This window comes from Rhizobium sp. LjRoot30 (assembly GCF_964253915.1).
GTDB lineage: Bacteria > Pseudomonadota > Alphaproteobacteria > Rhizobiales > Rhizobiaceae > Metarhizobium.
On record NZ_CAXUSG020000022.1, the window covers coordinates 1 to 50,171 of the forward strand.

Below are 50,171 nucleotides of genomic sequence, written 5' to 3' on the forward strand. Positions count from 1 at the left end.
ATCCACGCTTAGCTAGCCAATGATGGCGACCATGGGCAAAGTTTCGATAGTCGGCCAGTTGCACAGTACCAAGCGCCGCTTCTGTGAACTTCGATTCCAGATCGACTGCCCCGATTTTTGTTGAAGGCCCGTGTAGCACCACGGTGGTAGGCCGGTCCCACAGAACTTCGGCAGAATCTCGCCAACTTTGCACCTGGCCTGAGCCTCCATCTGCATATGGCTCTACGGTAGAAGCGACATCTTCCCAAGACGCGGTTGGGTCAAAGACTGAAGTGTATGCACGTGCGAGCAGGGCTGAGAACCCCACGAGGGAGTTCGTCGCAAGGAAACCGTCTTTTCCCGCTGGTGGAGGAAACAACAAAAGATCAACGAAGGGGTGACGTTCACAAATTTCGGTAACTGGGCTGCCGAGCCGGCCACACATCACGGCGACCTGGCGATGTTCCCGTTCAATGAGGGAAACAGCAGCAGCGTTGATATCGACGTTACTTCCTCCAGCGCTCAAAAGCCACTGACTGACGGACGGGTCCAATTTCCCATTCGCGGCCTCCAGGGGCGTTTGAACCAGGCCAGGCTTGCCGGTAAATAATTGATGCAGTGCTGCGAGCGCATGCGCCGCCGTCAACGACCCTCCAGATCCGATGGCTGACAACGGGGAAAAGCCAGCGGTCTTCACTGCAGTTCTCAGGGATTCAATGTCGGTCGAGGAGGCCCAGCGTAGGGTCTCTTGCAACCGGGCCAGTTCAGATGCGTACGGCTTAGCCATCGAAATCTCCCATCAGTTCCAAAACATGAACATAACGGGAACATTCTCCCATTTCCACTCCAATTCCGTACTATCCATAATCACAAGAAACTGAGTTTGGGAGTCCAACCTTTAGCTTGCGAACACAAGTAGGCTTTTTATCAACAGTTGTATAAGAACCTCTGCTGCAGGTGCGCTATCCTGGCTATTCCTCCTCACCCTCTGCGGCAACCAACGCTTCGTCCTGCACGCCCCTCCGGCTCAGCAGCCCCGCATCCTCCAGCGCCTCGATGTCCGGTAGGTCGCGCAGCGTCCGCAAGCCGAAGGCCGAGAGAAACTGCTTCGTCGTAACGTAGGTATAGGGCGCGCCTGGCGTCGGGCTGCGTGGGCCGGAGGCGAGGAAATTGGCGTTACGCAGGCTGGCGATCGTGTCGCGGCTGACCTCCTTGCCGAAGATTTTCGACAATTCGCCGCGGCTGATCGGCTGGAAATAAGCGATCGCCATCAGCACCATGGCCTCGAAGTCGGATAGCGCTGGCCCCGCACTCCGCGTCGACGCCTGCGACGCCCGGATCGCGCCTGCGTAAGCCGGACGGCTTCGGTGCTGCCAGCCGCCGGCGACGAAGACGATCTCATAGGGCCGGTGACGGAGTTCTTCCTGTAGGTCGTCGATCAGCAAGTCGATGCTGCAATCCTTGCCGATGACACGGGCCAGCGTGTCGCGGCCAACCGGCTCGGCCGCGGCAAAGATCACCGCCTCGACCCGCAACATCCATTCCCGCCAGCGCAGCTCCGGCGGCAAATCCGCCAGTTCCCGATCCAGCAAGCGTTCGCTTGCGTCCTTCGTCCGAGACGTCCGTGTTTTGCCGGGTGCATCCGGTTCAGCCATCGTCACAATCCATAGATCCGGAACGCACTGCGACCTGACAGTTCGCGCACGGCGCCAAAACCTTGCAGCCGGTCGAACAGCCGAGTCGCCGCCCAACGCGATAGATTGCCGCCAGGTGCCGAGGCCGCCATGGCGTCCCCATTGAGCAGGGCCTGGACGATGGCGCCGGCGCCTTTCGTGCGAACCTTTGGCGCGGCGGCGCGCAGCGTCTCGGCGCGCCGCGCAATCTCGCTGGCGGTGCGTAGGGCCGCGCCGGTTCCCTCGGTGAGGGCAAGGCAGACAGCGCGGGCGAAGGCCGGCTCTCCCGGGCGCACACGGCCCCGGCCCCCGAGAGTCTTGAAGGCGGAGCCATAACGCTCGGCCATCAGCAGCGGCACAGCAAAATCCCATTTCAGCAGCGCGGCGATCAGCCGATCGGCCAGCATCCAGGCGAGCGGCTCGGCATCCGGCCGCACGGCATGGATGGCCGTGACTAGGTCCGCCGCAGCGATCGGCGCCGGGCGGCCGGCTTGCAGCGCGTCGTCGGCAAGGTCGACGGCCGCGGCCAGCCGATCGTCCCAAGCAAGCCCAAGAAGATCGGCGAGTTCGGCCATCGCTTTCGAGGAGAAGGCGGGTTTTCGGGTGGCAAGCCTTTTGGTGGCCAAAAACACCTTTCCGGCCGGGCCGGGATCGTCACCGGCGGCGGTGAGCAAAAGCGCATCGCGCAACGCGGCCTCGTCCTCGCTGCGGCCCATCAGCCGGACCGCGACGGCGGCACATTTCAGGGCCTGACGCGCACGCCAGCAGCCGGCCCAGACGGGCGCGGAGCGGACAAGATCGTCCAGCGATTTCAAGGCGATGCCAGCGGCGAAGGCGGCAGCAGGCACATCCGGCTCGCGGCCAAGCGGCAGGGCCCAGCCGGGCAGGGCAGCCGTTAACGCAGGGGCGAAATTGGGCGAGTCGACGGGCGAATCCATGACCGACATCCTACAATGTGTGAGCGGTTTAAGCCATCTATTTCGGTAACAACCGCACGGCTTGTCATCCATAAATAATGTCCGATAATATTGCATTATCGGACATTTTGCTCATTATAGAGAAATGGCCCAAATCATCGAGCAAAACAGTGAAATTCACGTCGAGGAGACCTTAGCGCCGTCTCTCAGCACGGCGGCTGGGCGTGATGTTTCCGCACCGGTGGTGTCGGGCGAAAGCCCCCTCCCCTCCCTCGCCATGCAGGATCAGAGGCACGCCCATCTCACCAGCCCTGCTGATCGCGCCCGGGGTTACGTCGAAGCCGCCAGCTCCGCCAACACGCGCAAAGCTTACGTCGCCGACTGGAAGCATTTTTCGGCGTGGTGCCGGCGCTCCAATCTGGCCGCCCTCCCCCCGCATCCGCAAACTGTCGGGCTCTATATCACCGCCTGCGCTTCCGGCACGGCTGAACGGGGTGCAAAAGCGAACTCAGTCTCGACCATCGAACGCCGCCTCTCCTCGCTCTCATGGAACTATGCCCAGCGTGGCCTCTCGCTCGATCGTAAAGATCTGCATATCGCCACCGTAATGGCCGGCATCCGCAACAGCCACGCCAAGCCACCGGTCCAAAAGGAAGCGGTCATGGCTGAGGATATCATCGCCATGGTCGAGACGCTCGATCGCGGCTGTCTGCGCGGCCTGCGGGATCGGGCCATGTTGCTCATCGGCTTTGCTGGAGGTCTTCGGCGCTCCGAGATCGTCGGCCTCGACCTGAAGGCCGACCAGACTGAGGACGGTCGCGGTTGGATCGAGATCCTCGACAAGGGTATGCTCCTCACCCTGCGAGGCAAAACCGGATGGCGAGAGGTCGAAATTGGTCGCGGCTCTTCAGACGCCACCTGCCCGGTCGCGGCAGTCGAGACCTGGATCAAGTTCGCAAAGTTGGCGCATGGTCCCCTCTTCCGCCGCGTTACGGATCGGGGCAAATCTGTCGGCCCGCAGCGGCTCAACGACAAGGAAGTCGCCCGACTGGTCAAACGAACAGCTTTGGCGGCCGGCGTTCGTGGTGATCTCAGCGAGATTGAACGCGCCTTCAAGTTCTCCGGCCATTCCCTTCGCGCGGGCTTGGCCTCTTCCGCCGAAGTCGATGAGCGGTATGTCCAGAAGCAACTGGGGCACGCGTCCGCAGAGATGACCCGCCGATATCAGAGACGACGTGATCGCTTCCGCGTGAATTTGACTAAGGCATCAGGGCTTTAGCTGCCCCCTCCCCTCCTCCGCATGAAACCCTGAGCGGAGATTTTAGGTTCGGGATTCTCGCTTAGCTCTTCAATTGAAATCGGCAGCTAAAAGCCACAGCGGGACTGGAGAGTGCGAAGTTTTCGGCGCATGGGCTGCGGTCCGGGTATATCACCGAAGCTGCCAACCGCGGCATTCCCCGCCCCGAGCCGATGGAGCAATAGAGGCACCGATCGGTTCAGCAGGCATCAAGCTATTATAACAGCGCCCAACGGCGAACAGGACGCGCCACGCCGATGCTCTTAACTTCTACCGGTCGCCGATCAAAATGCGCCTTTGCCAGCGCACGCCCCGAATCACATAGGTCGAAGCATGACATAAGCGAGTCAAAACGGCCGGCCGCTGGTGGAGCGAACCGAATGTTTAAGTTCAAAAGGACGATAGCCGGCAACCGGCGTGCCTAATCGACGACGTTCAGCAGGACTCTTAGCGCCTCATGCTCAGGACCATTGGGCTTCAAAGCGAGGAAGGCGTCGACCGACCTGCGTGTCTCGTGTCCTCCTGACGCCGGATTGGCGCGATGCAGCACAAAGCGGCCACCGTGCTTGCCGTCCCCGCACAAGAACCAACGGTCGCCGATGGAGCTCGCAGCAAATTCGATCTGTTCTTCCGGTTCATAGCTTTCCCCGACAGCGCCTATGTCGTCGAGGGGATGCGCCTGCTCGCGCGAGATAGTCGCTTGATCCGCTGGCTCGCCTGCGATTTGCCTTTCGCCTGTGCTTATCGAGGCGGGATAGTCATCCGGCGCGATCATGCCGGACCGGATCTGCTCGATGAGAGTGGTTTCCGCCGAGTGATCTGCTCCCGCTTCGGGCTTCAGGTCGAGCGTCGCATAGTCCGCTCTTTTGAGAAGCCTGCGCAGGAGCGACTGCTTTATGTGAGTTATGTTCACCACAGCCAGCCCTCCCCGATCAAAAACATGACAAAAATGAAGCTGATCACGGTAACGGCTACCGGAGCGGCATTGGGATAGCTTGGCAGAAAATTTGTATGAGTGGCGGTCATATCCGGTCCTTCCGATTTATGCGCCGAGACGGCATTGATCCGACAAATGCGGTGTTGCCCCACCAGCTCCGGTCAACGGTGGCCATCAAGCCGCTATTGCTGTCTTTCGGCGCCGCGTTGGGCGGACCGGCTTTGGCTCGATCGGCTGCGCTTCGCGCAATTGGCGCAGAAGCACTGTTTTCCGGGTTCGGTCAGCCGTCTCCGTCTCAATGATCTGCCGCGCGACCTCACTCGTAGTCGCGGCCTTGTCTCGCGCGGAAATCTTCTCCGGCTTGAAAAATGCATGTTTCGTCATGGTCATGATAATCTTCTTTCGGTTTGGTGCTCGGACGCATCCAAGAAGTCAGGTAGGATCAAAGCGTTCAGAGCTTAGTCCAAAAACAAAAAGGCCGGGCGCTAACCCGACCTCTCACATTCACTCAGCTCTGCTGCCAGTACATCCGTGGTCAGCGGGGCGAATGAAAACTTTAAGCTGCCTGAAGATTTTCGGCGGAGCTTTTGCCGGACTTGCGGTCCTGAACAACCTCGTAGGAGATCTTCTGGCCATCCGAGAGCGAACGCATTCCGGCCCGCTCGACAGCGGATGCATGGACGAAGACGTCCGTGCTGCCATTGTCAGGTTGGATGAAGCCGAAGCCTTTGGTGGTGTTGAACCATTTAACGGTACCAGTAGTCATGACGATTTCCTTTCAGAACAATCGTTGTGGTTCCCGCGATGCCTTGCGGGATAAGATCGATGATTTGAGAGGAAATGCGACGGGAGCCAAACTCCGGACCAACATCACAAGCAATGGTCGATAAGCGATATATGGGTACAAGTTCTGATTTTGCAAGGGACGCATCGGATTTAAATCCGGTTCGCGTGTGATCACAGCATTTCCGCCTATCGTTCACGTTTCATCAGGCAATGAAGGCGATGTCCACGGCAACGTCCATCGATTGAAAGGCACCCGCGGGGCCGATGAACGTTCCCGATACCGGCATGAGCTGGGTAATGTCGCGCGCGACCCCCACGGGGATGAGGCGCTGCCCATGCTCCTGTTTGTCGGGTCGAAGGCAATCCATCCCGCACCGGGCAAGAACACTTCAACCCATGCATGGGTTGACCCTCCCGGCGATGAACCGACGTGGGTGCGCGCCGGGTCGTAGAGATATCCGGACACGATCCTCGCCCCGAGGCCAAGAACCCGGACACTTTCGGCAAAAAGCGTCGCAAGATCCCGGCAGCTTCCGGACCGCAACGAGATGGTCTCCAACGGGGGCTGCGTTCCTTCTGTGTCGCGCGCCTGATAGGCGACGCCGTTCGAAACCCCGGCACTAAGATCCTTCAACAGCGACAGCGTATCGGTCGAATTCCCCATGACGAAGCCCTTGACCCACTGCTGCAATTCGCCAGAAGGGTCGGGATATTGAACATCCCTGAGGGCGCCGAGATCCTTCCAGTCCTGGTCGTCATAAAGGAAGGGGTAGGTTGCGGCCGGCGCAGCGATATCGAACACAGGCCAGGCTTCCGATTTCAGATCGACATCCGCACGGCTGACGATCTCGAGCTGCTTGGTCGGCTCTGAGAACGTCATGGTCGCAACTGCGTTTCCGAACACATCGGTTGTCCAGGACACCCTGCCTCCGGGAGAACCTGTAATCTGGTGCCTTTGCAGCAGGAGCTCCGGCCCCTCGTGTGGCCGCAGCAGTAGTCGGTAAGGAGAGAGCTGAACGGGGCTACGATAGCTGTAGGTCGTCCGATGGCGTATGGAAAGTTTTGGCATTTCCGCACCTCACATGCATAAACCCAATTGGATATGTTCAGGTATCGCCAGTTCGTTGTGCCGCCACCAAGCTCAGCCGAGATTGCGAAGATGCCGATCCAGTGAGAACGTGCGGCTGGCCCTTGATTACCACGGATGCGTCATTTCATGAGCCCCGCAGACCGCAGCGCACTCTCTATGACGTCCTGGACATTATTCGTGATCTTGCGATCAGACTTCGCTCCCGAGAGCCTTTCGCCCGCGGCTTCGGGATTCGCACGACGCTCAAACGATGGTGTGAGGCCCCATGTTCGCGCGATGTGCTCCGTCGACGAGATGCCGACGTCGAGCATGTAGGGTGCCTGCGAGCCGTAGCCGCTTGACGTGTCGATAGGGGTGCCGTGTCCCATGCCGCCGATGCGGTAGAGTTCAATGGCGTCCGCATCGGTCCTCGATGTCCAAGCGTGGTGCTCCTGTCCGTCGACGACATCCGACCGAGAAGGTCGATCGGCCACCTCGTGTATGGCTTTCCACTGGTCGATAATGGCCCGGGCGTTGAGCTCATCCACCGTCTTGTCGGCCGTACCATGCCAGACGGATATAGTAGGCCACCGGCCGGCATGGCTCGATGCTGAACGAAGCCGCTCCTGAAGTTGCTCACGAGGGGGTAGACCATGACCGCGCATCCGGTCGAACGCCTGTGGGATACTCGAGGCAACGCCATATGGCAGGCCCGCAATGATCGCTCCCCCGGCGAACACTTCTGGATAGACGGCGAGCATGGAATTCGTCATGGCGCCGCCAGCCGATAGCCCCGTGATGAACACCCTCGTGGGGTCGATGCCGTGGTCGGAAATCATCACGCCGATCATCTCACGGATCGAGCCGACCTCGCCGCCGTCACGCCGGATATCGCCGTCGGAAAACCAGTTGAAACAGAGATTAGCGTTGTTCTGGCGGGTTTGCTCCGGAAACAGGACAGCAAAACCATATTCATCGGCCAGTTTCGACCATCCCGATCCGGCGTCATAGCCGGCAGCCGTCTGTGTGCAGCCATGCAGGACTACTACAAGCGGGATTGCAAATGATGAATCCGCGGATACGGGGACACGATACCACCCCAGCAGATCGCCGGGATTAGCGGTTTGGTTCTGCAGCTTCTCCAGCCGATTTGAACCCGTAGGCATGGTCGGCGCGGTGCGAAACCGCTGCAGGCGCTGCAAAGTATCCGAAAGACTTCTCATAGGGGCTTCCTCGCTGTTCGCGGAAAGCCAACCGACGTCCCGGATGTCGTAGGTAATGCTGCACCGCACAATTGCAAGACTTGCAAAGCGATGGGTGCAAGTCGTTTGCGCAGCGGTGGCAACAGCGGCAACCAGGCTAGCAACAGGCTGTCATCATGCGCTCATTCAAACCGATCGTCTGCCTGCAAACGGGCAACCAGGGCCTGACCGATACCTCCGGACGATCCTATCACGAGACCCTTCATGTTTGACGACCTCAATTCAGGACAAAAATAGCTCCATTCAGCGATGTCGCGTAGACGAGCCACAGAGCGTACGGCCCGAAACACCAGCGTGCCAGGCTGTCTTGCGTCTTGATGATGAACGCAAGCACCGTCACCAAAAGGCAAACTATGACAGCGAGGCCAAGTCCAATCTGATGAAGCCCGAAGAAGACTGGGGTCCACGCCCAGTTCAAAAGCATCTGGGTGAACCACAGCCGAAAAGGGACGGATGTGACACCTTCAGTGATTATTATCCGCCAGCCCGCGATGGCGATCAGGATGTAAACAACGGTCCATGCGGGGGCAAACAGCCAATTGGGAGGGGTGAACCACGGCTTTGACAACGCCTGATACCATTCGCCGGGCCTGATCGTCAGACCGATCGAGAATCCGACCCCCAAAACCACGGCGAGGAACACTGCGAGTATGATGTAAGACCTTGAAGGTGTGGCCAAGTTCACTGCCTTTCTCGCTTAAAATTCGTACGCCTTCCACCGCCACACGTGCTTCAGTGGAACGGCCATAGAAACCGTCACTTAGTTGGGCCGCACCAGCTTCAAGTCAAGCTTGCCAGCAATTTTGCCGCACGCGCCCTCGTGCCGCGGCGCGTCCCATCGTCCATCCTCGCCCAAGCGGGTATGGCTGCGCGAGCCGGCTATTCGATCGCAGCTTCTCCTCATTGCGGGCGAGAAAGTCCCAATACAAGGAATTGAACGGACAGGCCTTGTCGCCGACGCGTTGCTTTGGATCAAATCGACAGCTCACGCAGTACTCCGACATCCGGTTGATGTAGTTCCCGCTCGCTGCATAGGGTTTGGTGCCGAGAAAGCCGCCATCGGCGAACTGGCTCATGCCGACCACGTTTGAAAGCTCTACCCACTCGTAGGCATCAGCATAGACCTCAAGGTACCATTGATGCACGTCCTTTGGATTGACGCCGGCGAGCAGTGCGAAGTTATCTGGCGTTGGCCGAGCGAGACTTATTCGACGCCGCGTCTCACGCGCAGCAGGTTCTTTTCGTGATCAGGAACGGCAAATCGAACATTACCCAACGGCCCCTGCTTCTCTAGGTAGTCTCGCCAGGATATTGACTGTGCTTGAGCAGCCCCGCTAGGTGCGCTGTGTTACGCGCGAGCATTTGAACCGCCTTTGTGACCACATCGGGTACTTCCTCAAGATCGACAAAATTTGTCGAGCCCATGGCTTCACCCACCCAGTAGGCGACGGCATTTGCCGGGATGGTGAACCCGACGTCGTTCAGTGCCTGGTAGATCTCGGCCGAAACGTGATGAGCACCATCCTCATTCCCGACCACGGCGACCGCGGCGACGATGCCGTAAGAGACCATCCGGCCCTGATCGTCGGTTTCCTCAAGAAAGGCGTCCATTCGTTCCAGCGCACGCTTGGCTACACTGCTAGGCTGACCGAGCCAGATCGGTGTGCCGAGGATCAGAATGTCGGCGGCAAGCAACCGTTCTCGAAGGGCGGGCCAGTCGTCACCTTCGCCTTCATCGGATGTCACACCCGGTTTGATGTTGTAATCCGCCAGCCGGACAGTCTCCATGCTTACATCAAACGTTTTAAGCTCGTTGGCAATGAGACCGAGCATACGGTCGGTTGACGACTTTTCCTGCGCCTTGCTGGTTTTGAGTGTGCCGTTGAATGCGAGAGCTTTGAGAGCCACTGGTATTCCTCGATGTTATTGAGATTCCTTGCCTAACGCACCCGGCGCGACGGTAGTTCCCAATGCGGATTGGGGTGCGTCCGAAGACGCGCCACCAGAGTTATTTCTGTAACGGAGGTGACGCCTTGCCGAGTTTGATTGAGGGCTCGCGAGCCCAGACGCGCAGCTTTCCCAATTCCGCTACGAACGCTGCAATGCCCTCTTCACCTGGCAGTGCAATCGTGCCTTCGTCAAGCGCATCTGCAACGCCCGCCTTAGCCAGAAGAGGCGCGGCGGACCGGTCATATCCTATGAACTTACAGTGCTGGAACGCGTCAGCCACGAAATCACGCGCGGCTGCTTCGTTGACAAGATCTTCGATGCCTTCTGGTGATGTAAGAAGCGCCACAGCGTCGAACAGAACAGAAGGTCCACCGTCGATCATATGGTGTGCGACGATGCGCTTGCCATCTGATGCAACTATACCGCCAACCTTAGGTGCGATCAGCTCAACGACCGCCTTTTCCTTTTCGATCGCGGCCGTGAGGACTTTCAAGAGTTTGACATCCACGCCATCGGTGACCAGGATACCGAGCTTCCGACCCTCAAAACGTTTAGGCCCCCGTTCGACAATGCTGAGTGCCGGCGATGGCTCCAGGTCCTGACGGGTTGGCATAGCGGCGTCGGCTGGGGCGGGCATTGACTGAAGCCCAAGCTTTTGAGCCACGGTTGTCGCCAATGTCTCGTCGATGTTGAGAAGGTGAGAGATCATCCGTTCGCGGATAACCGGGGTTTCAACCTTGCTCAGTTCAAACGTCAACGCCATTGCGATATGCCGTTGTTCGGGTGGCGTCTGGCTGATGTAAAATTGGCGGGCCTGGCTGTAGTGATCGGCAAAGCTTTCGGGGCGCAGCCGCACCTTCGGCCCTTGCTCATCAGACGGGAAATGCCGGAAACCCCGGGTAGGAGACTCACGGGGTCCTTCTCCAAAAGAGTTCGGCTGGTAGTTCACCCGCCCGACCGGATTACGCATGGCCATGTGGCCATCCTGCTGGAAGTTATGGAAAGGACACTTCGGCGCATTGATAGGAAGGTGCGTGAAGTTAGGGCCGCCCAGCCGCTTCAATTGCGTGTCCAGATAGGAGAAATTCCGGCCCTGCAACAAAGGATCGTTACTGAAGTCGATGCCTGGCGGGACGTTTTGAGTCATGAACGCCACCTGCTCGGTTTCCGCGAAGAAGTTATCCGGCATACGGTCGAGCACCAGACGGCCGATCGGGCGCACGGGCAGGATCTCTTCAGGAATGATCTTGGTGGGGTCGAGGATGTCGAAATCAAAGTTGTCGGCAAAGTCTTGGTCGAAAAGCTGAACACACAGCTCCCATTCGGGAAAGTTGCCCGACTGGATGGACTGCCAAAGATCACGGCGATGATAATCCGGGTCGGCTCCGTTGATCTTCACCGCTTCGTTCCACGCTACGGACTGAAGGCCGAGCTTTGGCTTCCAGTGGAATTTGACAAACGTGGATTGGTCATCAGCGTTGACGAACCGGAAGGTATGCACGCCAAAGCCTTCCATGAAGCGGAAGGATCGGGGGATGGTGCGGTCAGACATGATCCACATGACCATGTGCATGCTTTCCGGCGTCAGGCTGATGAAGTCCCAAAAAGTGTCGTGAGCGGTTTGTGCCTGAGGGAATGCCCGGTCCGGCTCCTGTTTGGCTGCATGTACGACATCGGGAAATTTGATGGGATCCTGGATGAAAAACACTGGAATGTTGTTGCCGACAAGATCCCAGTTCCCTTCCTTGGTGTAGAGCTTGACGGCAAAGCCGCGCACATCCCGGGCGAGATCGGAAGATCCCTTGTTGCCGGCGACGGTTGAAAATCGGACAAAGGCAGGCGTACGTTCGCCGGCGCGCTGGAAAATGTCGGCGCGAGTGACGTCTGCAAGGGACTCATAAGTTTCAAAGAAACCGTGCGCACCGTAGCCGCGCGCATGGACTACCCGCTCCGGAATCCGTTCATGGTCGAAATGGAAGATCTTTTCTCGGAAGTGAAAGTCGTCGATCAGCGCAGGACCGCGCGCTCCGACTCGTAGTGTATTCTGGTCATCTGCGACCGGGGCACCTTGGGCCGTTGTCAATGTATCATGGCCGTCTTCAGCGAACTGGTGCAACTCTCCGCCTTCACCGCGGTGAAGCTGCTGGTCGTGGATGGTGACCATATCGGAGGCAGCGGATGTCTTTTTGGGGTTGGTGGATGGCTTTCGGGCCATGGAGATCTCCTCACGACAAATAGAGAAAGGGCCGCCCGATAGGCAGCCCTGGTCAAAATCTCGAGACTTTAAGCTGCTTTCTTGCCTTTTGCGTTCGCAGACGCCTTGGCCAGCCCGGTCAGCTTTTCATCCGTGGCCTTTTCCTCGTCAAGGTTGGCCTGGAGGAGCGGGACTGCATCTTTAAGACCGAGTTGACCGGCCCATTCGATCAGCGTGCCGTAACGCGCGATCTCGTAGTGTTCGACCGCCTGCGCGGAGGAGATGAGACCGGCGTCGAGCGCGGGAGAGCCTTTGAACTCCTCCATGATCTCTTCACCTTCCGCGATGATGCCCTGGATGGCCTCGCAAGTCTTGCCACGGGCGGGCTTGCCCAGAATCTCGAAGACCTGTTCGATACGCTCGATCTGACCTTGGGTTTCGTCCCGATGCTGGAGAAAACCGGCTTTCCCTTCCTCGGACTGGGCGGCTCGAGCCATCTTGGGCAGAGCCTTCAGGATCTGCTTTTCTGCAAAATAGATATCCTTGAGGGTGTCAAGGAACAGGTCGTCGAGGGTCTTGGCTGTCGGCATTGGAGAATTCTCCCTGTTATTAGTGACGCGCTATTCAACTTGCTTTTCCATCGAAGGTTCCCGCGCTGATAACGTTTCTGTTATCGTCAGCTCAGACGCTGAGCGGCAGGGTCTGAGGGGACCCTATCTACGCCGTCAGCACGACCTTGATGCAGTTGTCCTTCTTGTCTCTGAAGGTCTCGTAGAGGGCAGGGCCATCCTCAAGTTTCGCGCGATGGGTGATGATAAAGCTCGGATCGATCTCGCCTTCTTCGATGCGGCGGAGAAGATCGAGTGAATACCGGTTCACATGTGTTTGTCCTGTACGGATGGTCAGGCCCTTGTTCATGGCGGCGCCGAAGGGAATCTTGTCCAGAAAACCGCCGTAGACGCCCGCAACCGAAACGATTCCGCCAGGTCGGCACGCCATGATCGCGGCACGCAGCGCATGCGGCCGGTCGGTCCCCAGCAGCGTAGCGGCTTTGACCTTGTCAATGATGGCGTCGAATGAGGCGGTGGCGTGAGATTCAGAACCGACCGCGTCGATGCATTTGTCGGCGCCATGACCGCCGGTCATTTCCTTAATCCGGTCCGGAATGGTGGCGTCTTCATCGTCAAAGTTGATGATTTCCGCTCCGGCTTGTTTCGCCAGGGCAAGCCGCTCAGGAACATTGTCGATAGCGATGACGCGGGCCGCACCTTGCATAAAGGCACTCTTGATGCAGAACTGACCAACCGGCCCGCAGCCCCAAATGGCGACGATATCCGTCGGTTCGATCTCGCAATTTGCGGCCGCCATCCAGCCTGTCGGGAAGATATCGCCCAGAAACAATGCCTGTTCGTCGGTCATACCATTGGGAATTACAATGGGCGAGACGTCCGCATAGGGGACGCGGACGAACTCTGCCTGGCCGCCCGCGTAGGCGCCGGTCAGGTGCGAATAGCCAAACAGGCCGGCAGTCTGATAGCCGAATGCTTTGATTGCATTATCTGCATTCCGGTTGGTGCGCTCGCAAACGGACCAGTTGCCTTTCAGGCATTGCTGGCATTCACCACAGCAGATGGTGAACGGCACAACTACCCTGTCGCCGACTTTCAGCTTTTTGTTATCGCGTCCGACCTCGACGACCTCTCCCATGAACTCGTGCCCGAGCACATCACCCTTCTCCATAAAGGGAATATAGCCGTCCATCAGATGCAGATCCGAGCCACAAATGGCACATGCCGTCATTTTGATGATAACGTCGCGGCCATCCTCAATTTGCGGTTCCGGAACGCTGTCGCAACGGATGTCGCCCTTGCCATGCCAGCATAGTGCTTTCATCGGATATGTCCTTCAATAGATTTGAGTGTTGCCGCAGTGCGTTCGGCGAGGATCTCGGTGGCTGCAGCTGTAAAGCGCACCTGCCATGGAATTCTTCTCGTTGGTTCGTCACTCAACCTCGTTGGAGGAGGAAAGTTCCAAAGGCGGTAAGGCTTCTAACCAAATCTCGGAGATCTGACTTAAATCAGCATGGCGGCTTTGATCGCCGCGCCAATGAAGGCTCCCGTGCGAAATCTCCCATCGGTCTGTCGGTTTAGTGCGGTGATGCAATTGGTTTTCGCGCGGAGATAAGGATGGCCATCTGCTGGATGGCCATCAGTAGGTAAGTTGCTCCAAAGCCTCAACGGACGTGCGGATCTCTGTCGCGGCTATGGCGGGTGGCAACGACCGCATCGAGGTCCGGCGCCAGAAGATCGTGTCTTTCGGCAAAAGCGGCGAACATCCCTCGCGCAGTCTCCACTTCAATCTCGCCCTGCAATGCCGCCCTGCAGGCATTGAGTGCTATCGAATGAGCAGAATCGCGAACCGACGGCGGCCATTCAGCGAGGTGACGATAGGCGTCCATTACCGATCTGACCTTAGCGGGGAAGCCGATACCAACAAGAATTGTCACAGGTTCTTTGAACATATCGGGTTTCATTTTTCGCTCCTTTCCCACCCGGAATGCCAACGGGCGCCGTCCACAACGGCGCCCTTTTCCGCAACTACTCGCTAGATCACGCAGCCTTCTGAGCTTCGATCTGTGCTGGAGTTGAAGGGGCTAACGCAGAATAGCCTGAGATTGAAATTTTTCGTGGCTTCAGGGCCTCGGGGATCTCGCGCACGAGATCGATCGTCAGCATACCGTTATGGAGATCCGCTTTGCTCACCCGGACATGATCGGCAAGCTCGAACCGATGTTCGAACGGGCGCCCGGCAATGCCGCGATGCAGGTACCCTTCATTCGCCACCTCCTGCTTCTTGCCGGTGACCGTGAGAAGGTTGGATTGGAAGGTAACTTCGAGGTCGTCCTGCGCGAAACCTGCCACCGCAATCGAAATCCGGTAAGCGCCGTCACCGGTTTTGACGATATCGTAAGGCGGCCAATCGCTGATAGAGCGGGCGCTTTGCGCGTTTTCAAGAAGACTGAAAACACGGTCGAAGCCGACGCTTGAGCGAAACAGTGGGGTATAGTCGTAAGATGTTGCCATTGCCATATCCTCCTTGAAGCAACATGGGTACGGAAGCACCAGCGGCGCTCCTAGCAATGCCAAGCCCTGCTGTAGCGGCTGGCATAACCGATTTGGTTTTGACGTTTTTTCAGTTCAAGATCCTTAGCGAAAAATTTTTGGTCGTAATGCAGCTGGTCGAATGTCCCGGCCGGATCTCACTAAGCAGCTTATGACATTAAGCCGGTAAGCTGTAGCGCTCGCCTGAATGCGTCCTGTAAACATTGAATAGCAGATGAGGTCCGAGTACATGCACAATCGGGGCGCGGAACTCAAATATGCCTCCTCGTTTCGTTTGCGAGCTAAAATTGGGAGATGACGAATGCCAATTATTGGTACCGCCGCCTGGTCGATCCCGAAAACGGTCGCCGACCGATTTGCACAGCAAGGAAGTGGCCTGACACGATACGCGTCGGTGTTAGACGGCGTTGAGATCAATTCGACCTTCTACCGCCGCCACAAGACATCAACGTTCGCACGCTGGGCCGACTCCGTACCTGACGGATTTAGATTCTCGGTAAAGGTTCCCAAGCAGATCACCCACGTCCGTGCGATGAAAGATATCACCGAGCCGTTCGACACTTTCCTTGAAGATATCGCACCGCTCGGGGAAAAACGCGGCCCGCTGCTCGTTCAGCTGCCACCGTCATTTGGCTTCGATGGTGATGAATTCGAAAGTGCGTTCAAGGCAATGCGACGCGCCGATAAGGACCAAATTGTCATTGAGGCGCGACACGGGAGCTGGGCAGCGGACGAAGCGCTGGATCTATTGAAGAGCTATGCGATCGATCGGGTTCTTGCCGATCCTTCACCTGTATGGCCGGCGGAGGATTTTGACACGCCTCCGAAATATGTGCGTCTGCATGGCAACCCGAAGATCTACTACTCGAGCTATACCGAAGACGAGATCAGGGCGTTCTCAGACCTGTTGGCGCCGGACGGCTGGTGCATTTTTGACAATACAGCTTCGGGCGCCGCGATTGAAAACGCGCTAACGATGCAGGCTTCGCATTGACCATGTTCCACAGTGTACAACCCAGTTACTGAATGAAGACGCGCCAGGGTTACTGAAAAATGACGGGCATGAAGCATTCAACCCCACTCGTGGACTTCCGGAAAAGCCGCTACCTTAAGGGAAGTGTTTGCCAGCTTCCTTCAGCTTGGCTTTGTCATGCACGCCTTGCGAATGCATTTGGAGCAACAAGACATGAAGCGCCTTGGCGGCCTCTGAATTCAAACCCAGCCCTTTTTCCGCACAGATCTCTTCGTGAAGCTTATCTAAATCAGCAATATGAATGATGCTGGAAGTCGTTTCATCTGCCATTCCAATTTCCTTATCCGTTGAAAGTCAGGCTGCCAAAAGGTCATTCACCGACTTCACAAGCTGTTCCAGTCGATATGGTTTGGCGAAGAATTTTGCTTTGACTGGAAGCTCGAAAGCGGACGGGCTTACGAACCCTGACGTGACTACGATCCGAACGTTCGGCCAACGCTCAGTCACAATCCTCGCTAAGCCAAGGCCGTCCATTGAGCCCGGCATTCTCACATCAGTCACGATCAAGTCGATATCGGATTGATGGTGCAGAATTTCCAGAGCTGCATCTGCGCTTTCCGCTTCGGCCACCGTATGCCCCTCGGCTTCCAAAACGTACACAGCGTCCATACGAATCACCGCCTCATCTTCAACGACCATAACGACCGCCGGTCGCTCATCTAAACTCATATGCGCTCCCCGCCCAAAACGATAAGCTGTTAGATTTCAGCATGTAGTGCGGGAAAAACTGTTAGCCAGTGAGGGCTTCGGCGCAAAACGGTGCCCTGCCAACTCAAATGCAAATCTCCGCATCAAGTCTTCAGCGTTCCAGGAACTTGGTGGCGCTTCTCTAATCGGCGGGCTGAGGTCAAGCTCTGTCCCGTCTATCCGTTAGCCAAGAAAGCAGTGTTCGTCCGCAGTCGGCCCAAACCGGTCATTGGCGGTCGATCCGATGGCGGAGCTTCGCGCCGCCATGTCGAAGATCGAAGGTGACCGCGTCTTGACCTGAAGCCAGTCCGTCTGCTTCCCTTCTCAGGGGCCGCCAATCCCTATAGTGCCTGGTTCAGGCAATTATCCCGTGCACTGGCAAGGGTTGCGGAGTGGCTGGCTTGAGGTCGTGTCAGAAATGGAAATCGTGAATTGAGCGCCTGTAACCCGATAGATGCTCACGCGCTTGCCGAAGCTTTACGTGTCGCGTTCAGCAGATTCATCCGCGGCGTAAAAACCGGAGCACAGACACCGACAACCTCGCAGTCGGAGACATTGTCGCTTTTGAATAGGGAAGGGCCGTTGAGCGTCGCCCAACTGGCTGACCGCCGCAACGTTCGCCACCAAAGCATGCGACTGGTTGTCGGTCAGTTGGAAACAGAAAAGCTGATCGGCAAGATGCCCAACCCGGCGGACCGGCGTAGTGAACTTCTTTTCCTGACTGAGGAGGGGCGCACGAGCTTATGCCGCGCCCGCCAAGCCCGAACGGCGAAGATCGCCGAACGGATCGAGGAGCGTCTGTCCGAAGAGGACAGACGAGCGCTCGACGCGGCCATCCGTATTATCGAACGGCTATGCTAACGGGACCGATCACCCCCTGGACAGGGTGGCGATCACGTTGGACAGCGTGTTCAAGCCCCAATGCTCCGCATATCTGCCGCCTTCAATGCGCACGATGTCGATGACGCTGATTGTCAGCTCTCGTCCTGTCGCCGGAACGCCGAGCAGAGTGCCAGAGTGAATTCCGCTAATGGTCTTGCGGGTGGTGACTTTGTCTGCCTCGGCAACCTGGTCGTGGATCACGACCTTCAGGTTCGACAACGCGGGACGTAACACCTTCTCAAACGTGTTCCACATGCTCTCAGGACCCTGCGGCATGCCCGGGGGGGCGGCGTGATTTATGAAGTCGGGAGACATCAGGGCGTGAAATGCCGCCTCGCTTCCATTTTGGATCACTTCGATGTTGAAGCGGCGAACCACTCCCTTGTTCTCATCAGACATGGTCGACCTCCAAGGCTCCGCATTATATACAGTTTGACTGTATATAATGCGGATAGGCCATTTTGGACTCGTTTGCAATCAGGGTCATGGCTGGAGCTTGCCAGACTTTCGAAGTCGTTTAGTGCATGTATTGATTGAACCATGCGATCATACGTTCAGGCTTCCGTTGAAAATACAGGTAGCCGTCCCAGCGTGACGAGGTACCCTCAATCCATATCAGTTCCTTCTCCGGAATGGGGATGTTGTCGAACATGGCCTGGATGTCGTCCGGCCTCGTCAAGGCATCGTCCTTCACCTGATAGAGAAGTGTTGGGATACGGACGTGTTCTGCGAACGGTACCGGAGACATCTCGTCCAGCCTGAAGCTGTTGATCGCCATCAGCTCCTGCTCAACGATCCCGATGTGCTCATCCAGTCCCATCGCTGCCAGAAGCTGTTCGATCGCCACCCGCACCGACAGAGGCTGCGGGGCCACCATGCAGCGGATTCCTTCGAACGCATCAGGAGACTCCGCCATGGCGTAGATCGTTGCATTGCAGCCCTGGCAGCGACTGAACAACCCAATGGTCATTTCCTTAACCTTTGGATTCGTTCGGGCATACTGGATCGACCCCAGAACATCTCGCGCTTCGAGGCGGCCTCCGCTGCTGATGCCACCATTGGCGCTGCCGCTCTGTCCGAGATTACGCATGTCATAGGCGAGCACATTATATCCTTCGTCGTGCAGGATCTTGTAGTCCGGGACGTAATTCACCTCGAATGCGTTAAGAGGGCCGCCGATCGATTTCCAAGGTTCGAGGTGGGCAGGCAGACCATAGCGGTTGAACCAAAGGGGGTGATTGGCGATGACGAGTTTGTCTGATCCCTCGCATGGGATGAACCAGGCCTCAAGCGGCACTCCGTCAAGCGAGGGAAAGGAAACCCTGTCATACTTGAGACCATAGTCCTCTGGGCTCTTGAGCAGAGGTGCACGGATCGGGTAGCCGATCTGTGCGGCAATTCCTTTGAGAATTTTTCGTGTTTCGTCCGAAGCGGGGGTTTCAACAACATGGGTCATGGTGTCATCTCCTTCAGTGGTAACACCGACGGATGTGGGGGCATGTGGAAGCATCCATGAGCCAGATCCTGCCCTCGTCTTGCCCGATCCTGCCAATTCTGCCGTTATTGTTCATCTTCCGTGATTAGTCATCGCTATGAGCCTACCAGAACTGCGCAATTTGACTGACCGGCTTATCAAGCACGCCGTACTCCCGAACCTCATCCCGAACGTTGCTCTTCGCAGGGCCGAGCGAACGACCGGCTACGAGGCGCTGATGTATGAGCCGATGATCTATTTCGTGCTTCAGGGAGAAAAGCAGCTCTCTATTGGCCGCAAAACGCTCACCTATGGCGCAGCGCACTTTCTCATCCTGTCGGTGGACGTCCCAGTGAATGCACGGGTTTCGTTGGGATCGAGATCAGGCTGTCACCAGACCTCGCCCGCGAAGGCGCCCTTGAGATGCTTCCCGCGTTACCGGTGGAAGCGGACCCCGCCTTCGCCGTGGGCTCCGTGTCAGGAGCGACTGTCGATGTCCTGACGCGTCTGACCGCTTTGATGGACACGCCGGCAGATGCAGCGCATCTTGCCCCTCTGTACACCCGGGAACTGCTATATCGCATAGGCCAGGGTCCGCAGGGCCATCTTCTGCGAGATGCGCTGCGCATAGGCGGCCAGACTGTGCAGGTTCAGCGTGCCATCGACTGGATCAAGGCTAACTTCCGGGAAAAGATAAGCATCGATAGGCTGGCAGATATTGCGGGTATGGGAGTTACGACATTCCACCGGCGCTTCAAATCGGTGACCAATCTCAGCCCCGGCGCCTACCACAAGATGGTCCGGCTTCACGAGGCGCGCAGGCTCCTTCTTGATGCGCGGACAGTCTCAAGCGTCGCCTTTGCGGTTGGCTATGAAAGTGCTTCGCAGTTCAGCCGCGAATACGCTGCCTTGTTCGGTGCACCGCCTCGCAAGGACGTGCTGAGCGAGCAAAGCGGGCCAAGTCGTTGACGTGAATTGATTGCTATTCTGGAAATCTCATTCCAGCTCATCGAGCTACCCTTAGCGGCTCAGAAACAACTGCGAGTAAGTATGGTTTCAAAGGCCGCTTTTGGCGCTTTGCGGACGAAGCTTCCGCCTTAAAAATGGTTCGGACCTATTACCACCTTCAGACGGGACTCTCCCTGGAAAACCTAGAAAAAGGCCGGTCGCCCTGGAGCGATCGGCCCATTGTAGGTTGGAGAATTACTGCGCGGCTTCCTCGATGAGGTCTGCCACGGCCTGTGGCTGCGAGACCATGACAACGTGCGAGGCGGCTTCCACGACGACGGTGTTCTTCGATCCGGCTCGCTCGGCCATGAAGCCAAGTGCCTGAGCCGGGATGTTCTTGTCGCCATCGCCATAGATGAAGTAGGAGGGCAGCGCCTTCCAGGCCGGCTTGCCGGATTTCTCCGTCAGAGCAGCCTCAGTGATCGGCCGCTGACCGGATGCCATGAGTGCGGCGTCATCCAGGCTGACGTCATGGGCAAACTGTTCATGGAACTTCTCCTGATCGATGGAGAGGTCGACGTTGCCATCGGCAAGCTTTACCGGCGCCGCAAGGGCTTGGCCGAGTGTGCCGCCGGGGAACTTGCCGGCCAGATCAGCTGCGGCCTCACCTTCATCCGGGGCGAAAGCGGCTACATAAACCAGCGACTTGACGTTATCGCGGCCGTTAGCCGCCGTGGTGATGACCTGCCCACCATACGAATGGCCGACAAGTACGACCTGGCCTTCGATGCTTGCGACGATATCGGAGACATAGGCAGCATCGGTTGAGACGCTGCGCAGGGGATTGGCGGCGGCAACGACGCGGTAGCCGTCCTTCTGCAGGATCTTTGTGACGCCATTCCAGCTGGAGGAGTCGGCAAAGGCTCCATGCACGAGAACGATGGTGGGCTTGGCAGGTTGAGCAGATGCGTGACCCGAGACCAGAGCGCCGGCAACAGCAAGGCTTGCAACAAACTTGGACATGATTTTTCCTTCTCTCAATGTGAGGGTTTTGAAGATGAGTGGTGGGGTTGGTGAAGTGTGGATGGTCAGGTACGGATGAACGCGAGAACGTCAGCGTTGAAGCGATCGGCCTCAGTCTCTGCCAGTCCGTGAGAACCGCCTGCATAGACCTTGAGGGTAGCGTCAGCGACGATTTCGGCAGCCAGGTGGGCCGAGGCCTCGATCGGCACGATCTGGTCGTCATTGCCATGGATGATCAGCGTCGGGCGGTCGATGCTCTTGAGATCTTCAGTGTAGTCGACCTCTGAGAACTCGCGGATGCAGTCGTACTGACCCTTGATCCCGCCCTGCAGACCCATGTGGCGGAAGTTCTCCCGCAGACCTTCGTTGGTAGTGACGCCTTCCCGGTTGAAGCCGTAGAAGGGGATGGTCAGATCGAAGAAGAACTGGGAACGGTTCTTGGCGGTGTTCTCGCGGATATTGTCGAACACTTCCATGGGCGTGCCGTGGGGATTGTCTGCCGTCTTCAGCATCAGCGGCGGAACCGCGCCGACGAGAACCACTTTGGCAACGCGTGCGGTGCCATGGCGGCCGATGTAATGGGAGGCTTCACCGCCGCCGGTAGAATGGCCAACCAGGATCAGGTCGGAGAGGTCGAGCGCCTCGATCAGTTCGGCCAGATCGTCAGCATACTGATCCATGTTGTTGCCATTGAAGGTCTGGTCGGAACGACCATGGCTGCGACGGTCATGAGCAATGACCCGGAAGCCATTCTGGCTGAAGAACAGCATCTGCTGGTCCCAGGCGTCCGACGATAGCGGCCAGCCATGGGCGAAGAGGATCGGTTGGCCAGTTCCCCAGTCCTTGTAGAAGAGGTTGGTCCCGTCGGTGGTGGTGAAGGTAGACATCTTGATCTCCGCGTGATGATTTGTATGCAATTCGTTTGTGCACGATCTATATGCCTGCTGCTTTTGCGCCTGTCAACCGCTTGCAATTAAATCGCGCGCAAATTATTTTGAGCGAAAGGAGATTGCCATGATTGCCAAACCGACTGACGCCTCTGACAAAAACCCAGAAGTCACTGAATTGCTGTGCTTTTCACTCTACTCGGCGAGCCATGCCTTCACCCAGCTCTACAGGCCACTGCTGGACAAGCTCGGGCTGACCTATCCGCAATATCTGGTCATGATGACGCTTTGGCATCGGGACGGCCAGACCGTGAAGGAACTAGGGAAGACACTTTACCTGGACTCTAGCACGCTCACGCCGCTGCTTAAGCGCCTGGATGCGGCGGGTCTAATCACCAGGACCCGCAATCCAAGGGATGAGCGAGAGGTTCTGATTCATCTGACGCAAAAAGCAATCGACCTCAGAACAAATGCTGCAGACGTAGGGCGCTGTATTGAGGAAGCCGTGGGAATGGAGGCCGAGACGGTGCGAGCAATAAAAAGTTCAGTCGAGACCATACGTGATAGGATCAAGCTGTAGTGTAGAGCCGCGTGGACTGCGCAGGGCGCTGTGGCCAAACACGGCCTTGTCCTCAAAAGGTGGCTCCACGTTTATCGACCGCCGATCAGGTAGTGTCCGCTATTGGCGCTTTCCAGCCTAAAGCTTTGCTCTACAGGAGCAGGTATTATCTGCGTCCGTGATGCAGCTTTCAACGTCTTTTCGCGGCCCGCGCTTCTCTCCGGGATCGGCACTTGGCCCTCCCATGATGGGGTTCAGTAGATGATGTGGTCCAATCTATGCTGCATCCTGATGTGGATCACTCCGTTGCCCCCGTCGCTCTCCGCGTTGGGGGGAAGGTTCACATGGCTCAATTCTCAATGGAAATTATGCGCCTAACCGGCTCAGTTCCGCGCGGAAACCAACAACTAACACCACACCTTCCTTTCCAACTTTGCTGCAACGCTTCTTCGTGGATCATCTGCGCCAGCAACGAGCGGTGAGCCCTTGCACAGTCGCGGCCTACCGGGACACCTTCAAGCTCCTGTTGGCCTTCGCCGAGAAGCGGATCGGAAAATCCCCGACGAGCCTGACCTTGCCCGACCTCAATGCCGATCTGATCCTGGGCTTTCTGGATCATCTCGAGCGTGATCGGGCCAATAGCGTCAGGAGCCGAAATGCACGGCTTTCCGCGATCCGGGTCTTCCTCAAATATGCCGCGCACGAGGATCTGACCGCGCTGGCGGTCATCGAACGCAGCCTCGCCGTCCCGCAAAAACGACATGACAAGCAGGTGCTCGGTTACTTGACCCGGCCCGAGGTCGAAGCGGTCATCAACGCGCCCGATCTCAAAACCTGGGCCGGCAGGCGTGACCGGGCACTGTTTGCATTCCTCTACAACACTGGCGCACGGGTGTCCGAAGCCATAGATCTTCGTGTCGGTAGCGTCATTCTGGAAACAGCGCCGGTGGTCCACCTGCATGGGAAGGGGCGGAAGCGCCGGAGCGTGCCGCTCTGGAGTGAGACCGCGCGAGCGTTAAAGCGATGGATGCAGGATCTTCATGATCGCGGGGCGGATGCCTACCTCTTTCCCAACAGTTCAGGTGGGCGCCTATCGCGCTCCAGCGTAAGGCAACGCCTAGACCTCTCCGTCGATGCTGCCGGTGGAAACGTTCCATCGATCAGGGCAAAGACGGTATCGCCGCACACCTTCCGGCACACCACGGCGATGCACCTGCTGCAGTCCGGCGTCGATCTGACCGTGATCGCTCTTTGGCTCGGACACGAGGATATCAGCACGACGCACGTCTACATGGAGGCTGACCTTGCGATGAAGGAAGACGCGCTCAGTCGGCTTGCGCCCGTCAACGCGACTGGTGTTCGCTACCGGCCGCCCGACAAGCTGATGGCATTCCTTCAGGCGCTGTAAGCCAGTCGCTCCCGGCGTGGCGTCCGGGAGCGCACCAGATTGGACGGCTCAAGCACCGCACTTCGACGATGTGCTCGCTGATCCGCAGCAGGACGACTTGGCCTGCTCGTCCGCCAGCCAGCGATCGCGCGGCTTGCAGCTTGCTGGTCGAGCAGCAAGGGACACCTCGAAGGTGCCGGCGACGAGCCGCGGTGCAGACGCGCAGTAGAGGGTCATTGGCCGCTCACCATCGCTGACCTCGAACGTCAGCTTTGCCGTCGGCTCAAGCTGCACATGGTCGGAGACTTTGCGGATAATCGCCGCGAACTTGCCTGCCGGCATGTGCGTCCGACCGTCTTCGTCGATATCCCACAGTTGCACGAAGATCTCCGACCAGGTCTCCGGGTTGGCGCCGCAATCGAGCGCCGCGAACTTGCCGGCCTTGACCTCAGTGACGTGGTAGCCGGGCCGGACGGTATTGCCGTCATAGCTGAACACCAACGGCGCATCCGGTGCCACTACGAGCACATCCAGAAGATGGCCGAGGCTGGTGTCTGCAGAAACCGTCTTGTCGATCGCGTTCATGTGGGTTATCCCTTCATACAATAGTTCAAGGATTATTAAAGTATGGATGAACGTCAAGCCCTTTCGTCATTCGCGGCGCTGTCGCAGGAGACCCGCCTTGCCATCGTTCGAGCGCTGGTCGTGGCCGGGCCTGAAGGATTGGCCGCAGGCGTGATCGCCGAGCGCATGGGTGTCTCCGCGACGAATGTCTCCTTCCATCTGAAGGAGCTGGAGCGGTCGGGATTGATCTCGCAGCGAAGGGAATCCCGCTCGATCATCTACAGCGCCAGCTACGAGGCGCTCGCCGATCTCGTGAAATTCCTGATGGAAGACTGTTGCGCCGGCCATCCTGTCATCAGGGAGAACGTCGAGCGTACCGACGACTGCTGCAGCCCGGTGGGCAAGGATGACGTCGTTGCATAGTTCGAAAATCCCGGCCGGGCTCGTCTCGGCTCTCGGCCTGACCCAGATCATCGGTTACGGCACCCTCTATTACAGCTTCAGCATCCTCGCCCCCGGCATGGCGGCGGATCTCGGCTTGTCGCTGGCCGAAGTGTTTGGCGTGTTCTCCGTGTCCCTGTTCATCGGTGGCCTATCGGCCACCTATATCGGCAAGCAGATGGACCGGATCGGCGCCGCGACGATCATGACAGCAGGCTCGGCCCTCGCAGCACTGACGCTTGCCCTATGCGCCTGGTCGCCGTCGGTCGCGATCTTCGCCATCGCCATCATCCTGCTCGAGGTGTCGTCCGGCATGGTCCAGTATCAGGCGGCATTCGCGGCATTGGTCGAGAGCGATCCCCGCACGGCATCCCGGAGCATCACCTACCTCACGCTGATCGGCGGGTTCGCATCGACGATCTTCTGGCCGATCTCGGCCGCGCTTTCTGGATGGATGTCGTGGCGTGAGATCTATCTGGTCTTCGCAGCGCTGAATCTGTTCCTCTGCATGCCTCTTCACTTCTGGATCATGCGTGCCGGCAAAACCGGATCGAGTGCGGATGCGGCTGCCCGGCCTCGCGAAGCTGTCATCGGGGCAATCCCCCACGATGCACGCAGTCGAAGCATGATCATGGTGTCGTTTGCCTTCGCGCTTCTCGGGTTCACGCTTGCCGCGATCCTCGCGCATTTGGTGCCGATGCTTGGTTCCATCGGGCTGGGAACTGCTGCCGTGGTGATCGGATCCCTGTTCGGCCCTGCACAGGTCGCAAGCCGCCTGATCAACATGGTCTTCGGAAAAAACCTGTCGCCGCCGGCACTAGCTGTGGTGTCCGCAGTGCTGATCGTGTTCGGCATCCTGATCTTGCTGGCAAGTGGAGACTGGCTGCCGGGGGCTGTCGCGTTCGCCATCTGCCTCGGGCTCGGGTCTGGCATCAACAGCATCGCGCAGGGCAGCCTGCCGCTCTATCTGTTCGGATCGGATGGATATGGCGCGATCACGGGCAAGATGGCGGCGGCTCGACTGGCGCTCGGAGCCGGGGCACCCTTCGCGTTCTCCGCGGCCATGGAGAACCTGGGCCTGAGCTTGTCCCTCATTGGAAACGCATGTCTCGGCGCGGTCAGCATCGCGGCATTCGTTGCGGTGGCGGCATCCTGTAGGCGGCCAGCCACCGCAACGGGTTAGGCGGTCAGATCGACTTCAGCGAGACCCGCTTCTCGAGCTCGGCCGCCTCTTCTTTCCGCTCGCTGTAGCGGTCGGTCAGATAAGACGAGGCATCGCGTGTGAGGATGGTGAACTTAACCAGTTCCTCGCAGACGTCGACGACACGATCGTAATAGGACGAGGGCTTCATCCGCCCATCAGCATCGAATTCCTGAAACGCCTTCGCAACGCTGCTCTGATTGGGAATGGTGATCATCCGCATCCAGCGGCCAAGGATGCGCAACTGGTTCACAGCGTTGAAGGACTGGCTGCCGCCGGAAACCTCCATCACCGCCAGCGTCTTGCCCTGTGTGGGGCGGACGGAGCCGAGCGACAGCGGGATCCAGTCGATCTGCGCCTTCATGATGCCTGTCATCGCGCCGTGGCGCTCCGGGCTGATCCAGACCTGACCTTCCGACCATTGGGAGAGGTCGCGCAGTTCCTGCACCTTGGGATGGCTGACGGGTGCCTCATCCGGAAGCGGCAGCCCGGCCGGATCGAATATCCGCACCTCGCATCCGAGGCGTTCGAGCAGCCGACGGACTTCGAAGGCAAGGAGACGGCTATAAGACACTTCCCGAAGCGATCCATAGAGGACCAGGATTGTGGGCTTGTGCGTCGAGAATGCTGGCCGCAGGGATTCTGGGGCGATCGGCTGAAGATGGTCGTCGTGCAGTGCGGGGAATGTCTCAGACAATGCGCTTTCCTTCCTGATCGAGGACCTGTTCGCCGTCTTCCTTGGTGAACGGTCCCTTGAAGGCGTCTGCCGGCAGAATGTCGAGCACGACCTCCGAGGGGCGGGCAAGTCTTGTGCCCAGCGTCGTGACGACGAGTGGTCGGTTGATCAGGATCGGGGTGGCGATCATCGCGTCCAGCAACTGGCCATCGGTGAGGTCCGGATTGTCGAGGCCGAGTTCCGCATAAGGCGTGCCCTTCTCACGGATCGCTTCGCGGACCGTCAGGCCGGCATCTGCGATCATCTTGGAGAGCTGCTCGCGCGATGGCGGGTTCTGCAGGTACTCGATGACGGTGGGCTGGATCCCGGCGGCGCGGATCAGCGCCAGCGTATTGCGAGAGGTGCCGCAGGCGGGATTGTGATAGATGGTGGCGTCCATGGTCAGGGCCTTTCAATGATGGTGTTGCGGGAAACGGCGGGCGATGCCTCGTACCAACCCTTCGAGCGGTTCACGATCCAGACGACCGAGAGCATCACCGGCACTTCGATCAGGACGCCGACAACCGTCGCCAGCGCGGCACCCGACTGAAACCCGAAAAGGCTGATGGCGGCGGCAACCGCGAGTTCGAAGAAGTTGCTGGCGCCGATGAGGGCGGACGGCCCGGCGACGCAGTGGCGCTCGCCTGCCAAGCGGTTCAGAAGGTAGGCAAGCCCCGAGTTCAGGTAGACCTGGATCAGGATCGGCACGGCCAGCAGCGCGATGATGGCCGGCTGGGCAATGATCTGCTCGCCCTGAAAGGCGAAGAGAAGCACGAGCGTGGCGAGGAGCGCGACGAGCGATACCGGCTGCAGCTTTGCAAGCAAGCGGTCGAGCGCGCCCGTCGTGCCGCCGGCCGTCAGGTAGCTCCGCAGCATCTGGGCGATGATCACGGGAACTACGATGTAAAGCACGACCGACAGGGCGAGCGTCGCCCACGGGACGGTGATGGCCGAGAGGCCGAGCAGCAGGCCGATGATCGGCGCAAAGGCGACGACCATGATCGCGTCATTTAAGGCCACCTGCGAGAGGGTGAACAGCGGTTCGCCTCGCGTGAGGTTCGACCAGACGAAGACCATCGCCGTGCAGGGTGCGGCAGCTAGAATGATCAGGCCCGCGATATAGGAGTCGATCTGATCCGCGGGCAGATACGGCCGGAAAAGCCAGCCGACAAATAGCCAGCCCAGCAATGCCATCGAGAACGGTTTGATCGCCCAGTTGATGATCAGCGTGACGCCGATCCCGCGCCAGTAGGAGCCGACCTGCGCCAACGACCGGAAATCGATCTTCAGCAGCATCGGGATGATCATCAGCCAGATCAGGATCGCGACGGGGATGTTGACCTTGGCGATCTCGGCGCCACCGATGATCTGGAAGACGCCGGGCATCAGGTGGCCGAGGGCAACGCCGACGGCGATGCAGAGGAAGACCCAAACGGTCAGGTATCGCTCGAATGTCGACATCTTAATCGGCCTTCGGGGATTTGACCGATGCGCCTTCCAATGAACCGATCTGGCGAACGTGCTGTTCGAGGGCCAGGCGGTCGATCGAAGCGATGGGCAGGTTGATGAAGGCGGTGATCCGGTTCTTCAGAAACCGGGCGGCCTGGGCGAATGCCCGCTGGATCTCGACGTCAGTCCCGACGACGGCCGCCGGATCCTCGACGCTCCAATGGGCGGTCATCGGATGGCCAATCCATACCGGGCACGCTTCGCCCGCAGCGCTGTCGCAAACCGTGAAGATGAAATCCATCTCCGGTGCACCCGGCACGGCGAACACATCCCAGCTCTTCGAAGAGAAACCAGTCGATGGATAGCCCAGCGTCTCAAGTTCCTTCAGGGCGTGAGGATTGACCTCGCCCTTTGGCTGGCTGCCGGCGGAATAGGCCTTGAACCGGCCGCCGCCCTCTTTGTTGAGGATGGACTCGGCGAGAATAGAGCGAGCGGAATTGCCCGTGCAGAGGAACAGCACGTTATAGGTCTTGTCAGTCATGGTCGTGGTCCGTGGTTAGGTCGGAGGCCTGTTGAGCTTCATGATGGTCGCCGACGAGGGGCAAATGGAGGAAAGTTGGCGGGTCGCAAGCACCGCGGCCGGCACTTCAGCCCGCGGCACCTCTGAAAACCCGATGATCGAAAAGAATGGTGCGGCGCTTGTCGTAGCGAGGAAGACATCGCCACCGACGCCTCGCAGCGTTGCCTCGACGATAGCTCGGCCGAACCCATGACCCCGATGTTCCGGGAGCACGACAACAGAACGCAGAAGGTAATCGGCGGCGCAGCGTTCGAGGCCGGCATATCCGATCGTTTGGCCGTCGCCTGAGACGGCTTCGAAGAAGGCGCGGTCATCGTCTTCAATATCATCGGTCGGGAGATCCGCAGCACGGAGCGCGTCGCGGAGCCGAGCGTCGCTACCTGCCACTTCGTGCAATGTGATCGCGCTCAACATGGCTTCGCCCCCGGTGCGCAGCATGGCGTCAGTTCTGCGATCAGGGGAGCGCAAAGCTCCGTCGATCCGCCGCAGCAGTCCTTCAGCAAGAACAGTGTCAGGTCGCGCAGGCCGTCCAGGTCGGCCCGGTAGATGATTGATCGGCTCTGGCGCTCGCTCTTCACCAACCCTGCACGGGACAGCGTCGCAAGATGCGCCGACATCGTGTTCTGCGGGACATCGAGGAGCCGGGCGAGCTCGCCTGCCGGAATTCCATCCGGTTCATGTCGCACGAGCAGACGGAACGTCTCAAGGCGGGTGTTCTGGGCCAAGGCCGCAAGGGCTGCTATTGCGTTGTTGCTTTCCATATATCCAGAATAATGGATACATCAGAGAAGTCAACCGCGTCCAAACTGAGGCGGATTATGTGCAGCTGAAAACCGAGGATGCCCTGCAAAGCAAGGCGATCGAGCCTGAGGTGACCATAAGTCACCACGGCTCATATTCGTGCTTATGCTCACCTCCGCATAACCATGAATATTTCCCCCGCGGGTCTCATTGAGACCCGCCTGTGCCTGCCGCTGGCGACCTTTCGGCCGCAAGGGAAGCTTCGCCGCAGCACATTGCTGCAACTTTTGTCAGTTGCGCGCAGCGCCCTTGCCCCCTTCGCTCTTCGCGGCGGGTGAAAGGTGTCCAGCGCGAATCAGGAAGCAAGAAGGGACAGCCGCTCCGCGGCTGGAGAATAAGATGAACCGAGAAGACTTAGAGGCGCTGCGCGCCAAGGTTAGTTGCGAAGCCGTTCTGGAGCAGGCCGGATATCAGCTCGATGCGAAGGAAAGCACGCGACGTGCCATCAAATACCGACATGGTGGCAATATCATCATCGTCACGCATGAGGGGCGAGGCTGGTTCGATCCGCTCGGCGATGAAAAGGGTGATGTTTTCGCTCTGGCCATGTTTCTGAATAGGAGTTCCTTCCTGCCTGCGGCGGAAGCCGTCGCATCGCTAATCGGGTTTCGACTTTCCCGGCCGGAATGGAAATGCCAGCGGACGTCGGGGCCAGTGGAAGACGTGGTCGAACGCTGGCGGAACCGGCGAACGCCTTCGCCCGGGACCAGTGCTTGGCGCTATCTGTGTTGGGAGCGCTCAATCCCGTCTGTCATTGTCCGGCAGGCCATCGGGGAGGGCGTTCTTCGGGAAGGACCTTTTGGCAGCATGTGGGCAGCGCATCTCGATAGCCATAGTCGGGTCGTCGGTTGGGAAGAACGAGGACCCGAATGGCGCGGATTTTCGACCGGGGGCTCGAAGGTTCTTTTCTGTTTGGGACCGGGCGATGCTTCTCGTCTCTGCGTTTACGCGCAGCCCGAAGCGGCGTTCAAGGCGGCGAATGTCGATGCGATGTTGGGCGATCCGGCGATCGCGGCGAAGACGCTTTCACGTCTCACTGCAGAGCCGGAAGCCTTCGGTTCTCTGAAAGGCAATACCGGTGTCTTCGCGAGCCGTGCCGACAAATCGGACCGGGACCGGGCGCTTAAAAATGTGACGCCGCTCGCGGACAGCATCAGCGACTATTTGCGTCAACGCGGTGACGCCGAACGGCGAAATGACGTCGAGGAGCTTGCGGTCCGCAGGCAGGTTGCGCTGGAGATCCCCGCGCTCTCGTCCAATGCGAAAAGCGTGCTGGAACGAGTCCGCGATGCCATCGACCGAAACGATCTGCCATCGGGTCTTGAATACGCACTCGCCGATAAAATGGTGAAGGCCGAACTCGAAGGTTTTGCCAAGGCGGTTACCGAACGTTTCGGAGAGAGAACCTTCCTGCCTCTCGCAGCGAAGGACGCCAACGGCGAGGCGTTCCAGCGGGTCACGTCGGGAATGAATGCCGCTCAGCAGAGCGAAGTGCAACAGGCGTGGATGACGATGCGGACGGTGCAGCAGTTGTCCGCCCACGAACGCAGTGTGACGGCACTCAAGCAGGCTGAGACGCTGCGTCAGACAAAGTCTCAAGGGCTTACTCTCAAATGAAGATGCGTCATCGACATAGAGTGCTATGGCGCATGAAGCAGCTCGTCTGGTTCTATCGGATCAGCAGCGTCAGCCTGTTTACGCTTGGCCTCATTGTGCTGCTCGGAGGTCAGGGTTTTAGGGTCAATCTCACACCAAGCGAGCCCTTGGGCCTGTGGCGGATCGTCAAACCCGATCGGCCGATCCTGGTCGGCGATCTGGTCTTCATTTGCCCACCTGATACCAACGAGATGCGCGCGGCGCGGGCGCGTGGATATCTGCGCTTCGGCCGCTGCGCCGGCCGCGTGGCGCCGCTGATCAAGACGGTTGTGGCGACGTCCGGCCAAGTAATCGAGATCCATGACGATGTCCGCACGATGGTCGGCGGCTCCCTGATTCGAGGGTTCCCGGATGGATGGCCAAGGGCGTGAGATGACGCTTCATGCCGGTGGTGTCGTTCCGCCCGGCACGGTCTTTCTCCATTCCGAGTTCCCAGGTTCGTTCGACAGCCGGTACTTCGGTCCTCTGCCGATGGATGGGATTCTCGGACTGGCGCGAGAGGTCTGGACAGATGCGCCGTAAGTTATTCCGAACGGGCGTCCTTGTCGCGCTATCAGCCGGCGTTGGAGGGATCGGTTGGAGCGGTCATGTACTCCTTCTTCCCGTCGCAGGGGCCTTTCCAATGCTTTGGTCCCTGGCGCGGACGCGCCTCCAGGCGACGGCGATCTCCGCAGCCTACTTCCTCGCGGCATCGCGTGGTTTGCCGCAGGGCGTGGCGAACTTCTATGGTCAGGATATCTGGCCCAGACTTCTGCTCTGGCTAGTCGCCTCCTCCGCCTTCGTGGTCGTCCATGTCGTGCTTTGGACGGATCGCAGGGGTGGCAGAAGCCTCTCAGATACATGGTGGCGTGTGTCGTGATGGCCGTGCCACCTTTCGGCATTCTGGGATGGGCACATCCGATCACCGCCGCGGGCGTTCTATTTCCGGGGTGGGGATGGTGGGGTCTGGCAGTGATGGCAGCCGGCCTGGCATTCATGGCGACGCCATATCGGCCGGCTGCAGCCATGGCCTTGGCAGGCTTATGGCTCTGGTCCGCCGCTGAGTGGACAACGCCGATTCTACCTGCGTCGTGGATCGGTGTCGACCTTGAAATGGGCGCATCACTCGGCCGCGAAGCTGGCCTCGAGCGGCAACAGGCGCTGATCGACGTTGTGAGCGCCCAAGCGCCAGGCATGACGGTTGTGCTGCCTGAAAGCGCTCTCGGATTCTGGACGCCGATGGTCGGCCACGTCTGGCAGCGATCTCTCACCGAAACGGGCATCACTGTCATCTCGGGTGCGGCCTTCATCGAGAGCCAGGGCTACGACAATCTGCTCGTCAAACTGTCGGCTGATGGAACCGATATTCTCTACCGGGAGCGGATGCCGGTCCCCGGGTCGATGTGGCAGCCGTGGCGAGCCTGGATCGGCGATCAAGGCGGCGCCCGGGCACATTTCTTCTCGAATCCAGTTGTTGACGTCGGCAACCAAAGTGTGGCGCCGCTGATTTGCTACGAGCAGCTTCTAGTCTGGCCGATCCTGCAATCGGCCTTCCATCGTCCCGACGCCATCGTCGCAGTCGGAAACGGCTGGTGGACCGCAGGGACATCGATCATCGACATTCAGCGGGCCAGTAGCGAGGCGTGGGCCCGCCTGTTTAGCCTGCCAATCGTCATCTCGTTCAACACTTAAGGTTTGGAGCTCGCATGCTGGAAGCTGCGTTGATCAAGGAATGTGCCGATCCTTCGTTGAAGCCTGCAATCGTCGAGCAGTTCGTCCAGGCGGTCGGTTCGGACGATCCGCTTGCCATCACCGTGAAGTCCGGAGGCCGTCTGATCCTCGTTCCCAAACCGAAAACACCCAAGGAAGCGATCGAGATCGTCCGAGCGAACATTGCTGGCTCTGTCGTGCGGGTTGGTCTCACCCAGATCCCGGCGGGCATAGGGGTGAAGGACGCCTCGGAGCTGAAGGTGGATCTCGTCGAACCCTGCGCCAACCTGCGGACGGGTACGGCGATGTTCGCCAAGATTCTCCGCATCGTTGCGAAGTGGTATGGAAATCCGACAAGCGAAGAGGTGTTACCGCAGCTGTTCGATGATGCGATCCACGCCTGGCGGACAGGCAAGTTCGAGGGTGAGAGTGTGTTTCAGGCTGAGGATCCGGGTGGCACGGTCGCGCAGCGAACTGCTGTAGATGCCGATGACGCTGGCGAAGTTGACGCGAACGGATCCTCTGAAATGCCGGAGGAAACGCCGGTCAAGCCCGACGATGCCGGCATCCGGATCGATCTGACGAGGATCGGAGGCCAGAAATAGTGGCCGGACCGGACCTCCGGTTCTGGAATGAGTGAGTTTGCGATGTTTTTAGATTGCCGGGAGAGAATAGCGTGTGAGAACAGCCTCATCGCCCTCGATGCTGATCTCGATCACCTCGTTCAGGAGTTCTTCGCCGCCGGCAACTTCCTCCAGGATGAGTGTGAACAGGTCGCGCTGCAATGCCGGAACGACTTGAGGCACGATGATGACCAGGCCGGCATGGATCTCTTCGTTGCCGTAGAGTTTTCTGAAATCGCGCGCGTTGTTGGTGACAAAGGTGTAGTCCTCCGCAACGATGCGCGGCATCAGATCCCAATCCTTTTCGCCGCTCAATCCCAACCAGTTCACATGGAAGCCATCGTGGCCGTTATCCTGAGCAACGGCCACGAGAGAGGTGTGCAGGCATTCATCAATCAGGAACTTCACGATATCAGCTGCCGGAAGTTTTGCTGGCGGCCTTCGGAAGTGAGAGGCGCTTTGCCGATTTCACGGTCGCGCCAAGGTCGGAAAGCTTGCGAGGCCGGCCTCGAGCCGGATGAGCGGCAGTCCAGATTTCCGCGAGTTCGACCATACGTGTGGTGAGCGAAGGATACCCCTCGACAATTTCCTCGGTGGTCGCACCCTGGGCCTTCATGGCGGCAATCGTCCTGACTGGAACGCGAGTCTTGCTGAAAACCGGTTCGCCGCCAAGAACACCCTTTACGCTTTCGATAACCCTTTCTGCTTCCCGAAGTGCCTCCGCACGTGCAGCAAGCTGTTGGCGTGCGCGGGCAACATCCACAATCAGATAGTCGTCTGCTCGAACAGTGTCGGCATCCGGATTTTGGTCTATCGTATCAAAGAGCCGCTGGCGACGCTCGGCCGACAGGATCGAGCCGACCCCATACCAGAGCTTGAGCCGCAGCAGGTCATCGTCAGAGAGCGCTCGCCCCTCGTCTTCAGCAAGGCGCCGGGCGATGATCCGTTTGTCGATTGCGTTGTGCACCGATTTCACGGCGATCTCGCTGACGGCAGCTGCTTCCGCAGGCGTATAGGCGCGTATCAACTGGGTCATAATCATTCTCCTTGTGGAGAATATATAATAGCTTTGGTATCGGAAGTGAAGAGGCCTTTCCACGATCTGCAAACAAGCGGACTGAGGCCATCCAACTCCGAGGAAACCTTTTTCTTCAAGTCTCTTTGTCGGGCGTGACCAGTTCGACGTGGCTCACACCAAGCGCCTGCGCAATCCCGACGCAGGCGGGCAAAATTTCGGCCGACCAACTTGCGCATATCCATGCGCGGAAGATCGACGTTTACATACTTTAAGTTTATCAACTATAGTATGTAATTGAGATTTAGACCGATTTGCCTTCGCGGATACCTCGTTCCAAAGAAGGTTTACACCGGCAGCATATGGGCGGTAATTGGACCGAAAATGTTCAAAGCAAGTGCAGACGGGCCTGTGTCTGATTCCAAACTCATATTGCGCCCACTTATCGGATTGATGAGTGACCAGCCGCCCGAAGAGATAGAACGCCACGTCGTGCGCGAGATCGATAAGCATCGTCGTTTGCGCGATGACGCCGTGATGCTCGAAGCGAAGGTCGATGCCGCAGCTGACCCGGAGACGGCTCGCGAGGCAAGTCAGGCCTATATCAAGGCGATGATCGCCGTCCACGCGCAGCAGACGGTCGTATCGACGCTTCTTGATATCTTGGGCTACATACCGGACATGCCGAAATCAAAGGGCCACTGAGCTAGATCAGGCCAAACTCCTTGGCCATAGCTGTTGCCTGCGGCAAGCTCGTCGCTCCCAATGCCGACTTGGCGTTGCGGAGGAAGAACGCGACATTGGCGTATGTGGTGTTCTCGATGATAGCAATGGCCTTCATCGATTTGCCCTCTGCAGACCAGCGCAGGCAGGTCAGTTCGTCGGACTTCATGCGAATGGGAGTGTGATGGGTCGGCTTTGCTCCCAGACCCTCAAGCCTTGAGTGCAGTTGCGCGACCGCAGAAGCGGCAAGAACCGGGTTCAGCGATTGCCCCAGGGCAAAGTCAGCTTCTTCCGAAGCCAGTGTGAGCATTGCCATCCGACCAAAGCCGGTCTTGATCGGAATTGTTATTCCGGAGCGGATCCCGAACTCCCCGGCTTCTCCGTAGAAGTTCCTGCGCTCCTTGCTCATCCTGAGCGATGCTTCGTTGGACCAGGCGAATGCCTCAAGTTGATCGCGTGCGCTCCGCACGACGGGATCGATAAGAGCGTAGGATTTCTCGAAGTACCGCTGCTGCCACTCGACGTCATAGTTTGAGATCGCCGTCTGCGTCTCCGCCTGAAGATTGAGATAGGCATAGGCGCCAAATCCCGCTTCACGGCTTAACTTCTCCAAGGTCGCTTTCACCGTGGCTTCGTCATGCGCTAGGGCGACCTGTTCGGTCAAACGCTCAAACCATTGGTTCAATTCATGGCCTCCTTTGAGTGAGGGTATGAACGCAACAAGGTTGCAGTGATAAGTGGCAGTACCCTTTGTAGAGGGCTCGGAAGCTCCGAAACGGAGGCGAAGCACACAATTGTGCCCGCCTAAAGCTGAGTATTAAGAGAAAGAATTTACCCACGCAAGATTGTATTATGTCATCGCGATTCAATTACATAGGTGATGACCAATTTGCGCCAAGGTCTGTTCTACTGCCGATATGAACTCGGGAAAATGATATCTTGATCGACCAACACGTTGAATTTGTAGCCGGGCCTGATCTTGATGGTTGGCTGCACATTCAGATTTTTTGAGATCGTCTGTTCCGCCACACGGCCGAACGATTCGGCAAAATTTCGCCGCGCTGCATCTGAAGCCGTATCCTGCGTGGCCAAGGTCGAACTCTCCGGCATCGACATATCGATCCCCGTGCCGATGATGGCAACAAGCGCGGCAGAGCCGAAGGTGCGCCAGAGATGGCGATCGACCTTGTCCTTGAAGCCGCCGTACCCCTCGGCATCCGTGCCCGACATCCCGCCGATCTGAAGCGTAGAACCATTGGGGAAGATCAGGTCGGTCCAGACGACCAGCACGCGCTCCTGTCCGAACGACACCTTGGAATCGTAGCGGCCAAACAGCTTGGCTCCTTGGGGGATAAGCAGCCGGTAGCCGGTGGCGCTGTCATAGACATTCTGGCTAACCTGCGCTGAGATCCTACCCGGTAGGTCTGAGTTCAACCCTGTGATCATCGTGGCGGGAATGACCGATCCCCGCTTCAACTCGTAGGGCGAGAGCTGCGGGACGACCTGGTTCGGCAGATAACCAAGATCCTTGATGTCCTGGTTGAAAAAGTCCTCTTTCGAGGTCTGCCCGTTTTGATCGACGTTCTGCCCAAGCAAGCCAGGCTTCATCGCAGCGCTGTAGAGATCGGATGCACTGTTCGTCGTGGCATCGAGCGGTTGGCGGGCGTCGGTCCTAGTCTCGGAGGCGCTCTTCTGGACCTCGGAAACGTCAACCTTAAGCGGTGAATCGAGCGCTGTTGCCCGTGCCTGGAGGCTTGCCATCCTCTGACGCTGCGCTTCGCGGAGAATCTGCTCGTCCTGTTCCCGCTTCAGCCGGGCCTTCCACTCGGCTTCCGGTTCGAGTTGCGAGCGCCGTTCCGTCCGGACCTCATTCTGCCGCTCCACGACGGCCTCTCTCACCGGCTCGCGTTCGACAACCACGGGGGTCGGCTGAAACACTTCGCGCTGCTCCGGTTCGCCTATGATCCCGTCCGACACGCCTCTTTTCAGCTGATCGCCAAACGTTGTCGCCGGCGAGGCGGAGGTGGTGTCGAGCTCGTTCCCACGGTTGAAGGACAGACCGCGCCACGACAGGCCGACGATGACGACGCCGAAGAACAGAACGATGATGACGATCGCTACGATGATCGGCAGGCGATTGAGGCGTCGCATACTCTGTTGATCGTCAGCATTGCCCGTCGTTCCGAGCTGAAGTGATTGAACCATGTTCTCCCCTCCTCTGCCCTCAGTTACGCTGCATGATCGAAAGCGGACTGGCGGGCGTCGCGCCCGCTGACGTCGCCGTGTAAGCCCGGCCGAGCGCAATGCCCGGCGTGCTGATCCGTGCAAGGACCTGCCCGTCGAAGCTGTCGATCGACCACGCAACCTCGACCGGCTTCTGATCCTTGCCGACTTTCCCATCGGCGATGACCGTGTATCCCCATCCCTTCAGCGCTGCCTCAAGAGCGGCGGCGTATTCTGAGGTGTCCTTGTCCATTTTGAGGGTCGTAGTGCCGGCCGGGCCGACCTGTTCGGCAAGCCGGCTTGCCATGTCGCCGGCGATGGCGCTCGCGGTGGCGCCAGTGACGGCAATCGGCGTGGAACTCGTGGTCAGAGTGTCATCCGCAGTCTGGCAGCCGGAAAGGACGGTGGTCATGATGATGGCGGCAAGGGTTTTTTTCATCGGTCAACCTCCTCGCCGGATCGTGATTTTCTGCTGGCGCCAGCCGACTCCGGAGACGAGCACAGCCTTGTCGACGGCGTAGTCGACGATCATCATGTCGTTCTTAATGCGATAGTTGACGATGCGGTTCTGGCCACCGCTGACGACGAACAGCACCGGCGCGTCCTGGCCGGAGATGGACCGAGGAAACTGGATGTAGGTCTTGGCGCCGTCGGAATAGACGCGCTTCGGCCGCCATGAGGCGCTACCACTGATCGAGTAGGAGAAGTTCAGCTTGTCGGGGGCGATCCCCGGAATGCCGCCGGTCTCAATCCGGGCATTGATGTCGGCCAGTTTGGTCGACACATCCTCCGGATATTCAAACCCGATGCGGGCCATGTACTGGCTGGGATGGGATTTGAGTTGGATATGATAGGTTCGCCGAGAGGTCGTAACAACCATCGATGTGACGAGGCCGGCCTCCGATGGCTTGACGATCAGGTGGATCGCCTGCCCACCGGTCGCCCCCGACGTCGCCGGTTCGACTTTCCACCGGACGGTGTCACCGACAAGCACGTCGCGGACGATCTCGCCGCCTTGCAGCTCGATGTCGCAAACCTGAAGCGGTGAGCAGATAACAGAGGGCTGGGTTTCGCCGAACAGGAAGATGACCTTTCCATCAGGCCCGGTCGTCACCAGACCCGGCGTTCCCCGCCACTTCCGCGAGATATTGGTCCCCTTCACCTCGTTCGACGTCATGCTCTGCGACATCGCGCAGTCCGCAAGGACGAGCCCGGCCATGCAGCCGACGGCCGCGATCAATCCTGTTCTGTGCATGTGATTTCCCCTGCCCTTAAAGCTGTGCGGTCCAGTCGAAGTCCTGGACATAAAGACCGATCGGGTTGAGGCGGATAATCGCCTCGTCCTGTGGCGCCGTCAGCGCGACCGTCGCGATGCCGCGGAACCGCCTCGTGCCGGTCTCCTTGCCCTTGCGGTCGCGTTCGTATTCGGTCCAGTCGATCTGGTAGGTATGGTTGGACAGCGCCACGATGTTGTTGACCTCGATGGCAACGGTCGATGTCTTCGCCTTCTCGAACGGCGAGTTGCCGCGGAACCAGGCATTGATTTTCTGGGTCGAGGGATCGGACGTCCGGAGAAGCGCATAGGTCCTATCGATGTATTGCTTCTGCACTACCGCGTCGGGCGTGATCGATTTCAGGCTCGTGACAAAGTTGCCGAGTGTCGCGCGGACCACGCGAGCATCGGCATACTCGATCTGCTGGGGGAAGCCTGCTGTCACCGACGTGCCGAGCTTGTCGACCTCGACGATGTAGGGCACGAGCTTGACCTGTGTGCTGAGATACATGGCGTAGGTGAAGCCGATCACGGCCATCGATAGTCCGAGAATGCCGACGATCCGCCATGCGCGCGCGGCTTGGACATAGGATCCATATCGTTCCGTCCATTCCTGCCGCGCGGCAAGGTAAGGGCTATCGGGCGGCCGGTTTGCTGCCATCGCGTTCTGCCTTTCTGATGTTACTTGTCGTTGCGTTCAGGCGGCGTTCTCGGTCCGCGTTGTCCCGTGCGGCTCTGATCGAGCTTGGCGTTGGCGAGCCCCATGATCGAGCCGGCATAAGCACCTGGCGAACCGATCGCCTTTTCCTTGGCGGCTGAGCCGGCTGCTTTCCCGGCTGATCCGATCCCGGCACCCATGCCGCGAAGTGCTGCGCCCGCCACGGACGATCCCGCGGCCCGGGCGGATTGGGCTGCAGCCGCGCCGGCTCCGACGGCGCCCGCCGCGAGCGACGCCGCGCCAAGTGCAAATGATGCAGCCTGCCCCCCATGGCGGATGGCTTCCATGCCGCCGGAGACAGACGCGCCTTGAACGACCCCCTGGATAATCGTTGGCACGTACATCGAGATGATAAACACCACGACTGAAATGCCGGCGATCGCCAAGGTGGTGATGAATTGATCGCTATCCGCTGTCGGTGCCTGCGCCAGGCCGAGTAGGACTTCCGAGCCGATTTTCGCGATCATGACCAGTGCCATGAGCTTCATGCCGACGCCGAAGGCATAGAGTTCGCGACGAACCTTGTCGATCTCCAGCTTCAGCCGTGCGATCAGCGCCTCGGAATGCGATACGAGTGTCAGTACCGGAGCAATACTCCCCAATAGTGGGCTCTTCCGCAATTTCGGTGCAACTTTCTGAATCCTATTGATTCGACACACGAATCAGCAGGAGCATGGAAATGGCGAAGCGCATCCTACCGTTGATCCCGCCGTCTTTGGTCGTTGATCACGTTGAGCAATCGAAAGAAGCAATAACGATTGATTGTCGCTTCCGATCGACAGAAGCCAAATGTCCCGATTGCAGCCAAGCTTCGCACCGCCTTCATAGTCGCTACGAGCGGCGACTCGCCGACCTGCCATGGCAAGGGCGCGCGGTCACGATAACCCTGAGCGTTCGGCGCTTGCGCTGTAGCAACGAGAGATGCGGGAGGCGCATATTCGCCGAGAACGCAGGCGATGTGAGCTGGCGGCATCGTCGGCGCACCATCCGCCTGGAAGATGTCCATCGCAGCATCGGCATGGCATTGGGGGGAGAGGCAGGAATGAGGTTGGTCGCCCGCCTTGGTATCCCGGTGAGTGCAGACACTATTCTGCGGATTGCGCGGCGAGCATATCCCACCGGCGATTGCGAGGCGCCACGGATCCTCGGCGTCGATGACTGGGCTTGGCGGCGCGGGCAACGTTACCGGACGATCCTGGTCGATCTGGAAACGAACAACGTTGTCGATCTGCTGCCCGACCGCGAGAAGGACACGCTCTCTGAATGGCTTGCGGATCATCCGGGTGTTGAAGTCATCGCCCGAGACAGAGCTGGCGCGTATGCGCGAGGAGCCCGGGAGGGAGCACCGAAAGCACAGCAGGTTGCCGATCGCTGGCACCTTTTGCGCAATTGTTCCGACGCCCTGCAGAATGTCGTGGAGCGTCGATACCGCGTTATCCGCGATGTCGGAAAGTCGCTTATGGCGCAGCTCGATACGGACGATCGAATGTGCGGTCAGGGAAAGAACGGAGAGCCGCTCCATGAACGCGCAGTCCGGCAACACGATAGTCGGCATCAAAGGCGGCTTGCTCTTTTTGAGGAGGTCATCCGACTGAATAGCCTGGGCTGGAGCCAATTGGCGATCAAGCGTGAGCTGGGTATCGACCTCAAAACCATACGGAAATGGCTGAAAGACAATCAACCTGGGACATGGAAACGCACGATCTTCACGGAGAACCCGGCAGATGCCCATGGCGATTACGTCCGCAGGCGCTGGCTTGAAGGTTGCCGCAATGCGACGCGCTTTTACAGGAAGGTGTCCGATCGGGGTTATCGTGAGAGCATAAAGACCTTTCGCCAATGGGTGAAGGTAAGGCTGCGCGACGACGTCCCTGCACCTTCATTGTTTCGGGCCTCGCGCAAATCGTCATGGCGCACGCCTTCATCCAGGCACACTGCTCGTCTTTTAACAGCTGAAGTTGATACTCTTTCGCGAAACGACCGCGCTTTTGTGCATGCTATTTCCTCGGCCTCATCGGAAGTTGCCGCTGCTGCCGATCTGGCACGACGATTCCAATCTATGATCTGCAATCGGGAGATCGCTGCGCTGGGCCCATGGCTGCAAGACGCCACCGGCGGGCCGATGTCATCGTTCGCGCGTGGGATCAGTCGTGACAAAGACGCGGTTCATGCCGCGTTGTCGATGCCCTGGAGTACCGGTCCGGTCGAGGGAAAAATTAACAAGCTGGAGCTCATCAAGCGTTCCATGTATGGCAGAGCCGGGATGGACCTTCTGCGTTCACGCATAATTGGAACTTGATTGGCACCGAAATTGCGGAAGAGCCCACTTCTGGGGAAAATTCACGCGGCATTGACAGACGTCCTATCGCATGTGCTTAAGGCGCTCTGCCTTGATTTGGGCAGTATCGTATGGATCGAGAGTGTCATCGAATTTCGACCAGCCTTCTTGCTCATACGTCCTGCGGCGAACGTCTGGATCGACCCACGAAGTGCGCTTCAGAATTTCATTGGCTTCTGGTTCAAGAACATCGTCGACCTTCGCAGTTACCAAGGTGCCGCCTCGCCGAACACCTTCCGCATAAAAATGCGCACGGTCCTCTGGCACACCTGAGCCGGTCAAGGCGCCAATCAAGCCGCCAACGGCGCCGCCGGTTGCTGCTCCGGCAAGGGCGCCAACAGCGGTGGCTGCGAGCCAACCGGCTGCTACGACGGGACCCACGCCGGGGATTGCCATAATGCCCAATCCCGTTAGAAGGCCTCCAGCGCCGCCTACAGCCGCCCCTATCCCCGCACCGGTGCCGGCACCTTCGGCGGCGTTTGTGTCGCCGACCTCGTGCTCAGTCGAGCTGTTGGAGATGATGCTGATATCCGACGAAGGCACGCCTCGTACTTCGAGTGCGTTTACGGCCTGCTGTGCATCCCGATAATCGTCGAAAAGTCCGGTTACAGTTTTCATATCTTGTTCCTACTCAGCCAATCAGTTTGCGACGATATTGCCTTGGTAATCCAGGGATACGGCGACCGACTTGCCGTCCTTTGTTGCCTTGGCCTGCCAGACACCCTTGTCGTCCAGCATCAGACCGGACACATCGGAATACCCAGCTTCTGTGATGCGCTCACGAGCCTGATCTTCCGTGAAACTGTTGGCGCCTTCGACCGGGGCAGTCGAATTGGTGCTGTCAGGCGTAGCGATGGCCGGAGTGTCGCCGTCGGTTGTGGGAGTTGTTGTGGTTTGCGCGAAGGCTGCAAGGGTCGAGGCTCCCAGTATCGCAACAGCGGCTATGAGTTTTTTCATCTCAGTCTCCCTATATTCGACGGTTGAGGTCGGCATAACGGGAGCAAGCAGTCATTAGTTCCACCCTTCGGAAGCACTGCTGACCGCGGCAAGGTTGACTTATTCAGGGAACATCCCGTGATCGGGAAGGTTTTGAAGCAAACAAACGGAGGCCGAAATGATTGCAGACTATCTCTGGCTCATCGCAACTGGCGGGGGCGCACTTCTCTTAGGACTCGCCCTGGCCTATGGCATGTCGAAACAGAGGCGTCTTTCTCGCAATGAGAAAAATGCTCGATCAGCCAAGGTCGACGAACTCTACAAACGGTGACCGGTCGGTGGCTCAAACAAACGGCACCCACCGCAGTCGCCATTCATCTCGTCCGCCTTCGTCGTGGATGTAGGTCTTTGATCCGTCAAGGCCGCTAATCGTAGGGTTGGCGATGATCCAGTCCGGCGGTGTCAGGCCCGCCAGGTTCATCTGTGTGACAAGCATTTCCAGATCATTCGCCGAGCCGATGCCCTTAACTGGTTGCTTGCCTTTGAACGTTAACGTGTACGCGAAAACCTCCATCGTCGATGGCTCCTCCCGCATAGCTTTGGCTTTGCGCTTGCGACGCCGTCATGGGTTTTGCCCTTGAGCGGTTTTTCAAACTGCCCTTTCGCATCATCGTGGATTTGCTGCTTGGCGTTTTCGGTGTCTGAGGGAGCGACCATTACCCGTCACCTTTTGTCTTGAGGGCGTCGGAAAGATTTCATTTCCGCGGATCCTTGAGATTTTCGCCTGCTGCATCGCGGTCATGATCCGGATCATCTTTCGCAGGGAGGTAGCCGCGTGGTGCGTTCTCCTGCGGACCTTCCCAACGTGGTAACTGATCCGTCGTGCCGGGTGCTCCGTCTCTCGGGCTGGTGATACCCATCGGTTTTCTCCTTCTTTGCATAATCCGCACCCAACAAGGATAAAGGCCTATGGTTCCAGCCGCCCGTCTGCCGTCCTTCCAAGTGCGGAACAACGCCATCCATTTTCAGCAGATTAAATTAGTTGAATGACATGTGGGGTGGGAGGGGCAGGATACCTAAAACGGAGGTATCGCGTGACTGAACCAATCAAGCGAACAAGGGTATCAACGACGATAGAGGGTCGCAGAGAAGCCGCTGAAGTTACCACGTGAACTGCCCCCACTTTCGACCGGACACTCAGCATAAGCAGGAAGGCTCAAGCACAGGCTTGAGGATAGGCTTATGTCTAACGAGTTTCGACAGGTTGATCTGATGATCGGTGACGTCCGGCGGCGACGCTGGACAACGGAACGCCAGATCTTTTTTTATGAGTTCGTTAGCCTTCGTAAGCAGGTCATGTTCGAGTTGAAGGCGCTTCACATCACTACGAAGTGCCTCGAGTTCACGCTCGAGTTCGTCTCGGCTGGCAGTCGGTGGTAATTCGCGACGGCGTGTCATGGATGCAGGGACCTCACGACCAAGTTTCTGGTTCTTCCAGTCGTACAACGTCTGCCGGCTCACGCCTACCTTCTGAGCTACCGAGCGGGCGCTGTCGCTCCTTGCGCACAGATCGATTACGGCCGTTCGCTTCTGCTGCTCCGATCTGATGGTGCCGCTTGAGTTGCCGGTGTGAACTCACCGCCTGTCGCCGGGTTGATATTCATCGATCCAAGCCGAAAGCTTTTCGCGGCCAGGGTAGCCAAGCGCCTTGATGGTCCATGCCAGACAGCGGCCGTTGTCCAGATAGTGTTCAACGGCAATTCTCTGTTGCTCATTCGAATACCGCTGTTTGGTGCGTACATAACCTGCCGACAAGTCGTCGTCACGTGCGAACTCGCGATACCAATGCTTCAAAGCATTCTTCGTCGGATAACCCAGCTGACGGATGGTGGCATTTGCCCGTTTGCCGAGCTTGATATAGAGCTGCACAGCCCTCATGCGGTCTTCATACGAATACATGAACTATCTCCTGTTAGTCCAAGTTTTCGTCCGCACCTCCAAGGGGTCAACATTCCGCGCCGATTGACAGTATGAGCCGACAAACAGACCTTGTCGCAAGCATTACCTGTCTCCGGCTGCCGGGCAATTTGAACGAATAGCCAATTTGTGAATTCTGGCTACATCAACTATTAATGCGGGCCAGAACCAACGAGGTAGCGAGCGGCAAAGAGATCGAGACAAGGGGAGATGGCAGATGGAATATGAATGGGACGATGACCGTGCACGTCGCACTCACTTCTTGAAGATGGCTCTCGTGCTTGTCGTGACGAGTGCGACATGCGGCTTGCCGCTATGGTTAATTGTTAGAGCAATCGAATGAGCCCACCGCGGCCGGTTTGTTTAGACATTCTAATATAACCCCAGCTTGGAACAAGCTTCGCAAGACACACAGAGGTGAACGTTCGAGAACATAGCGTGTATTTTGTGTGGTGACTTATGGCATACGATTGGGACGGGACAAAAACCCGGCGGATTACCAGGATCAAAATTGGGGGCGCTTGCCTTGTCGGGAGCGCCTTTGCAGCTCTATCCTCTTTTGTCTGGTTGCAAGACCTCATTTGAGGAACGCGATGCGCGATGACGTGGATGAGACTGCATTCGCGAAACGACCGTCATCTGAGGTCGATTTGACTACTCTTGCTGGCAACGCAGGCTTACTCCGTTGATATGGGTTGAACAGGAAGCGTGATCTTCAACGCGCGCTGGCAGGACAAACACTCGCCTTATGGCCTCGCTGCTTCGATCCTTATCGTTCAATGCTTCACTAAGCATCGATCAATCTTGAGTCTGTCAAATCCTGATCGTCGGATCGTCCAGATGCTAGCGAACCGCGTTCGCCGCAATTAGCGGAAATTGAACACGGATGTACGTCAAGACGCTCATCGCACGCCGGAATTGCTCCGGGTCGATATCAAATACACTCTCGGTGGCTTGGAAGTAAGCATCCGTTACGGGCCGCGAATGGGGCGGTTTTCCAGCTCATTCCACTTCCGAACGGACGCTTCCGTCATGCCCACCCTTGATGTCGCTTCCGGATGCATAGACGTCGTTCAGCAAGTGGAAGAAGGCGCTTTCCGTAAGGGCGATGCACGGGTCAAAATGCTCCGTGACCCAAGCCCGCACTCGGTCTATCAGCGCCCGCTCGTCCGGGGCAGTCAGGTCAAACTGTTTCGCCCAGCTTTCAACGGAAGCGCTCCCGGCAAAATGAACTTGAAGGGACGGCGAGCCGATCATCTCTGAGGCCTTCATGGTTACACTGATCTGGGATTACCTATGGTCCCGTGCCTCGATGGCAAGATGACAGCCCGCCCAACGTGTTTGCCCTCACCACTTAGTCAACAAAAAGCTAAGGACCTGCCCGGGTCTTCAGGGCCAGGGTTGCCGGGACGTGCCAGCGCTGATGACCGCTTCCAGCTGCGTCGGGTAATAGGCTTTCGGGAGAAAAGGCCGCGAAAGAAAGATGGCATCCTGCCCCTGGGGAACGGGCTTCAGGTTCGATACCACCACCCACGGAATGCGCGCCAGGCTTAATCGCTCGGCAACGCGGCTGGTTGAGCCGTCGCGGGCAGCAACATCCAGAAAAGCCAGGTCCGGTCGGCACGTGTCCAGGATATGCTCGGCGGCCGCCACTGTGGGAGCGGAATAAACGGAATAACCGAATGCCGCCAGATCCTGTTCGAGATTGATGGCCAGGAGCAGATCGGCTTCTATCACCAACGCGATCTTCCCGGGAGCGGCTGACGGTTCCGTTGCCGCAGTGACTAATGAGGTGGTTTCGACGTCCATGGTGAGCGTGTCAGTTACAACATTTGGCGCAAAAAGATTTATGCGGCCTTGCCGATGTTTCAAGGGCTTCGCCAGGCCAATAGGGGACGTTTTCACGCGTCCGACATTGTTTTGTTACAGAACCGCCCTATAAATTAGATATTGGTCTGCCATTTAACGGCCGGGCCGTCAAAAGCTGCCGTCTCGATCGCGCCCAACTGCGCTTCCAGCACCCAGTTGCCACCCAGCTCGACCGAGCCGGTCAGATCGGTAGATGCCGCAACATCCGCACCGGTCTGAACCGCCAGCTCCGCGACAAAAGCTGCGCCCTCTCCGGATGCGACATCGCAGCCATAGAGCAGCAGGTCGCCATCCTCATCGAGCGCCGCACGGAGCACCGCCAGGTCCGCCTGGCGCTGCGCAAGCCCATCCAGATCGAGCACCAGCGTGCCCAGTTCGAGATGCCCCGCCGCGCCATGGCTGATCAGGTGAATGGCATCGAACCCGTCATTGCTCCGCGCCCATGCTGCCATCGCCGCCAGGCCATCGGCGGCAGCATCCAGAATAACGACAGCAACACCCGGCCGCGCCTGCTCCGCCAACGCCGCCGCATCACTCACCCTGCCGGAAATGAACACTACCTCAAGGCGACCGCCATTCAGCGCGGCATCGGCCGTCTGGACCACGAAAAAGGGCAGGCCGGTGTTTTGGCTTGAAAGCATCATTATAGAAATCCCTAATTGCGGCCTGATTTTGCTCCGCCCGCATGTAATCGGGAAACGTTACTGTTATGTGTTAAAAAAATCCTGAATTTACTGTCAGAAGTATTTCAACTTGAGGCACACGACTTTCGTCGCGGATTAAGATCGCTTGCGGATTTCTCTTCTGGAAATTTTTCGGCGCCACGTTTTAGAGGTCAGCAGTGCCTTGCCAGCAGCATAGTCGCGACAATCGAGGAACCACTCGATCCAGTTTGTGATGTCTGGCTATCCGAAGACGAGCAGGGTGGATAACGGCAGCGAATTCATCTCCCGTGCCCTCTACCTATGGGCCTAGGCCAACAACGTCACCCTAGTCTTCTCACGGCCAAGCAAACCGACCGACAACTGCTTCATCGAGGCCTTCAACAGCAAGCTACGGTCGGAGTGCTTGAACGCCCATTGGTTTCCGACCCTTGCAGATTCGCGCAAAAAGTTGGAGACTTGGCGCATGTGGATCCATTCTGATCGATGAGTGGGCTCTTGGGCTTCGAAAGCTCGAGTAATTTTAGCGCACGAAAACGCATTGTCAGTCTTTATATGAGATGCTCGAAGCGTTGTTAACCTTTCCACCGAAAGAACTCCAATGCGTCTCGCGCTCGCCGCAGTCATGCTCTCCCTTGCATCAAATCCTGTATTTTCTGCCCCAATGGACGACCTCCTTAAAGCAGAAGAAAAAGCTTACGAAGCTTGGGGCGCGCTTGGCTTAACCGAAAGGACTTACACCTTCATCACCGAACCGTCGAAGGGTTACGGGATGTATCAGGAAAAGCAATCAACCATTTTCAAGCCAGGCGAAAAAGTCATCACCTATGTCGAGCCGATCGGCTTCAGCTGGAAAGAGCTGCCGGGCGGCTTGTACGAACTGAATTTCGTTTCAGACGTGAAGATCAAAGCCGAGAACGGGGACGTTGTGCTCGACCAAAAGGGTTTCTCCAAGAATGTGTTGCAAAGCCATAACGCCATCACTGAGTTTTCGATGGACTTCACCCTGACCCTGACCGGTGCACCCGCCGGCAAATACACGCTCACCTATACACTTCACGACATGAGCGGTGATCAAACCTCGACGTTCGACCAGGAGTTCACGATCGCGGCCGAATGACGTTTAAGGTCCGAACAGATGGCCCGGTATTTGGTCGGGCCATTTTAAAAAGCAGCTCAATTTTCGAAGTTCGCTTTGGTTGACGCAAGCTTCGCAAGAGTGTGCCGAGTGTGCACGCCTTGACGGTAAAGCTCCATGATCAACGCGGCGACCTCCAGAGCTTTTTCCGATTTCGCCGAAATTCCTTCGGCATGACAGAGGTCAGTTAGCACCGCTTGGCATGTCTCGAGATCAGCCGACGTCAGCGGCGTGTGGTAGGTCGGAAACATATTCTCGGTCATCATTGTAGTCCTCCCCTGAACGAATCGGACTTTACCAAATTTGCCTAACGCTCACATCGGACCAAAGGCCTATGTAGCTTGTGGCTGAGTTGCATTGCGGGTTTAGTCCAGAGGCATTGGCAATCGTGCACTCGGGTTATCGCATTCCATTGAAAACCGCGCGTATTTTGTCCGATACGCCGGCATTATCTGAGCTCTTTTCGCACTGGACCGTTGGCGCCCGACTAACCGTTAGGCTCTTCGTTGCGAGAGCAACTGCAGCGCCGCCGTTGCCCCAACTATGACGGGGGGGCCAATCTGTTTCGTATTCAAGATCAAATGCCTCTTCCCACTCGATTGTTGCGATAACTTGCCTCCAAAGCCGATGGTTGTTTACCAAGCGAAGCTTCGCGATTTGCAACACATCCTTCCCGCTGCTCGACTTAGCTGTCGCTCTGTGTGACCGAGCTTGGCTATTGTTTCGAGAAAAAAGGAGCGACCGTTAAAATCATATCGAATACTCGGGAGAGATTTTAGGCCATCCCGAGCATTGTTTGGCTGCAACGCGATGACTGCGTGTTTTACGACATGATGTCGAAGAATAAAATCATCGTCTAAAATACGGGAAACAGGATGCCGCTTTCTCTCATTAACAATACAGCCAGCCTCAATGCTCAAGCAGCCCTTTCGAAAACGAATACGGGTCTTGCGACAACTATGTCGCGCTTGAGCTCGGGGTTGCGTATCCCAAATCAGCAGGATGCCCTCGCTCAGGCGCTGGCTGCCAGATCCGCGACGAGGTCCACCAATGAGCCGGACGCTATTGCGTTTGCGCAGACACTGGATGGCAGCCTTTCGGAGACCACCAACATCCTGCATCGGATGAGGGATCTGGCCTCTCAGTCCTTGAACGACACGCTCACTGCATCCGATCGCGAAACACTTGGAAACGAGTTTTCGAAGTTGAAGTCAGCAGCGCTGAATATCGCCGGTGGCACGACCTTCAACAACGAAGACTGGCTCACCGTCTATTCCGGTGGCGCGACGAGCGTCGCAGTGGGCGATGCACAGCTCGATCAGCGACAGGTGGCGCTGGTCAGCAAAGGCGATGCCGCCGATGGTATCCTGACCCGGTCTCACGGAGGCATCAGCTTTTCCTCAGAGGGGTTTAATATCTCCGGATCAAGCACCGCCGAACAGCGTCAGAACGTTTTAAAGGCACTGGATCAGGTGATTTCCGACACCGGCACGGCTCGCTATGCGCTTGGGTCG

The 50,171-nt window shown here is 58.1% G+C and carries 58 protein-coding genes and 10 pseudogenes; 23 read left to right on the forward strand and 45 right to left on the reverse strand.

The window, feature by feature from the left end:
• From ACSQ3I_RS25940 to ACSQ3I_RS25950, 3 genes and pseudogenes are all read right to left on the reverse strand, one after another.
• Positions 1–766, reverse strand: a pseudogene (locus ACSQ3I_RS25940) (sucrose-6-phosphate hydrolase); the annotation flags it as partial.
• A 184-nt stretch (positions 767–950) separates the two neighbouring features.
• Positions 951–1,634 carry an SMC-Scp complex subunit ScpB gene (gene scpB / locus ACSQ3I_RS25945; RefSeq protein ID WP_436003766.1) on the reverse strand — a complete coding sequence of 228 codons (684 nt, stop codon included), beginning with the start codon at positions 1,632–1,634 and terminating at the stop codon, positions 951–953.
• Between the two features lie 2 nt (positions 1,635–1,636).
• Positions 1,637–2,590, reverse strand: a complete 954-nt coding sequence (locus tag ACSQ3I_RS25950) for a DUF1403 family protein (protein ID WP_436003768.1) — start codon at positions 2,588–2,590, stop codon at positions 1,637–1,639.
• A gap of 124 nt (positions 2,591–2,714) precedes the next feature.
• On the opposite strand from ACSQ3I_RS25950, the gene ACSQ3I_RS25955 reads away from it, so the two are divergent.
• The 3 genes and pseudogenes from ACSQ3I_RS25955 (at position 2,715) to ACSQ3I_RS25965 (ending at position 4,860) form a co-directional block, all read left to right on the forward strand.
• On the forward strand, positions 2,715–3,848 hold the full coding sequence (locus ACSQ3I_RS25955) for a site-specific integrase (protein WP_436003770.1): 1,134 nt from the start codon (positions 2,715–2,717) through the stop codon (positions 3,846–3,848).
• A gap of 92 nt (positions 3,849–3,940) precedes the next feature.
• A pseudogene (locus ACSQ3I_RS25960) lies at positions 3,941–4,129 on the forward strand (integrase); the annotation flags it as partial.
• Between the two features lie 278 nt (positions 4,130–4,407).
• Positions 4,408–4,860, forward strand: a complete 453-nt coding sequence (locus ACSQ3I_RS25965; protein WP_436003772.1) for a hypothetical protein — start codon at positions 4,408–4,410, stop codon at positions 4,858–4,860.
• Between the two features lie 117 nt (positions 4,861–4,977).
• Here the strand turns inward: ACSQ3I_RS25965 and ACSQ3I_RS25970 are convergent, their stop codons facing one another.
• From ACSQ3I_RS25970 to ACSQ3I_RS26025, 12 genes and pseudogenes are all read right to left on the reverse strand, one after another.
• On the reverse strand, positions 4,978–5,193 hold the full coding sequence (locus tag ACSQ3I_RS25970) for a hypothetical protein (protein ID WP_436003774.1): 216 nt from the start codon (positions 5,191–5,193) through the stop codon (positions 4,978–4,980).
• Between the two features lie 166 nt (positions 5,194–5,359).
• Complete coding sequence (locus ACSQ3I_RS25975; protein ID WP_436003776.1) at positions 5,360–5,569, reverse strand: cold-shock protein; 210 nt, start codon at positions 5,567–5,569, stop codon at positions 5,360–5,362.
• A 223-nt stretch (positions 5,570–5,792) separates the two neighbouring features.
• Positions 5,793–6,658 (reverse strand): annotated as a pseudogene (locus ACSQ3I_RS25980) (transglutaminase family protein).
• A 140-nt stretch (positions 6,659–6,798) separates the two neighbouring features.
• Positions 6,799–7,881 (reverse strand): extracellular catalytic domain type 1 short-chain-length polyhydroxyalkanoate depolymerase, encoded by a 1,083-nt coding sequence (locus ACSQ3I_RS25985; protein ID WP_436003778.1) that lies wholly within the window; start codon positions 7,879–7,881, stop codon positions 6,799–6,801.
• Between the two features lie 256 nt (positions 7,882–8,137).
• Positions 8,138–8,599, reverse strand: a complete 462-nt coding sequence (locus ACSQ3I_RS25990; protein ID WP_436003780.1) for a TspO/MBR family protein — start codon at positions 8,597–8,599, stop codon at positions 8,138–8,140.
• 101 nt (positions 8,600–8,700) lie between these two features.
• Positions 8,701–9,101 (reverse strand): annotated as a pseudogene (gene phrB / locus ACSQ3I_RS25995) ((6-4)DNA photolyase); the annotation flags it as partial.
• A 109-nt stretch (positions 9,102–9,210) separates the two neighbouring features.
• A complete protein-coding gene (locus tag ACSQ3I_RS26000) occupies positions 9,211–9,828 on the reverse strand; it encodes a flavodoxin family protein (protein ID WP_436003782.1) in 618 nt (205 codons plus the stop codon).
• Positions 9,829–9,928: 100 nt separating this feature from the next.
• Positions 9,929–12,085, reverse strand: a complete 2,157-nt coding sequence (gene catE, locus ACSQ3I_RS26005; protein ID WP_436003784.1) for a catalase C — start codon at positions 12,083–12,085, stop codon at positions 9,929–9,931.
• Positions 12,086–12,153: 68 nt separating this feature from the next.
• Positions 12,154–12,654 carry a YciE/YciF ferroxidase family protein gene (locus tag ACSQ3I_RS26010; RefSeq protein ID WP_109460405.1) on the reverse strand — a complete coding sequence of 167 codons (501 nt, stop codon included), beginning with the start codon at positions 12,652–12,654 and terminating at the stop codon, positions 12,154–12,156.
• Between the two features lie 127 nt (positions 12,655–12,781).
• Positions 12,782–13,957, reverse strand: coding sequence for a zinc-dependent alcohol dehydrogenase (locus ACSQ3I_RS26015; RefSeq protein WP_436003786.1), 1,176 nt, complete (start codon positions 13,955–13,957; stop codon positions 12,782–12,784).
• A 340-nt stretch (positions 13,958–14,297) separates the two neighbouring features.
• Positions 14,298–14,597 (reverse strand): DUF982 domain-containing protein, encoded by a 300-nt coding sequence (locus tag ACSQ3I_RS26020; protein WP_436003787.1) that lies wholly within the window; start codon positions 14,595–14,597, stop codon positions 14,298–14,300.
• A 76-nt stretch (positions 14,598–14,673) separates the two neighbouring features.
• Positions 14,674–15,147 (reverse strand): Hsp20 family protein, encoded by a 474-nt coding sequence (locus ACSQ3I_RS26025; protein ID WP_436003789.1) that lies wholly within the window; start codon positions 15,145–15,147, stop codon positions 14,674–14,676.
• Positions 15,148–15,487: 340 nt separating this feature from the next.
• Here ACSQ3I_RS26025 and ACSQ3I_RS26030 point away from each other — a divergent pair, with 340 nt between their 5' ends.
• Complete coding sequence (locus tag ACSQ3I_RS26030) at positions 15,488–16,180, forward strand: DUF72 domain-containing protein (protein WP_436003790.1); 693 nt, start codon at positions 15,488–15,490, stop codon at positions 16,178–16,180.
• A gap of 114 nt (positions 16,181–16,294) precedes the next feature.
• On the opposite strand, the gene ACSQ3I_RS26035 is transcribed toward ACSQ3I_RS26030, so the two are convergent.
• Positions 16,295–16,489 carry a hypothetical protein gene (locus ACSQ3I_RS26035; protein WP_436003792.1) on the reverse strand — a complete coding sequence of 65 codons (195 nt, stop codon included), beginning with the start codon at positions 16,487–16,489 and terminating at the stop codon, positions 16,295–16,297.
• Positions 16,490–16,513: 24 nt separating this feature from the next.
• Complete coding sequence (locus tag ACSQ3I_RS26040; RefSeq protein ID WP_436003794.1) at positions 16,514–16,888, reverse strand: response regulator; 375 nt, start codon at positions 16,886–16,888, stop codon at positions 16,514–16,516.
• A gap of 450 nt (positions 16,889–17,338) precedes the next feature.
• Here ACSQ3I_RS26040 and ACSQ3I_RS26045 point away from each other — a divergent pair, with 450 nt between their 5' ends.
• On the forward strand, positions 17,339–17,767 hold the full coding sequence (locus ACSQ3I_RS26045; protein ID WP_436003796.1) for a MarR family winged helix-turn-helix transcriptional regulator: 429 nt from the start codon (positions 17,339–17,341) through the stop codon (positions 17,765–17,767).
• Between the two features lie 9 nt (positions 17,768–17,776).
• On the opposite strand, the gene ACSQ3I_RS26050 is transcribed toward ACSQ3I_RS26045, so the two are convergent.
• The gene (locus ACSQ3I_RS26050; protein WP_436003798.1) at positions 17,777–18,187 is read right to left on the reverse strand and encodes an ester cyclase; all 411 of its coding nucleotides are present in this window, start codon (positions 18,185–18,187) and stop codon (positions 17,777–17,779) included.
• 118 nt (positions 18,188–18,305) lie between these two features.
• The gene (locus ACSQ3I_RS26055; protein WP_436003800.1) at positions 18,306–19,244 is read right to left on the reverse strand and encodes an alpha/beta hydrolase family protein; all 939 of its coding nucleotides are present in this window, start codon (positions 19,242–19,244) and stop codon (positions 18,306–18,308) included.
• 256 nt (positions 19,245–19,500) lie between these two features.
• Here ACSQ3I_RS26055 and ACSQ3I_RS26060 point away from each other — a divergent pair.
• Both ACSQ3I_RS26060 and ACSQ3I_RS26065 read left to right on the forward strand, forming a co-directional pair.
• Positions 19,501–19,808: pseudogene (locus tag ACSQ3I_RS26060) on the forward strand (AraC family transcriptional regulator); the annotation flags it as partial.
• Entirely contained in the window at positions 19,782–20,231 is a 450-nt protein-coding gene (locus tag ACSQ3I_RS26065) for a helix-turn-helix domain-containing protein (protein WP_436003867.1), read from the forward strand. The pseudogene ACSQ3I_RS26060 and the gene ACSQ3I_RS26065, both read left to right, overlap by 27 nt.
• A 234-nt stretch (positions 20,232–20,465) precedes the next feature.
• Here ACSQ3I_RS26065 and ACSQ3I_RS26070 read toward each other — a convergent pair whose 3' ends face one another.
• Positions 20,466–21,233, reverse strand: a complete 768-nt coding sequence (locus ACSQ3I_RS26070) for an alpha/beta fold hydrolase (protein WP_436003802.1) — start codon at positions 21,231–21,233, stop codon at positions 20,466–20,468.
• Positions 21,234–21,298: 65 nt separating this feature from the next.
• Positions 21,299–22,120: an alpha/beta fold hydrolase gene (locus ACSQ3I_RS26075; RefSeq protein WP_436003804.1), complete on the reverse strand. Its 822-nt coding sequence runs from the start codon at positions 22,118–22,120 to the stop codon at positions 21,299–21,301.
• A gap of 127 nt (positions 22,121–22,247) precedes the next feature.
• Here ACSQ3I_RS26075 and ACSQ3I_RS26080 point away from each other — a divergent pair, with 127 nt between their 5' ends.
• Both ACSQ3I_RS26080 and ACSQ3I_RS26085 read left to right on the forward strand, forming a co-directional pair.
• Positions 22,248–22,700, forward strand: a complete 453-nt coding sequence (locus ACSQ3I_RS26080) for a MarR family winged helix-turn-helix transcriptional regulator (protein ID WP_436003806.1) — start codon at positions 22,248–22,250, stop codon at positions 22,698–22,700.
• A 430-nt stretch (positions 22,701–23,130) separates the two neighbouring features.
• Complete coding sequence (locus ACSQ3I_RS26085; RefSeq protein WP_436003808.1) at positions 23,131–24,087, forward strand: tyrosine-type recombinase/integrase; 957 nt, start codon at positions 23,131–23,133, stop codon at positions 24,085–24,087.
• A gap of 48 nt (positions 24,088–24,135) precedes the next feature.
• Here the strand turns inward: ACSQ3I_RS26085 and ACSQ3I_RS26090 are convergent, their stop codons facing one another.
• Positions 24,136–24,651 carry a DUF6428 family protein gene (locus ACSQ3I_RS26090; RefSeq protein ID WP_436003810.1) on the reverse strand — a complete coding sequence of 172 codons (516 nt, stop codon included), beginning with the start codon at positions 24,649–24,651 and terminating at the stop codon, positions 24,136–24,138.
• A gap of 42 nt (positions 24,652–24,693) precedes the next feature.
• On the opposite strand from ACSQ3I_RS26090, the gene ACSQ3I_RS26095 reads away from it, so the two are divergent.
• Both ACSQ3I_RS26095 and arsK read left to right on the forward strand, forming a co-directional pair.
• Positions 24,694–25,053, forward strand: coding sequence for an ArsR/SmtB family transcription factor (locus ACSQ3I_RS26095; RefSeq protein ID WP_436003812.1), 360 nt, complete (start codon positions 24,694–24,696; stop codon positions 25,051–25,053).
• Positions 25,037–26,254, forward strand: a complete 1,218-nt coding sequence (gene arsK, locus ACSQ3I_RS26100) for an arsenite efflux MFS transporter ArsK (protein ID WP_436003814.1) — start codon at positions 25,037–25,039, stop codon at positions 26,252–26,254. The genes ACSQ3I_RS26095 and arsK overlap by 17 nt, the downstream gene beginning before the upstream one ends.
• 4 nt (positions 26,255–26,258) lie before the next feature.
• On the opposite strand, the gene arsH is transcribed toward arsK, so the two are convergent.
• From arsH to ACSQ3I_RS26130, 6 genes are read right to left on the reverse strand one after another with little or no spacing between them, the layout of a single operon-like run.
• The gene (gene arsH / locus ACSQ3I_RS26105) at positions 26,259–26,987 is read right to left on the reverse strand and encodes an arsenical resistance protein ArsH (RefSeq protein ID WP_436003869.1); all 729 of its coding nucleotides are present in this window, start codon (positions 26,985–26,987) and stop codon (positions 26,259–26,261) included.
• Complete coding sequence (gene arsC, locus ACSQ3I_RS26110) at positions 26,962–27,387, reverse strand: arsenate reductase (glutaredoxin) (RefSeq protein ID WP_436003816.1); 426 nt, start codon at positions 27,385–27,387, stop codon at positions 26,962–26,964. Before arsC ends, arsH begins: the two co-directional genes overlap by 26 nt.
• Positions 27,388–27,389: 2 nt before the next feature.
• Positions 27,390–28,448: an ACR3 family arsenite efflux transporter gene (gene arsB, locus ACSQ3I_RS26115; RefSeq protein WP_436003818.1), complete on the reverse strand. Its 1,059-nt coding sequence runs from the start codon at positions 28,446–28,448 to the stop codon at positions 27,390–27,392.
• A 1-nt stretch (position 28,449) separates the two neighbouring features.
• Complete coding sequence (locus tag ACSQ3I_RS26120; protein ID WP_436003820.1) at positions 28,450–28,977, reverse strand: arsenate reductase ArsC; 528 nt, start codon at positions 28,975–28,977, stop codon at positions 28,450–28,452.
• Between the two features lie 15 nt (positions 28,978–28,992).
• The gene (gene arsN2, locus ACSQ3I_RS26125) at positions 28,993–29,430 is read right to left on the reverse strand and encodes an arsenic resistance N-acetyltransferase ArsN2 (RefSeq protein WP_436003822.1); all 438 of its coding nucleotides are present in this window, start codon (positions 29,428–29,430) and stop codon (positions 28,993–28,995) included.
• Positions 29,424–29,777, reverse strand: coding sequence for an ArsR/SmtB family transcription factor (locus ACSQ3I_RS26130; RefSeq protein WP_247221421.1), 354 nt, complete (start codon positions 29,775–29,777; stop codon positions 29,424–29,426). Before ACSQ3I_RS26130 ends, arsN2 begins: the two co-directional genes overlap by 7 nt.
• Before the next feature lie 586 nt (positions 29,778–30,363).
• On the opposite strand from ACSQ3I_RS26130, the pseudogene ACSQ3I_RS26135 reads away from it, so the two are divergent.
• The 6 genes and pseudogenes from ACSQ3I_RS26135 to ACSQ3I_RS26160 form a co-directional block, all read left to right on the forward strand.
• Positions 30,364–30,732: pseudogene (locus ACSQ3I_RS26135) on the forward strand (DUF3991 domain-containing protein); the annotation flags it as partial.
• A gap of 27 nt (positions 30,733–30,759) precedes the next feature.
• A pseudogene (locus tag ACSQ3I_RS26140) lies at positions 30,760–31,434 on the forward strand (BID domain-containing protein); the annotation flags it as partial.
• A gap of 32 nt (positions 31,435–31,466) precedes the next feature.
• Positions 31,467–31,844 carry a S26 family signal peptidase gene (locus ACSQ3I_RS26145; RefSeq protein ID WP_436003825.1) on the forward strand — a complete coding sequence of 126 codons (378 nt, stop codon included), beginning with the start codon at positions 31,467–31,469 and terminating at the stop codon, positions 31,842–31,844.
• A 1-nt stretch (position 31,845) separates the two neighbouring features.
• Entirely contained in the window at positions 31,846–31,995 is a 150-nt protein-coding gene (locus ACSQ3I_RS26150) for a S26 family signal peptidase (RefSeq protein WP_436003827.1), read from the forward strand.
• 105 nt (positions 31,996–32,100) lie between these two features.
• The gene (locus ACSQ3I_RS26155; protein WP_436003871.1) at positions 32,101–33,144 is read left to right on the forward strand and encodes a conjugal transfer protein TraB; all 1,044 of its coding nucleotides are present in this window, start codon (positions 32,101–32,103) and stop codon (positions 33,142–33,144) included.
• 14 nt (positions 33,145–33,158) lie between these two features.
• Positions 33,159–33,767, forward strand: a complete 609-nt coding sequence (locus ACSQ3I_RS26160) for a TraH family protein (protein WP_436003829.1) — start codon at positions 33,159–33,161, stop codon at positions 33,765–33,767.
• 48 nt (positions 33,768–33,815) lie between these two features.
• On the opposite strand, the gene ACSQ3I_RS26165 is transcribed toward ACSQ3I_RS26160, so the two are convergent.
• Together ACSQ3I_RS26165 and ACSQ3I_RS26170 are read right to left on the reverse strand one after the other, a co-directional pair.
• Positions 33,816–34,193, reverse strand: coding sequence for a DUF5615 family PIN-like protein (locus ACSQ3I_RS26165; protein ID WP_333723674.1), 378 nt, complete (start codon positions 34,191–34,193; stop codon positions 33,816–33,818).
• Between the two features lie 4 nt (positions 34,194–34,197).
• Complete coding sequence (locus ACSQ3I_RS26170; RefSeq protein ID WP_436003831.1) at positions 34,198–34,821, reverse strand: DUF433 domain-containing protein; 624 nt, start codon at positions 34,819–34,821, stop codon at positions 34,198–34,200.
• 363 nt (positions 34,822–35,184) lie between these two features.
• Here ACSQ3I_RS26170 and ACSQ3I_RS26175 point away from each other — a divergent pair, with 363 nt between their 5' ends.
• A complete protein-coding gene (locus ACSQ3I_RS26175; RefSeq protein ID WP_436003833.1) occupies positions 35,185–35,505 on the forward strand; it encodes a transcriptional repressor TraM in 321 nt (106 codons plus the stop codon).
• 1 nt (position 35,506) lies between these two features.
• Here ACSQ3I_RS26175 and ACSQ3I_RS26180 read toward each other — a convergent pair whose 3' ends face one another.
• The 6 genes and pseudogenes from ACSQ3I_RS26180 to ACSQ3I_RS26205 form a co-directional block, all read right to left on the reverse strand.
• On the reverse strand, positions 35,507–36,208 hold the full coding sequence (locus tag ACSQ3I_RS26180; RefSeq protein WP_234189515.1) for an autoinducer binding domain-containing protein: 702 nt from the start codon (positions 36,206–36,208) through the stop codon (positions 35,507–35,509).
• A 221-nt stretch (positions 36,209–36,429) separates the two neighbouring features.
• Complete coding sequence (gene trbI, locus ACSQ3I_RS26185) at positions 36,430–37,728, reverse strand: IncP-type conjugal transfer protein TrbI (protein WP_436003835.1); 1,299 nt, start codon at positions 37,726–37,728, stop codon at positions 36,430–36,432.
• Positions 37,729–37,747: 19 nt separating this feature from the next.
• Positions 37,748–38,185: a conjugal transfer protein TrbH gene (gene trbH, locus ACSQ3I_RS26190; protein ID WP_436003837.1), complete on the reverse strand. Its 438-nt coding sequence runs from the start codon at positions 38,183–38,185 to the stop codon at positions 37,748–37,750.
• A gap of 3 nt (positions 38,186–38,188) precedes the next feature.
• Positions 38,189–39,001, reverse strand: coding sequence for a P-type conjugative transfer protein TrbG (gene trbG, locus ACSQ3I_RS26195; RefSeq protein WP_436003839.1), 813 nt, complete (start codon positions 38,999–39,001; stop codon positions 38,189–38,191).
• A gap of 16 nt (positions 39,002–39,017) precedes the next feature.
• Positions 39,018–39,680, reverse strand: a complete 663-nt coding sequence (locus ACSQ3I_RS26200; protein ID WP_436003841.1) for a conjugal transfer protein TrbF — start codon at positions 39,678–39,680, stop codon at positions 39,018–39,020.
• Positions 39,681–39,700: 20 nt separating this feature from the next.
• Positions 39,701–40,258, reverse strand: a pseudogene (locus ACSQ3I_RS26205) (P-type conjugative transfer protein TrbL); the annotation flags it as partial.
• A gap of 158 nt (positions 40,259–40,416) precedes the next feature.
• Between ACSQ3I_RS26205 and ACSQ3I_RS26210 the strand changes: the two are divergent.
• Positions 40,417–42,036 (forward strand): ISL3 family transposase, encoded by a 1,620-nt coding sequence (locus ACSQ3I_RS26210; protein WP_436003843.1) that lies wholly within the window; start codon positions 40,417–40,419, stop codon positions 42,034–42,036.
• A 63-nt stretch (positions 42,037–42,099) separates the two neighbouring features.
• On the opposite strand, the gene ACSQ3I_RS26215 is transcribed toward ACSQ3I_RS26210, so the two are convergent.
• Positions 42,100–42,693 (reverse strand): general stress protein, encoded by a 594-nt coding sequence (locus ACSQ3I_RS26215; protein WP_436003845.1) that lies wholly within the window; start codon positions 42,691–42,693, stop codon positions 42,100–42,102.
• A 21-nt stretch (positions 42,694–42,714) separates the two neighbouring features.
• Complete coding sequence (locus ACSQ3I_RS26220) at positions 42,715–43,032, reverse strand: PepSY domain-containing protein (protein ID WP_436003847.1); 318 nt, start codon at positions 43,030–43,032, stop codon at positions 42,715–42,717.
• A gap of 157 nt (positions 43,033–43,189) precedes the next feature.
• Between ACSQ3I_RS26220 and ACSQ3I_RS26225 the strand changes: the two genes are divergently transcribed.
• The gene (locus ACSQ3I_RS26225) at positions 43,190–43,342 is read left to right on the forward strand and encodes a hypothetical protein (protein ID WP_436003849.1); all 153 of its coding nucleotides are present in this window, start codon (positions 43,190–43,192) and stop codon (positions 43,340–43,342) included.
• A gap of 12 nt (positions 43,343–43,354) precedes the next feature.
• Here ACSQ3I_RS26225 and ACSQ3I_RS26230 read toward each other — a convergent pair whose 3' ends face one another.
• The 6 genes and pseudogenes from ACSQ3I_RS26230 to ACSQ3I_RS26255 all read right to left on the reverse strand — a co-directional run bounded on the left by ACSQ3I_RS26230 (position 43,355) and on the right by ACSQ3I_RS26255 (position 47,501).
• Positions 43,355–43,585: a hypothetical protein gene (locus tag ACSQ3I_RS26230; RefSeq protein WP_436003851.1), complete on the reverse strand. Its 231-nt coding sequence runs from the start codon at positions 43,583–43,585 to the stop codon at positions 43,355–43,357.
• 181 nt (positions 43,586–43,766) lie between these two features.
• Positions 43,767–43,931 carry a hypothetical protein gene (locus tag ACSQ3I_RS26235; protein WP_436003853.1) on the reverse strand — a complete coding sequence of 55 codons (165 nt, stop codon included), beginning with the start codon at positions 43,929–43,931 and terminating at the stop codon, positions 43,767–43,769.
• 394 nt (positions 43,932–44,325) lie between these two features.
• A pseudogene (locus tag ACSQ3I_RS26240) lies at positions 44,326–44,970 on the reverse strand (transposase); the annotation flags it as partial.
• A 1,020-nt stretch (positions 44,971–45,990) separates the two neighbouring features.
• Positions 45,991–46,245, reverse strand: coding sequence for a hypothetical protein (locus tag ACSQ3I_RS26245; protein WP_436003855.1), 255 nt, complete (start codon positions 46,243–46,245; stop codon positions 45,991–45,993).
• Between the two features lie 132 nt (positions 46,246–46,377).
• Positions 46,378–46,797 (reverse strand): hypothetical protein, encoded by a 420-nt coding sequence (locus ACSQ3I_RS26250; RefSeq protein WP_436003857.1) that lies wholly within the window; start codon positions 46,795–46,797, stop codon positions 46,378–46,380.
• Between the two features lie 134 nt (positions 46,798–46,931).
• Complete coding sequence (locus ACSQ3I_RS26255) at positions 46,932–47,501, reverse strand: DUF4347 domain-containing protein (protein WP_436003859.1); 570 nt, start codon at positions 47,499–47,501, stop codon at positions 46,932–46,934.
• Positions 47,502–47,760: 259 nt separating this feature from the next.
• On the opposite strand from ACSQ3I_RS26255, the pseudogene ACSQ3I_RS26260 reads away from it, so the two are divergent.
• Together ACSQ3I_RS26260 and ACSQ3I_RS26265 are read left to right on the forward strand one after the other, a co-directional pair.
• Positions 47,761–48,006: pseudogene (locus tag ACSQ3I_RS26260) on the forward strand (integrase core domain-containing protein); the annotation flags it as partial.
• 114 nt (positions 48,007–48,120) lie between these two features.
• Positions 48,121–48,639 carry a hypothetical protein gene (locus ACSQ3I_RS26265; protein ID WP_436003861.1) on the forward strand — a complete coding sequence of 173 codons (519 nt, stop codon included), beginning with the start codon at positions 48,121–48,123 and terminating at the stop codon, positions 48,637–48,639.
• A gap of 56 nt (positions 48,640–48,695) precedes the next feature.
• Here the strand turns inward: ACSQ3I_RS26265 and ACSQ3I_RS26270 are convergent, their stop codons facing one another.
• Complete coding sequence (locus ACSQ3I_RS26270; RefSeq protein ID WP_436003863.1) at positions 48,696–48,923, reverse strand: hypothetical protein; 228 nt, start codon at positions 48,921–48,923, stop codon at positions 48,696–48,698.
• 609 nt (positions 48,924–49,532) lie between these two features.
• Between ACSQ3I_RS26270 and ACSQ3I_RS26275 the strand changes: the two genes are divergently transcribed.
• A partial coding sequence (locus ACSQ3I_RS26275; RefSeq protein WP_436003865.1) for a flagellin occupies positions 49,533–50,171 on the forward strand: 639 nt, incomplete at its 3' end.

Bases quoted from the DNA above. Each gene is read 5' to 3' on its own strand.
- scpB (WP_436003766.1), bottom strand. From the start codon at position 1,634: ATGGCTGAACCGGATGCACCCGGCAAAACACGGACGTCTCGGACGAAG.
- ACSQ3I_RS25950 (WP_436003768.1), bottom strand. From the start codon at position 2,590: ATGGATTCGCCCGTCGACTCGCCCAATTTCGCCCCTGCGTTAACGGCT.
- ACSQ3I_RS25955 (WP_436003770.1), top strand. From the start codon at position 2,715: ATGGCCCAAATCATCGAGCAAAACAGTGAAATTCACGTCGAGGAGACC.
- ACSQ3I_RS25965 (WP_436003772.1), top strand. From the start codon at position 4,408: ATGCAGCACAAAGCGGCCACCGTGCTTGCCGTCCCCGCACAAGAACCA.
- ACSQ3I_RS25970 (WP_436003774.1), bottom strand. From the start codon at position 5,193: ATGACCATGACGAAACATGCATTTTTCAAGCCGGAGAAGATTTCCGCG.
- ACSQ3I_RS25975 (WP_436003776.1), bottom strand. From the start codon at position 5,569: ATGACTACTGGTACCGTTAAATGGTTCAACACCACCAAAGGCTTCGGC.
- ACSQ3I_RS25985 (WP_436003778.1), bottom strand. From the start codon at position 7,881: ATGAGAAGTCTTTCGGATACTTTGCAGCGCCTGCAGCGGTTTCGCACC.
- catE (WP_436003784.1), bottom strand. From the start codon at position 12,085: ATGGCCCGAAAGCCATCCACCAACCCCAAAAAGACATCCGCTGCCTCC.
- ACSQ3I_RS26010 (WP_109460405.1), bottom strand. From the start codon at position 12,654: ATGCCGACAGCCAAGACCCTCGACGACCTGTTCCTTGACACCCTCAAG.
- ACSQ3I_RS26015 (WP_436003786.1), bottom strand. From the start codon at position 13,957: ATGAAAGCACTATGCTGGCATGGCAAGGGCGACATCCGTTGCGACAGC.
- ACSQ3I_RS26020 (WP_436003787.1), bottom strand. From the start codon at position 14,597: ATGAAACCCGATATGTTCAAAGAACCTGTGACAATTCTTGTTGGTATC.
- ACSQ3I_RS26025 (WP_436003789.1), bottom strand. From the start codon at position 15,147: ATGGCAACATCTTACGACTATACCCCACTGTTTCGCTCAAGCGTCGGC.
- ACSQ3I_RS26030 (WP_436003790.1), top strand. From the start codon at position 15,488: ATGCCAATTATTGGTACCGCCGCCTGGTCGATCCCGAAAACGGTCGCC.
- ACSQ3I_RS26035 (WP_436003792.1), bottom strand. From the start codon at position 16,489: ATGGCAGATGAAACGACTTCCAGCATCATTCATATTGCTGATTTAGAT.
- ACSQ3I_RS26040 (WP_436003794.1), bottom strand. From the start codon at position 16,888: ATGAGTTTAGATGAGCGACCGGCGGTCGTTATGGTCGTTGAAGATGAG.
- ACSQ3I_RS26050 (WP_436003798.1), bottom strand. From the start codon at position 18,187: ATGTCTGATGAGAACAAGGGAGTGGTTCGCCGCTTCAACATCGAAGTG.
- ACSQ3I_RS26055 (WP_436003800.1), bottom strand. From the start codon at position 19,244: ATGACCCATGTTGTTGAAACCCCCGCTTCGGACGAAACACGAAAAATT.
- ACSQ3I_RS26065 (WP_436003867.1), top strand. From the start codon at position 19,782: ATGGACACGCCGGCAGATGCAGCGCATCTTGCCCCTCTGTACACCCGG.
- ACSQ3I_RS26070 (WP_436003802.1), bottom strand. From the start codon at position 21,233: ATGTCCAAGTTTGTTGCAAGCCTTGCTGTTGCCGGCGCTCTGGTCTCG.
- ACSQ3I_RS26075 (WP_436003804.1), bottom strand. From the start codon at position 22,120: ATGTCTACCTTCACCACCACCGACGGGACCAACCTCTTCTACAAGGAC.
- ACSQ3I_RS26080 (WP_436003806.1), top strand. From the start codon at position 22,248: ATGATTGCCAAACCGACTGACGCCTCTGACAAAAACCCAGAAGTCACT.
- ACSQ3I_RS26090 (WP_436003810.1), bottom strand. From the start codon at position 24,651: ATGAACGCGATCGACAAGACGGTTTCTGCAGACACCAGCCTCGGCCAT.
- ACSQ3I_RS26095 (WP_436003812.1), top strand. From the start codon at position 24,694: ATGGATGAACGTCAAGCCCTTTCGTCATTCGCGGCGCTGTCGCAGGAG.
- arsK (WP_436003814.1), top strand. From the start codon at position 25,037: ATGACGTCGTTGCATAGTTCGAAAATCCCGGCCGGGCTCGTCTCGGCT.
- arsC (WP_436003816.1), bottom strand. From the start codon at position 27,387: ATGGACGCCACCATCTATCACAATCCCGCCTGCGGCACCTCTCGCAAT.
- arsB (WP_436003818.1), bottom strand. From the start codon at position 28,448: ATGTCGACATTCGAGCGATACCTGACCGTTTGGGTCTTCCTCTGCATC.
- ACSQ3I_RS26120 (WP_436003820.1), bottom strand. From the start codon at position 28,977: ATGACTGACAAGACCTATAACGTGCTGTTCCTCTGCACGGGCAATTCC.
- arsN2 (WP_436003822.1), bottom strand. From the start codon at position 29,430: ATGTTGAGCGCGATCACATTGCACGAAGTGGCAGGTAGCGACGCTCGG.
- ACSQ3I_RS26130 (WP_247221421.1), bottom strand. From the start codon at position 29,777: ATGGAAAGCAACAACGCAATAGCAGCCCTTGCGGCCTTGGCCCAGAAC.
- ACSQ3I_RS26145 (WP_436003825.1), top strand. From the start codon at position 31,467: ATGAAGCAGCTCGTCTGGTTCTATCGGATCAGCAGCGTCAGCCTGTTT.
- ACSQ3I_RS26150 (WP_436003827.1), top strand. From the start codon at position 31,846: ATGACGCTTCATGCCGGTGGTGTCGTTCCGCCCGGCACGGTCTTTCTC.
- ACSQ3I_RS26160 (WP_436003829.1), top strand. From the start codon at position 33,159: ATGCTGGAAGCTGCGTTGATCAAGGAATGTGCCGATCCTTCGTTGAAG.
- ACSQ3I_RS26170 (WP_436003831.1), bottom strand. From the start codon at position 34,821: ATGACCCAGTTGATACGCGCCTATACGCCTGCGGAAGCAGCTGCCGTC.
- ACSQ3I_RS26175 (WP_436003833.1), top strand. From the start codon at position 35,185: ATGTTCAAAGCAAGTGCAGACGGGCCTGTGTCTGATTCCAAACTCATA.
- trbI (WP_436003835.1), bottom strand. From the start codon at position 37,728: ATGGTTCAATCACTTCAGCTCGGAACGACGGGCAATGCTGACGATCAA.
- trbH (WP_436003837.1), bottom strand. From the start codon at position 38,185: ATGAAAAAAACCCTTGCCGCCATCATCATGACCACCGTCCTTTCCGGC.
- trbG (WP_436003839.1), bottom strand. From the start codon at position 39,001: ATGCACAGAACAGGATTGATCGCGGCCGTCGGCTGCATGGCCGGGCTC.
- ACSQ3I_RS26200 (WP_436003841.1), bottom strand. From the start codon at position 39,680: ATGGCAGCAAACCGGCCGCCCGATAGCCCTTACCTTGCCGCGCGGCAG.
- ACSQ3I_RS26210 (WP_436003843.1), top strand. From the start codon at position 40,417: ATGGCGAAGCGCATCCTACCGTTGATCCCGCCGTCTTTGGTCGTTGAT.
- ACSQ3I_RS26215 (WP_436003845.1), bottom strand. From the start codon at position 42,693: ATGAAAACTGTAACCGGACTTTTCGACGATTATCGGGATGCACAGCAG.
- ACSQ3I_RS26220 (WP_436003847.1), bottom strand. From the start codon at position 43,032: ATGAAAAAACTCATAGCCGCTGTTGCGATACTGGGAGCCTCGACCCTT.
- ACSQ3I_RS26225 (WP_436003849.1), top strand. From the start codon at position 43,190: ATGATTGCAGACTATCTCTGGCTCATCGCAACTGGCGGGGGCGCACTT.
- ACSQ3I_RS26230 (WP_436003851.1), bottom strand. From the start codon at position 43,585: ATGGAGGTTTTCGCGTACACGTTAACGTTCAAAGGCAAGCAACCAGTT.
- ACSQ3I_RS26235 (WP_436003853.1), bottom strand. From the start codon at position 43,931: ATGGGTATCACCAGCCCGAGAGACGGAGCACCCGGCACGACGGATCAG.
- ACSQ3I_RS26245 (WP_436003855.1), bottom strand. From the start codon at position 46,245: ATGATCGGCTCGCCGTCCCTTCAAGTTCATTTTGCCGGGAGCGCTTCC.
- ACSQ3I_RS26250 (WP_436003857.1), bottom strand. From the start codon at position 46,797: ATGGACGTCGAAACCACCTCATTAGTCACTGCGGCAACGGAACCGTCA.
- ACSQ3I_RS26255 (WP_436003859.1), bottom strand. From the start codon at position 47,501: ATGATGCTTTCAAGCCAAAACACCGGCCTGCCCTTTTTCGTGGTCCAG.
- ACSQ3I_RS26265 (WP_436003861.1), top strand. From the start codon at position 48,121: ATGCGTCTCGCGCTCGCCGCAGTCATGCTCTCCCTTGCATCAAATCCT.
- ACSQ3I_RS26270 (WP_436003863.1), bottom strand. From the start codon at position 48,923: ATGATGACCGAGAATATGTTTCCGACCTACCACACGCCGCTGACGTCG.